Source organism: Megasphaera sp. NM10 (assembly GCF_000417505.1).
GTDB lineage: Bacteria > Bacillota > Negativicutes > Veillonellales > Megasphaeraceae > Megasphaera > Megasphaera intestinihominis.
This window is the reverse complement of record NZ_APHY01000002.1, coordinates 1-57,671: the sequence shown is the minus strand read 5'-3', so window position 1 is coordinate 57,671 and position 57,671 is coordinate 1. Positions and strand designations below refer to the sequence as shown.

Sequence of the window (57,671 nt, the reverse complement as noted above, 5' to 3'; positions counted from 1 at the left end):
TACGATTTTCGTCCATAAGATCGCCGGTGCCAAAGCTAAACAGGGCGCTGAACTGCCGGAAGTCAAGGCCGTCGCCGAAAAGGTCATCGCCAACGTCCGCTCCATGGGCATGGCCATCGAACCGTGCACTGTTCCGGCTGCGGGAAAACCGGGCTTTGAACTGGCCGATGATGAAATGGAAATCGGTATCGGCATCCATGGCGAACCGGGGACGCATCGGGAAAAAATGCGTCCGGCCAATGAAATCGCCAAGATGCTCGTCGACCAGATTCTGGCGGATCTCGATTATAAAGGTCATGAAGTCGTCGTCCTCATCAACGGTATGGGCGGGACGCCGCTCATGGAACTGTACATCGTCAACAACTTCGTACAGGATTATCTCAAGGAACAGGGCATCAGCGTCTACGACACGATGGTCGGCAATTATATGACATCCATCGAAATGGCTGGTTTCTCCATCACTCTCCTGCGCCTGGATGACGAAATGAAGGCTCTCTACGATGCACCGGCCGATACGCTGGCCTGGAAAAAATAAGAGAGGATGAGTTCATTGGATACGAAACAGATGGCAGCCATCGTCGAAGGGATGGCTAAGAAAATCGAAGCAGAAAAAGAATATTTGACCGAGCTCGACAACGAAATCGGTGACGGCGACCACGGCATCAACCTGGCCCGCGGCTTTGAAGCCGTCGAAAAGAAGCTGCCTTCCCTGGCAGGCGGTGACATCGGTGCCCTGCTCAAAGGCGTCGGCATGCAGCTCGTGTCGACAGTTGGCGGCGCATCGGGCCCGCTCTACGGGACGGCCTTTATGAAAGCCGGCATGGCCTGCAAGGGCCTGACGGAAATCGACGGACCTGCTTTCGTCAAAGCCATGGAAGCCGCTGTCGACGGCATCAAGATGCGCGGCAAGGCGACAGAAGGCGAAAAGACCATGCTCGATGCCTTGTGCCCGGCACTGAAAGTCCTGCAGGATGACGTAACGGCCGGCAAATCATTGAAAGAAGCCTTGCAGGATGCAGCTCAAGCTGCGGAAAAAGGCGTAGAATACACGAAGACCATTATCGCTACCAAAGGGCGTGCCAGCTATTTAGGCGAACGCAGCCTGGGCCATCAGGATCCGGGCGCTACGTCGTCGCTCTATTTGCTGCAGGTCCTGGCTGAAATGGCCTGATCTTTAGGAGTGAAGGAAAAGATGGTAGGAATCGTATTGATTTCCCACAGCCAGAAGGCCGCTGAAGGGGCCGTTGAACTGGCCCGCATGATGGCGCCTGATGCGCCTATTGCCGCTGCCGGCGGACTCGAAGACGGCAGCCTGGGAACGAGTTTCGAGAAAATCACGGCGGCTGTCGAAGCCGTAGATCAAGGCGATGGCGTCGCCTGCATCATGGATATGGGCAGTGCCGTCATGACGGCAGAAATGGTCGCTGAAAGCCTGGACGACCGGCAGATACAGCTCCTGGACTGCCCCTTCGTCGAAGGGGCAGTCATCGCCGCCATTGAAGCAGTTGGCGGTACGCCTCTGGCTGCCATGCAGGATAAAGTAGAAGCCAGCCGGGACAGGAAGCTGTAAGGTATCATGATGAAGCGCTTCTTGAAACGCCTGCTCCTGTTCCTGGTCTGCCTGGCCGTCATCTTGGGCGGTATCGGGGCTTATATCGGAAACATGGCTTATGAAGAATTTTATGATGCTCCCTGGGACCAGCTCCTGGGCATCGAGAACCACAGCCGAGACGTGTCCACCGTCCGCCAGTGGGAAAAGGAACGGGGCTGGGAACCGGTCCGGGTCAATGGTCAGGACGGGACGATCCTGCGCGGGACGTATATCGAGAACCGTCATGATTCCCATAAGACGGTCATCCTCATCCACGGCCTCTACCAGAATCGGTCCATGTGCCTGCCTTATATGGAAGTCTATCGCCGCCTGGGCTATAATATCCTGCTCATCGACCTGCGGGGCCACGGCGAAAGCGAAGGGGCCCATACGGAATGGGGCATCCGGGAAATTGATGACCTGGCCATGTGGTGCCAGTGGCTGCGCAACCGCGATGAACAGATGAGCATCGGCCTGCACGGCGTCTCCCTCGGAGCGGCCATGGCCCTGCTGTATGCAGGCAGTGAATACGGCAAGGACCTGTCCTTTGTCGTCGCCGATAGCTCTTATGGCAATATCATCTCCCTGGGACGGGAGAAATTGTGGCAGGCTTCAGGAGATAAGCGGGCTATCTGGAGTTATGACCTCCTGGACCCCTTCTTCCAGGCTGCCATGTTCTACCATACCCACAAGACCGTGTCTTCCCTGGAACCGGCGCAGGCTGTGAAGCGGATGAAGATGCCTGTCCTCTTCCTTCACGGCAGCGACGATGCCCTGGTGCCGGTCAAGACGGCAAAGAGCCTCTATGATAATTGTACGAGCCCGAAAAAAGAACTCTATATTTTTGCTGACTCTCCTCATGCTGTCGGCATTGAAACAGACCGCAGCGATTACCTGCGCGTCGTCAGCCGTTTCATAGAAAAGGATGTCCTCAATGACTAGGAAGGCGTCGGACTATGCATTTCCGATACTTGACTATTTCCCGCCATCCTGCTATTATTAGTATAGTAAATGACCGCCGTCTACTACATGTAGTAGACGGCGGTCATGCGTTTGCTATGCGCAGTGGAGGAGGAAGATTATGAACGAACAAGAATGGCTCGGTGCAGAGAATCAGCTCGGCCTGGATATTTGGAAGAATAAATATTGCGATAACGGCGAAACCTTTGACCATTGGGTCGGCCGCATCAGTGGCGGCGATGAAGAAGTCGCCGATTTGATCAAAACCAAGAAATTTCTCTTTGGCGGCCGCATCCTGGCCAACCGGGGACTGGAATATGAAGGCAAGAAGATTACCTTGTCCAACTGTTACGTCATGACGCCGCCGGAAGACAGCATCGAAAGCATCTTCGACCGGGCCGGGAAATTGGCCCGGACCTACAGCTACGGCGGTGGCTGCGGCATCGATATTTCCCGCTTGAGTCCGAAAGGGGCGCGCATCAACAACGCGGCCAAAGAAACGAGCGGTTCTATTTCCTTTATGACCCTCTATTCCCTGGTCACGGAACTGATCGGCCAGAACGGCCGCCGCGGGGCCTTGATGATTTCCATCGACTGTGCCCATCCTGATGTCCTGGATTTCATCAAGCTCAAGACGGACCTCAATAAGGTGACTAAGGCCAATATTTCCATCCGCCTGAGCAATCAATTCATGGAAGCCGTCAAGGAACACAAACAGTTCCGCCTCCATTTCAAGCGACAGGAAACGGGGCAGGTCATTGAAAGCCTGGTCAATGCAGCCGACGTCTTCCGCCTGGTCGCAGAAACGAACTGGGACTATGCCGAACCGGGCGCCCTGTTCTGGGACCGCATCAAATCGTGGAACCTCCTGGCCCACACGCCGGAATTTTCCTTTGCCGGCGTCAATCCCTGCGCCGAAGAACCGTTGCCGGCCGGTGGCTCCTGTCTCTTGGGCAGCATGAACCTGTCCAACTTCGTCAACGATCCCTTTACGCCGAACGCTACCTTTGATTTCGATGAATTCAAGCGCTGCGTCCGCATTGCCGTCCGGGCCCTGAACGATGTCCTCGAAGAAGGCCTGCCCCTGCATCCCTTGGAAGAACAGCGGGAAAGCGTCAAAGCCTGGCGCCAGATCGGCCTGGGCATCATGGGCCTCGGCGACATGCTCATCCAGATGGGCCTGACTTATGGCAGCACAGACGCCGTCGCCTTCTGTCATGATATCGGCTTTGCCATGGCCGATACGGCTATCGCTGCGTCGGCAGAACTGGCTCATCAGCGCGGTGCCTTCGAAAAATGCCATATCGATGAAATCATGAGTACGCCTTATTTCAAAGCCAACACGACGGAAGCGACGGCCAAACTGGTCAAGGAATACGGCCTGCGCAATTCCCAGCTCCTGACCATCGCCCCGACGGGGACTTTGTCGACGATGCTCGGCATTTCCGGCGGCATCGAACCGATTTATGCGAACTTCTATGAACGCAAGACGGAATCCCTCCACGGGACGGACGTCTATTATAAGGTCTATACGCCTATTGTCGAACGCTATATGAAGAAGTACCACATCAAAGACGACGGCCAGCTTCCGGAATACTTCGTCACGGCCCTGACCCTGGATTATCATGAACGCGTCGAAATGCAGGCAGCCTGGCAGCAGCACATCGATGCGTCCATCAGTTCGACAGTCAACGTGCCCAACAGCTTTACCGTCGAAGATACGGAAGACCTCTACCTCTTGGCCTATGAAAAGGGCTGTAAGGGCCTGACCCTGTTCCGCGACGGCTGCAAGCGGGCCGGTATCCTGACGACCCATGAAGAAGAAAAACGTGTACCTACGGCTGGTGAAGGCCTGGAACGCGGTGAAATCGTCAGCATCGACGACAACGTCATCGGCAAGAAACGTAAACTCATCACGGGTTGCGGCAGCCTGCACTGCATGGCTTTCTTCGATCCCCAGACAGGGGCTCTCCTGGAAACATACCTCAGCAAGGGCTCGACAGGCGGCTGCAACAACTTTATGATCGGCTTGTCGCGCATGATTTCCATCAGTGCCCGCGCCGGCATCGATATCTATACCATCGTCGACCAGCTCAATTCGACAGGCAACTGCCCGTCCTATTCGGTGCGCCGGGCGACGCGCGGCGATACCAGCCGCGGTTCGTGCTGCCCCATGACGGTCGGCAACGCCCTGCTGGAAATGTTCGATGAAGTCCAGGAAGAACTGCATCAGACGGCATCCGTCGCCAGCGGCCATACGCCAGTCAAAAAGACGCCGGTCCGGCCGAAAGCTGAAAAGAAGGTCACAGCCGAAAGCATGCTCTGCCCCCAGTGCGGCGAACCCTTAGTCTTTGAAGGCGGCTGCAACACCTGCAAAAACTGCGGCTGGAGTAAATGTAATTAGCGTCTGATTTCGCCTCTGGTGACAGCCGTCTTGCATCATCTTGCCCCGTTTCTCTTCGTCAGCCGCTCCTCGACGTAGCTCTGCTACGCCTTGCGGGCGTCTTCCTTGAGAAACGGGGCAATCTGACGCAATCCAACTGCCCCCAGAGACGGCATCAGACTCTGGGCTGTGGGAGATTTGGAAAAGCCAATGAGTCGTGCCACTGGCTGACGCTGGCCTGGCAATCCAACTGCCCCCCAGAGACGGCATCAGACTCTGGGCTGTCTCGTGGAAAATTGGGAAAAGCCAATGAGTCGTGCCACTGGCTGACGCTGGCTTTTAGGAAATGGGCAATCCGGACTGTAGGGGTCGCCACGTGGGCGACCCGCTGGAGACTGATAGTGATAGCCCATGGCAGGATGATGGGCTGATTTATCGGCTACGAGCACGCACCTACGGCTGTTGGGGGATGATCCTGTTAAAATTTGTCTTGACAGGCAGGGCGTTTGTGTTTATAATAAACGTAATTTTACAGAAGGCGATGAAGGAGAAGCAAATTATGGGTCCTTTCAGAGAACTGCCGGGTGGTGCGAGGCAGCAGGGCTGTAAGGCGTTCCGCTCTGGAGCTGCAAATGATGAATTTGACGGGTACGCCCGATATAGCGGTACAAGTTGGCCGAAAGGCAAGTTGGGTGGCAACGCGGGAATATCGACTCTCGTCCCTTTGATGGGACGGGAGTTTTTTTATTGGTATGGCAGAAGACTTTCCCTGCGGTCTTCGCGCAGTAAGAGGTGGAAATATGAAGAGAGTGTACAATTTCAATGCAGGTCCATCGGCAATGCCTTTGGAAGTCCTCAAGGAAGTTCAGGATGAATTCCTCGATTTCAATCACACGGGGATGAGCATCGTCGAAATCAGTCATCGCAGTGCTGCCTATCAGGAAATGCAGGATGACACGGTAGCGACGCTGAAGAAGCTCCTGGCTGTTCCAGATGATTATCATATCGTCTTCATCCAGGGCGGCGGCAGTATGCAGTTCGTCATGCATGCAGCAAATTTCCTCAAGAAGCGCGGCGGTTATCTGAATACTGGGGTATGGTCCAATAAGGCCATGGAAGCCGCTTCCTTCTACGGGGAAACGTATGAAGTCGCTTCGAGCAAAGCTGATGGCTTTACGTACATCCCCAAGGCAGACCGTTTCGTCGTCAAGCCCGACACGGACTATATTTACATGACATCGAACAATACCATCCATGGGACGGAATGGCATGATTTCCCGTCTTTCGACGTTCCCTTGTTCTGTGATATGTCCAGCGATTTCCTCAGCCGTCCGGTCGATGTGAAGAATTTCGATTTCATCTATGCCGGTGTCCAGAAGAATGTCGGCCCGGCCGGCGTCGTCGTGGCCATCATCAAGGACGACTTGCTGAAGAAGGTCTGCCGTGATTTGCCGCTCATGCTGCAGTACAAGACCTATGTCGACCGCGATTCGACGTACAATACGCCGCCGGTCTTCAACATTTATTTCGTCAATAAAGTGGCCCACTGGCTCGACGATAACGGCGGACTGGCTGCCATGCATGAACGAAATAAGAAGAAAGCGGCTATCGTCTACGGTGTCATCGACGACAGCAACGGCTTCTACCGCGGCCATGCCCGCGTAGATTCGCGCAGCCTCATGAATGTCACCTTCAACCTGCCGACGAAGGAACTGGAAGCCCAGTTCGTCGCTGAAGCGGCTGATCACGACCTCATCGGTGTCAAGGGGCACCGTTCCATCGGCGGCTGCCGGGCATCGATTTACAATGCCGTTACCGAAGAAGGCTGCCAGGCTCTGGCCGATTTCATGAAAGCGTTCCAGAAAAAACATTAATGTATTACATAGGGGGAGAAGAAAATGAAGATTTTAGTCAGCGATGACGTATCGATGAAAGGCGTAGATCTCTTACGCGAAAATGGATATGAAGTAGATGTGAAGAAGAACCTCGATGAACAGGGCCTCATCGACTGCATCGGCGAATACGACGGCCTCATTACCCGTTCCATGACCCACGTCACGGAAAAGGTCATCGAAGCGGCTACGAAATTGAAGGTCATCGGCCGTGCCGGTGTCGGCGTCGACAGCATCGACTTGAAGAGTGCGACGGTACGGGGCATCGTCGTCGTCAATACGCCGACGTCCAACACCCTGGCCGCTACGGAACATACCTGCGCCATGATCATGGCCATTACCCGCCACATCCCGCAGGCCCACAATTCGCTCATGGCCGGCAACTGGGACCGCAAGACCTTTACGGGTATCCAGCTCCAGAACAAGACCATCGGCATCATCGGCGTCGGCCGCATCGGTTCGCGCATTGCCAAACGCATGCAGGCTATGGAAATGAAGACCATCGGCTATGACCCGTACATCCCGGAAGAACGGTTCAAACAGCTCGGCGTCGAACAAGTCGACTTGGATACGCTCTTCAAGCGGTCGGACTACATCACCATGCATACGCCGCTGACCAAAGAAACGCGGGGCCTCATCGGCAAGGAAGAAATCGCCAAGATGAAAGACGGCGTCCGGGTCATCAACGTATCCCGCGGGGCGGTCCTCGATATCTATGCACTGGCTGAAGCCCTCAAGAGCGGCCACGTCGCCGGCGCCGCTATCGACGTCTTCCCGACGGAACCGCTGACCAAGGACATCAACCCCTTCCTGGGCATGGATAACGTCGTCATTACGCCGCACCTCGGCGCTTCGACTGTCGAAGCTCAGATCGGCGTTTCCGTCGACGTCGCCGAAGGCGTCATGGAAGCCCTGAAAGGCGAACCCGTCGCTACAGCCGTCAACATGGCTCCTGTACCGCCCAATGTCTACAATGTCATCCATCCTTATTTCGACCTCATGGAACGCATGGGCAACCTGGCCGTTTACCTGGCCGATGCGCCGATGAAGGAAATCGAAGTCGAATACACGGGCGAACTGGCCGATACGGAAACGCGCCTGCTGACGACGGCCGTCCTCAAAGGAGCCCTCAATCCGATCCTCCAGGAATCGGTCAACTACGTCAATGCCGCCGAAGTCGCCAAGACGCGCCACATTGCCATCAAAGAAATAAACAGCCAGTCTAATGGCTATTTCGTCAACTCCGTCACTGTCCGGGTCCGCACCAATAAGGGCGAACACGCCATCGTCGGTGTCTTGTTCAACGGGACGGAAGCCAAAATCGTCCAGATCGATGAATACCGCGTCGACTTCACGCCCAAAGGCTACCTGCTCCTGGTACCGCACGTCGACCAGCCGAACATGATCGGTCAGATTTCGACTATCCTCGGCCAGGCTCATATCAACATCATGGGCATGCAGGTCGGCCGCATGACCAAATCGGGCAACAACATCATGGCCATTGCCGTCCAGGATGACATCCCCAACGACATCATGGTCAAGCTCCGCTCGATCAACGGCATCCTCGATATGAAGCTCATTCACTGCGATATTCACTAACAGGGGGAAACTATGGTACGCATCATACTCATTCGCCACGGCGAAACACAATGGAATATTGAAGGCCGTTACCAGGGCCAGGAAGACACGCACCTGAGTGAACGGGGCCTCCGCCAGGGCCATATGGTCGCCGAAGGCCTGAAGGATACGCCCATCGACGTAGCCATTTCCAGCCCCCTCGAACGGTCGTACATGACCTGCTCTTTCTGTGCGGACCTCCACGACCTGCCGGTCCTCAAGGACGACAGGCTCCTGGAAATCAACCACGGCGATTGGGAAGGGAAGCTGGCCGATGAAATCGAAGCCAAGTATCCTGAAGAATTCCACCGCTGGCATACACAGCCTCATACGGTGACCATGCCCGGCCAGGGCGGCGAATCCCTGGAAGATGTCCGCGTCCGCGCCCGCGCTGCCTTTGATGATTACGTCCGGAAGTACGACGGCAAGACGGTCCTCGTCGCCGCTCATGACGCCGTCAACAAGGCCATCATCTGCGATGTCCTGGGCCTGGATATGAGCCATTTCTGGCAGATTAAACAGGATAATACGTGTATCAACGTCTTGGAATGTCAGGACGGCGTATGGCGCCTGGTCCTGCTCAATTCTACGAATCATATGGGGTATTTGTTCAGCGGTATTGAACAGAAAGGCTTATAAGGCTATAATACGAGGGGTATAAAAGCATATTTACTGAGGAAGGAAGAAACTATCATGTTAGATACGAAATTCATCCGCGAACACGTGGAAGAAGTCAAAGAAAATATTAAGAACCGCCATGCCAAAGCCGATGTCGACGCTTTCGTCGCCTTGGACAACCAGCGCCGCGACATTCTTCAGAAAGTCGAAGCCATGAAGAACGAACGCAATACGGTCACCAAGGAAATCAGCCAGCTCAAACGCAACAAAGAAAATGCGGACGCCCAGATCGCAGCCATGAAGAAGCTCGGCGACGACATCGACGTCCTCGACAAAGAAGTCAAGAAAGTTGAAGCTGACATGCGCGCTATCCAGCTCATGATCCCCAATATGTGCCACCCCTCGGTCCCCGTTGGCAACGACGACAGCGACAACCCGGAAGTCCGCAAATGGGGCGAACCGACGAAATTCGATTTCCAGCCCCTCAATCATTGGGATGTCGGTGAAAAACTGGGTATCCTCGATTCCGAACGGGCTGCTAAAGTCACGGGTGCCCGCTTCTATTATTACATCGGCGCCGGCGCCCGCCTGGAACGCGCTGTCTACAACTTCATGCTCGACCAGCATACAGAAAAGGACGGCTACACCGAAGTCATCCCGCCGTACATCGTCAACCGCGATTCCATGACCGGTACAGGCCAGCTGCCGAAGTTCTACGAAGATATGTACAAGCTCAACGTCGAAGGCGAAGAAATGTACATGATCCCGACGGCAGAAGTACCGCTGACCAACTACTACCGCGGTGAAATCATCGACGGTGCCAAGCTGCCGGTCTACTTCACGGCCATGACGCCGTGCTTCCGTGCCGAAGCCGGTTCGGCTGGCCGCGATACGCGGGGCCTCATCCGTCAGCACCAGTTCCACAAAGTTGAAATGGTCAAATACGTTGCTCCGGAAATGAGCTATGATGAACTCGATAAACTGACCAACAACGCCGAAGATATCCTCAAGGCCCTGGGCCTGCCGTACCACGTCGTCTGCCTCTGCACGGGCGATATCGGCTTCTCCGCTGCCAAGACCTTCGACGTCGAAGTCTGGTTCCCGGCACAGGGGAAATACCGTGAAATCTCGTCGTGCTCCAATACGGAAGATTTCCAGGCACGCCGGGCCAATATCCGCTTCCGCCGCACGCCGAAATCGAAACCGGAATTCGTCCATACCCTGAATGGCTCCGGCCTGGCTGTCGGCCGTACCGTCGCCGCTATCCTGGAAAACTACCAGCAGGCTGACGGTTCCGTCATCGTACCGGAAGTCCTCCGCCCGTACATGCATTGCGACGTGATCACGAAACAGTAGTAGGGGACGCCCAAAGGGCGTCCCGCAGTTCGCATTCGCAGGCCGCCGGTCGCGTTCGTAGGGGGCTGTCGCACGAAAAATTTTGCCATCATACACGGTCCCTTTTACTTTATAGTTTGTAGTACAGAGTTTGTAGAGCTGGCTTTAAATTTTTTACCATTTGCTGCAAACTAAAAACTGCAAACTTCAAACTCGAAAAAGGCGTTCGCCTGCGATAAACGATGAACGAAAAAACTCCTGCCCCGAGGCAGGAGTTTTTTTACTCTGTCTAGAAGTAATACTATATATGTATTTCAATTATTTTTAGATAGGAGGTTCACTATGGATCGCGTATTGACCTTGGAATTTGTCCGCGTTACCGAAACGGCTGCCGTCAAGGCTGGCCGCCTCATGGGGAAGGGCGACAAGATGGGCGCTGACCAGTTGGCTGTCGATGGGATGCATTCGATTTTATCGACGGTTCCTATTGATGGGACTGTCGTCATCGGCGAAGGCGAAATGGACGAAGCGCCGATGCTCTATATCGGTGAAAAAGTCGGCGCCGGCGGCACGGAAGTCGATATCGCCGTCGACCCGCTGGAAGGGACGAACCTGACGGCGAAAGGCCAGGATGGGTCCATTGCCGTCATGGCCATCGCCCGCAAGGGGAACTTGCTCCACGCTCCGGACATGTACATGGAAAAGCTCTGTGTCGGACCGCGGGCCAAAGGCCGCATCGACCTGACCCAGCCCGTTCAGGAAAACCTGCGCCGCATCGCCGAAGGCCTGGAACGAGGCATCGACGATCTGACCGTCGTCATCCTCGACCGGCCGCGCCATCAGGAAATCATCGACGAATGCCGCAGTGCCGGCGCCCGCATCAAGCTCATCACGGACGGTGACGTCTCGCCGGCTGTCGACGCCGGTATCGAAGGGTCCGGCGTCCACGTCCTCATGGGCATCGGCGGCGCTCCGGAAGGCGTCCTGGCTGCAGCGGCCCTGAAATGCCTGGGCGGCGATATGCAGGCCCGCCTCATTCCCTATACCGACGAAGAACGGAAGCGCTGCTGGGAAATGGGCATTGATGACATCAACCGCGTCATGACCCTCGACGACCTGGTCAAAGGCGACGACTGCATCTTCTCGGCGACGGCCATTACCGATACGCCCATGATGCGAGGCGTCCAGTACTTTGGCGGCGGCGCCCGCACCATGTCCGTCGTCATGCGCTACAAGAGCGGCACGATCCGCTTCATCGACACGTTCCACCGCTTCGACAAGAAGGCCAAATGGAGTATTCATTTGTAAAAGCCGTAGTTCGCAGGCCGCAGGTTGCTGTCAGCCGTCAGCAGCTAGCGGTCAGCAGCTAGCGGTCAGCAGTTAGCGTCCCGCTTGTAGGTTGAAGAAAAATTTCCGAGTGATTTCGTCTGTAGGGGCTTGCACGTGGCAAGCCCGCTCCGGAATATGAGTGATTTTCCGGATTGGGAGAACGTAAAAAGGGCTTATCGCACGGCGACAAGCCCTTTTTTTTTTCTTCCCTTTTATGGTACAATGACTTGATAGTAATTATATGCTCATAATGGCACCTTAGGCGCCATTGCCTTTTGGCCATTTAGAATAAACTACTCGAATAGTATTAGGAGGCACCAGAATTGGAGAAACTTGTTATTCATGGTGGAAAGCCCTTACAGGGTACGGTTCGCGTCAGCGGGGCTAAAAATGCCGTGCTGCCTATCATTGTCGCATCTATGCTGGGAACGACGCAGAGTACTTTGACAGAAATCCCGAAATTAGCCGACGTACATACCGTCTGTGACGTCATCGCGTCCCTCGGCGTTCATATAGAACATCCTGAAAGAGATACACTGGTCATCGATGCCCATGAGCTGACATCGACAACGGCTCCGTATGATTTAGTGCGCCGTATGCGTGCATCTTTTTTGGTTATGGGACCTTTACTGGCCCGCAAGGGGAGGGCCCAGATTTCCCTGCCCGGCGGCTGCTCCATCGGTGCCCGTCCTATCGACCTGCACCTCAAGGCTTTTGAAGCCATGGGAGCCGTCATCAACCTGGAAAACGGAGACATCGAAGCGACGGCACCGAATGGCCTCAAAGGGGCTCAGATCTATCTCGATTTCCCCAGCGTCGGCGCTACGGAAAATATCCTCATGGCTGCATCCATGGCCGACGGTAAGACGGTCCTGGAAAATGCCGCAGAAGAACCGGAAATCGTCGATTTGGCAACGTACCTCAACAGTATGGGCGCCAACATCCGCGGTGCCGGCACCAACGTCATCCGCATCGAAGGCGTCAAGGAACTGCATGGCGCCAATCACGCCGTCATCCCCGACCGCATCGAAGCGGGTACTTTCATGGTCGGCGCGGCCATGACCCAGGGCAATGTCTTCGTAGAGAATGCCATTTCGGAACACTTGAAGCCCCTCATTTCCAAATTGAAAGAAGTCGGCGCCGAAGTCCAGGAAGAAATCGACGGCATCCGCGTCATCGGCCATGAACCGCTTCGCCCGGCCGATATCAAGACCCTGCCTTATCCCGGTTTCCCGACAGACATGCAGGCCCAGTTCATGGCCCTGACGACTATCTGCCAGGGGACGAGTGTCGTCACCGAAACGGTCTTTGAAAACCGCTTCATGCACGTCGACGAATTCAAGCGCATGGGTGCCAAGATCCGCATCGAAGGCCGCAGCGCCATCGTCGAAGGCGTCCCCAAGCTCAAAGGGGCCTCTGTCAATGCGACGGACCTGCGGGCCGGTGCTGCCTTAGTCCTGGCTGGCCTCGTCGCCGAAGGGGAAACGGAAGTCGGCTATTTATACCACATCGACCGCGGTTATGATAATCTCGTATTAAAATTACAAAGGCTAGGTGCAGACATTGTTCGCGTCAATATTGAGGAAGAAGAAAACTAAGAAAAGAGTACAGCCGAAACAGTCTCATTCGTTCTTTCTGGCCAACTGGTTCGGCAGCGATATCGCTATCGACCTGGGAACGGCCAATATCATCGTGTTCGTCAAGAACCGGGGCATTGTCGTCAATGAACCGGCCGTCATCGCCGTCGATACGATGGAAAATAAAGTCGTCGCCATCGGCCGCGAAGCCCAGGCCATGCTGGGGCGGACGCCGCGTAACATCCACGCCTACCATCCGCTGCGCAACGGCGTCATCGCCGACTACGACGCGACGGAATACATGCTGCGCTACTTCATCCGCAAGGCCATCGGCAAGGCCCTGATCTTTAAACCCCGCGTCGTCATCTGCGTCCCGTCGAGCGTCACCAACGTCGAACGGCGGGCCGTCATCGAAGCGGCCATGCAGGCCGGTGCCCGCAAGACGACGGTCATGGAAGAACCGCTGGCTGCCGCTATCGGCGCCGGTCTGGACATTGCCACGTCTAATGGTTCCATGGTCGTCGACATGGGTGGCGGGACGACGGACGTCGCCGTCCTCAGCCTGAGCGGCGTCGTCATCAGCGAATCCCTGCGCATTGGCAGCAACACTTTTGACGAAGCGATTATCCGCTATTTGGAAAAGATCAAGCACGTCGCCATCGGTCAGCACACAGCAGAAGAGCTGAAGATACTCATCGGCACGGCCATGGGCGACGGCCGGCGCATGACAGCCGATGTCCGCGGCCGCAGCACGGAAACGGGCCTGCCGACGTCGGTCGATATCGACTCGCAGGAAATCCGCCAGGCCCTGGACGAACCGATTCAGACCGTCCTCAAGACGATCGTTTCCATCCTGGAAAAGACACCGCCCGAACTGGCTGCGGACATTGCCGACCATGGCATTGTCCTTACCGGCGGCGGCCTGCTCCTGGATAGTTTCGACCGCCTCATTTCCCAGACGACAGGCATGGCCGCCTATCTCTGCGATGAACCTTTGTTGTGCGTCGCCAACGGAGCCGGTAAGGCTTTGCGGGAAATGGACCGCTTAAAAGATAGTTTTGATGATTTATAGAGTGCTCCGCAGCAGGCGGAGCTGAGAAGGAGGGAGCCGTCATGAAAAAGTTTCGCAGACTCGCCGTATTAGCTGGGTTAGCAGGTCTGATGGCTATGCCGGCCGCAGCTGCTGACGTATCGTACACGACGGTATTGAGCGGCAGCGTCGTCAGCGTAGCCCCTGTCGGTGCAGCCGTCAAAGAGGGAGATGTCCTGCTTACGGTGAATTCCCTGGCCGGTCCGATGCCGGCTGCCCGTTCTGACAAGGATGGCGTCGTCAAGACCGTCCTCGTTCAGCCGGGATCACAAGTGCAGCAAGGCGCCGTTGTCGTCGTGGTGGAAACGAAATGAGATATACCATGATGAAGAAAGTCTCCGCCTTGCGGCGTACGTTGGGCCGGGTCTGTCTGACCGCGGCCCTTTCCTGTATCCTGGCTCTTTCGGCACAGGCACAGGAGTTCATGAATGTCAGTGAAGTCCAGCCGGGGATGACGGGCTATGCCAAGACCGTCGTCCACGGTACGACTATTGATACCTTCCCCGTCGAAATCTTAGGGGTCATGAAGAACAGCGGCCCGTCAGGGGACTTGGTCCTGGCCAAGTTTTCCGGGCCCCTCATTGAAGAAACGGGTGGCATCGCTCAGGGCATGAGCGGCAGCCCGGTCTATATCAATGGCAAACTGCTCGGTGCCGTCGCTTACGGCTGGTCCTTTACCAATTCCCGCGTCGGCATGATTACGCCTATCAACGATATGATCAAGCTCTGGAATGTGCCGACGAGAGAAGAAATCCGGCCTTTCAACGCCCGCGAATCATCGCTCATCCCCATTGCGACGCCGCTCATGACGTCGGGCTTCGACAGCGTGTCGACAGCGTGGATGCAGAGCAAACTGCCGGGCTATAACTTCATGCCTGTCGATACGGCTTCGGCCAGCAGCGACAGCACGGCCCTGCCCCTGGAACCGGGCAGCAGCGTCGCCGCAGCCTTCGTCAACGGCGATATGAAGATGGGTGCCATCGGGACGGTCACTTACGTCGACAACGACCACATCGTCGCCTTTGGCCATCCCTTCCTGAAAAAGGGCAGCATCAATTATTTCATGCACAATGCCTATATCTTTACAGTCGTCAATAACCTGTCCAGTTCCTTTAAGCTGGGCTCTATCGGTGCCGAAGTGGGCAAAATCACTCAGGACCGCGGCGCCGGCATCGGCGGCCAGTATGGCTATCTGGCACCGGGCATTCCCGTCGTCATCAAGGCCAGGGATACGGACACCGACACGGCCATGACCAAGCGCGTCAAGATCATCGAAGACAATGAACTGACTCCGGTCCTGGCGGCTACGACGGTGTACAATACGGTCAATAAGACCATCGACCGCACGGGCGGCGGCACGGCGACCTTGTCGTATACCATCCGCTCTTCCAATGGCCGTGATAAAGATATTACCCGGCACAATATGTATTATTCCGAAGATAACATCAATGAAAAGAGTATCGACGAGCTCTACAATGTACTGGATATCTTGAAACACAATGAGTTCATCGACTATCCTATCCTGGACATCAACATGTCCGTCGATATCACGCAGGCCTGCAAGTCGGCGACCATCGTCGATGCGTCGGCAGCGCCTGTCGTTGTCAGCCCGGGCGATACGGTCTATTTCAAGGTCAAGCTCCACCCGTACCGCGGTGTCGATGAAGTGAAGACCATGAGCTTCACCGTCCCCAAGAACCAGCCTCTCGGCGATATGGTCCTGGAAGTGCGCGGCGGCGGCGTCATTCCTCTGCCGTACCTCATCGAAAAACAGCGCTACAACCTGACTGACGAAATCGTCCAGCGCCTGCGCCATTATAAGGATTTCAATGAACTGAAGAAGGAAATCGAAAAAGAAGATGCCAACAATGACTTGGTCATCGAAATCCTCAGCCAGGGCGTCAGCATGATCAACGAAAGCGGCACGAAAGTGAAGAAGGAAAAGATCCGCGGCAAAGAACCGGGGACCAGCGCCAAGGATGTCATCAAACCGGACAAGCACAACATCGGCGATGAAAATCCGAACGACGCCAAATCTTCCATTCCGACACCGTATATCGTCAAAGGCGACGGTCAGATCACCATCAAAGTCGTCACGCCGGAAAAACGCGACGCTTATTTGGCCAAGAACCACAACATCAACGAAGCGAAAGCCGTCATCGGTGAAGAAACCGACGGGTCCTCGCAGGATGATGAATTGGTCAAAGCCGATAAGAGCAGCGATGACAACAAGGATACAACCAAGAAAGATGACAAGGGAAGCGACAAGAAACCCGATAAAGGCCAGGATAAGAAATCGGCTGAACCGATCCGCACCGTCGATCTGGATATGTTCCACTAGCCGTTCGTAGGGGACGCCCAAAGGGCGTCCCGCAGGCCGTAGGCCGCATGTCGCAGTCAGCAGCTAGCCACTAGCCACTAACCACGAGCCACGAGCCACTAAACAGGCGCTGTCTTCATATGACAGCGCCTTTTCCCTTGCCATTTTTCGCATAAAATGCTATTATTTTAGCTGTAGAAAACTCAAATTGCAATTTTAGTTTTCCTTATTTTCTTTCTCACAATTTAGGCACAATTGAATACAGGTGTTTTACATCCATTTTTAATGATGGTATAGTAAAGTAGTATGATACTTAAAGAAAGGACGGTCTTTCATGCAGGAAATTTTGGAAGGCATCGGCAGCTTTACGCTCCGTGTCTTTGAACAAGTCGGCGTCATTGCCATCCTCTTTGGCCAGACCCTGCGTCAGCTGCCAAAGATACAACGCCGCCTGACCCTTGCCCAGATGGCTCATCTCGGCGTTAATTCCCTGCCTATCGTCAGCCTGACCCTGCTCTTTGCCGGCATGGTCATGACCTTGCAGATCGTCGATATTCTCTTGCGCTATGGCGCCCAGTCGACGCTGGGCGGCGTCATGTCCGTCGCCATGGGCCGTGAATTAGGCCCTATTTTAACTGGCGTCGTCATGGCAGGCCGCGTCGGTGCAGCCATGACGGCTGAAATCGGGACCATGAAGGTCACGGAACAGATCGATGCCCTGCGCTGTATGGCCGTCAATCCCATTGCCTATCTCGTCGTACCGCGCTTTGCAGCCTGCGTCGTCATGGTGCCTATCCTGGCCTTTTACGGCTATGTCATCGGTACGGCCGGCGGCTACGGCGTGGCCACATTGGGCGCCGGGCTCACGCATTTCACCTATGTGAATTCCATCGAACTCTTTACGGAAGTCAGCGACGTCGTCTACGGCCTCATCAAGGCCATGTTCTTCGGCGGTATCATCGCCCTCGTCGCCTGCAATGAAGGCATGCATGCCCAGAGCGGGGCCGAAGGCGTCGGCCAGGCTACGACGAAGTCCGTCGTCACGTCGATTATTTTCATCTTTATCTGCAATTATATCTTATCGGTTCTATTGTATTGAGGAGTGCTATGATCCGTCTTCGCAATGTGACCGTCGCCTATGGCGACCGGGTCATACTAGACAACATCAATTTAGATATCCATCAGGGTGAAACCCTGGCCATCCTCGGTGCCAGCGGTTCAGGCAAGAGTACCATCCTGCGCCTGATCATCGGCCTGCAGAAGCCGACGAAAGGGCAGGTCTTCTTTCACGATGAAGACATTACTACCTTTGATGAGGAACAGCTGACGGCTGTGCGCCGTCATATGGGCATGGTCTTCCAGTATTCGGCCCTCTTCGATTCCATGACTGTCGGCGAAAACGTCGCCTTTGGCCTGCGCCAGCATACGAAAGACGATGAAGCGACGATCCAGCGCATCGTTGAGGAGAAACTCCACCTTGTCGGCCTGGAAGGCATCGAGGACATGATGCCCAACGATTTATCAGGCGGCATGAAGAAGCGCGTCAGCCTGGCCAGGGCCATTGCCCTGGACCCGCAGGTCATCCTCTACGATGAACCGACAGCCGGCCTGGACCCGCTGCGCTGTATGGATATCAACCGCCTGGTCGTCAGTATGCAGAAGCAGATCCATGCGACGTCGGTCATCGTCACCCACGATATGGACTCGGCCTTCTATGTCGCTGACCGCCTGGCTTATTTACAAGACGGGCGCTTCCGGCTCATTGCCGATAAGAAGACCTTTGCCCATACAGATGATGAGGAAGTGCAGCGCTTTATCCACGGCGGGCGTCTTCCAGAAGAAAGAGGGGATAGCCTATGAAGTGGAGTGCAGAAGCGAAAGTCGGTCTGGTCACCATCGTCGGCGTTCTCTTATTTACCTTTGTCGTCCTGACCCTGGCTCATGCCGAAATCTTTGGTAAGCCCGGCTTTGTCGTCCATACGGAATTCAAGGATGCCAATGGCCTGCAAAAAGGGAATTCCGTCCGCTATGTCGGCGTCCACGTCGGTAAGGTTGAAAGTGTAAAACCGTCCCGCGATGGCGTCGATGTGGCCGTGAAACTGGAAAAAGGGACGGAAATCCCCCGCGATTCCAAAGTGACGATTACGACGGACGGCCTGCTCGGCGAAAAAATCGTGGCCATTACACCGGGGAATGACAAGAATCATCTTCTCGCTGATGGAGATTACATCGATGGCACACAGAGCAAGAACATGGATGACATGATGGATAGTGCCGGCAAGCTCATGGGCAGTGCTGACGATATGGTCAAGAATATCAATGCCATCATCGGCGATGAAAAGACGCAGGCCGCTATGCGCGGTTCCATCCAGCATATCGACGATATTACCGGCAAGACGAGCCAGATGATGGATGCCAATGCCGGCAATATCCAGCAGATTACGGCTAATATGGCAGCCATGACAGCTCAGATGAACGCGTCCATGCAGAACCTCGACGGCGATGGCGCGGCTTCAGCTAACGTCCGGGCCACGGCGGCCAACATGAAGCAGATCACCGACCGCTTCGAGATCATTGCCCAGTCGATGGAAAAGATGACGACGGATCCGCAGACCCAGGCCAATATTCAGACGACGCTGAATAATACGGCCCAGATTACAACAAAAGTGAATAAGATACTCGGCGGCGCATCGGACATCAAAGTCCAGGGCGAAGCCGGACTCTTATATAATACGACGAAGAATGAGACCAGCGGCACTGTAAATTTTAAGGTGTACCGTGGCGATACGTTCGGCCTCGTCGGGGCAGAGAACATCGGCAACGGTACGAACCTCAACTTGCAGTACGGCCGCCGCGGCCGCCTGTTCGACACGCGGGCCGGACTGATCAACGGCGACCTCGGTGCCGGCTTGGACTTCTTCCGGGACGGGCCTTTCCGCTTGTCCCTGGAAGGCTATGATCCCGATGACTGGCGCTTCCGTTTGAAAGCCCAGTACCGCCTGACGCCGGATCTCTATCTCTTCAGCCAGTTCACGCGGCCCATGAGTCGCAGTGACGGTGGCAATTATTATGGTATTAGTTACGCTTTTTAGCAGATTATAGAAATAAACGGGGGTACCCATGATGAACAACAAACTGTACAAGAAATTGGTCATCGCCATGATGATTACGACCATAAGCGCAGTCGCCGCCGCTTCGGCAGCGGATACGACGGCTTCTGTCCGTCCTGTCGACTTAGCGCAGGCCGATGCGATCCAGTCCCGCGCCAAGGCGGAACAGCAGGAAATCAAGGCTGAAAAAGCTCAGCAGAAGAAAGCCGCCAAGGCCGAAGCCAAAGCCAAGAAGGCTGCCGCCGCCGTCCGGCCCGTAGACATTACGCCGGAACTGCGCGAAGAACTGGCTCAGAAAATCGCTGACGATGCCGCCAAGAGTGCTGAAAAAGCAGCGGATAAGCGGGCGAAGAACCAGGAAATCGATCCGGTCATCGTCATCGGCCGCGTACCGACCAATGGCACGGTCGATTTGAACCTGCCCAAGACCGTTCAGATGGCCCTCGATTACAACCGGGATATCAAGAATTCCCAGTACGCCCTGAAGAGGCTGAATACGCCATTAATCAAGCCCAGGCCGGTAAGAAGCCGACTATCGACTATACCTTTGGTGCTCAGCGCAGCCGGGCTACGGATGTTGCTACATATGCAAGTTCTGCTAGTGCAGGGACAAATGGTACGGCTCGGGCACTGAGAGATATTATGCAACGTCTGCATATGGATCCCAGTGCTTATGGAAGTGGTGGCGCTAGAAGTGCCAATAGTATCAGCAATGCTTTTTCTAATGGCATTTCCGTCAACATTCCGCTGTATACCGGCGGGCTCGTTGAAGGCCAGATCGATGTCGCTAAATTAGGCAAGACCAATGCCCAAGAAGAAATCCTGCGCGTCGAACAGGCGACGAAATATTCGGCTATCCAGGGCTATTATGGCCTCCTGGCTTATCAGGAACTGCAAGGCGTCTACCATGAAGCCGTCGACAACCTCCAGGGCCACTTGGATAACGTCCAGGCTCAGTACAACGTCGGCACCAAGGCCAAGGTCGACGTCCTCTCGTCTGATGTCTCCCTGGCCAACGCCAAGACGACGGCCATTACGGCAGACAACAACGTTGCCATTGCTGAATCGAACTTGAACAACATCCTCGGCCTGCCTTTGGAAACGAAGCTCAACTTGGCCGACCATCAGCTGCCCTTCGATACGTACAACATTTCCCTCCAGGAAGCGACGGACTATGCCATGAAATATCGGCCGGAAGTCCTCCAGGCAGCCATTGCCGTCCAGGAAGCGGAACGCAACATCGACATCGCCAATGCCGGCAATAGGCCGACTGTCGCCATTACAGGCGGTAATGATTGGGCTGACAACACCTTCCCAGGCATTGATGCTAATAAGAGAAGTTGGAAAGTAGCTGCTGGCGTCACCTACAGCTTATATGACGGCGGCGCGACGAAGGCTAAAGTCAACCAGGCCAAACAGGACCTCCTCGTCGCCCGTGAAACGGAACAGAAGACCCGCGAAGCCGTCCAGCTGGAAGTCAAGCAGGCCTACCTCAACATCCGCAGTGCCGCCCAGAAGGTCGAAGAAACGCAGACTGTCGTCGACCAGGCCCGTGAAAATTATCGTATCCAGAATATCCGTTACCAGGCCGGCGTCGGCATCAACCTGGACGTCCTCGATGCCCAGCTGAGCCTCAACGAAGCCCAGGTCAACCATATCCAGGCCCTGTACGACTACAACGTCGGCATTGCCAAACTGGAACAGGTCATGGGCGTCGATGTCGAATCGGGTGTCATCCATCCGTCTTTGACGGCGACGACATATCGGGGATAAACAGGGCTTAAAGAGATGATGACAGGTTTTTAACAATTTACAAGGGAAATATCCTATTTGTCATCTATTTCTTGATTTTCCTCAACTCCATAGGTAAAATAAAGAGAGAATTGTAACGTGCAATTCTCTCTTTTTTTGTATGCGGAGCTCGATTATGAAGAAAAAATGGATGGCTGCCTGTGGCGTCACGGCCTTTTTCCTGTCAGCAGGGATTGCCCTGTGGATGGAAAAACCGGCTCTGACCCAGATGGCTGGCCAGGCGATTACGACAACTGCAAACAGTAAATTGAACGGGACCTTGTCGTTTTCTTCACTGGATATATCCCTGAACGGCCAGCTGGTCATGGCCAAGCCAGTCATTAAAGATGCACAAGGGCGGGTCGTCATCGAAGGCGATGCCGTCCGGGTCTATGTCAATCCCGGCAAGATCATGACGGCTCTAAGGCAGGGCGAAATCCTGCAGGCCCTGGATACGGCCGATGTCGACGACCCCGTCCTGCATCTTTGGCAGAATGAAGACGATGGCACGTGGAATGTGGCGTCGCTCATCAAGAAGAATCAGGGTACGACCGATGCCGGTTTCCGCGGGGCCATCAATGTTCACAACGGGACTATCGACGCCCAATTACCGGACAGCACGGTCGTCACCGGAGAAAATGTCAACGGCAGCGTGGCCTTTGCCGACTATCCGTCGCTGGCCATCGATGCGTCCATGACCGTCGATGGGCAAAAGGTGACGGCTCACGGAAGGTATGCCTCGAACCGCCAGTATGATTTCACCGTCAGCGCCGACGCCGTCAACGGGACTTATGCGTCGTCATTCATCCCGTCGTCGGCCGATGTCGTCATCCGCAGCGGGACCGTCGAAAACGTCAAAGTACGCGTCGCGGACAGCCACAACGGCTTTTTCCTGTCCGGCCAGGCCGACGTATCTGACGGCCACGTCACCGTCCAGGGCCTCGAGGTAGACGGCCTGAAAGGCCATGCGGCCCTGACGAGCAAAGATATTACCTTATCGGACGTCGAAGGCCGTGTCAACGGCCAGGACTTCCGCGTCGGCGGGACTATTGTAACCAACGGCGACACGCCGGTATTCAACCTGAACGTCGACGTTCAGGGAGCCGACGTGACGGCCTTTGCCGATTATCTGCCCGTTGCTATCAGCGGGACAGCCGGTTTCAAAGGGACGGTCTGGGGGACGGCACAGGACGTGAATGCCCGCGGTACAGCGTCTCTGCACGATATGACTTATAACGGCTATACCGTCGATAAAGCCCAGGCAGATTTGATTTACAGTCAGAACCGGCTCGATATCGATTCACTGACGGCCCAGGCCTATGGCGCTTCCCTGAGCGGGAAGGGCGTCTATGACATCCAGAGCGGTGCCTATGAAGCCGATGCCGACGTAGACGGACTGGACCTCTCGGCCGTGCCCGGCGTGCCTGTGGCCGTCATGGGGAGTCTGTCGGCGTCGCTCCACGCAGCCGGCAACAGTAAGGATAACTCGATTATGGCGACAGGCCACGTGACGGCAGGGGACCTGTCTTATAATGGCCTGACTGTCGACTCGGCAGCCGGCGATGTGGCCTATGACGGCCGCGTCATGACCTTGCGCAGCGGTCATGCTGACCTGGCAGGAGGAAGTATCGACGTCAGCGGTTCTTATGAAGTGGACAGCCAGACGCCGCACCTGTCCTTTACCGGCCATGACCTGCCCCTCGACGCCGCTTCGCCTTTCGTGTCCCTTCCCATGGATGGGACGGCCGATTTGTCCGGCCACATCGACGGGCAGCAGTGGGATGTGGCCTTTAATGCCCGCAGCGGCCAGATCAAGGGCGTCCCCTTCGACAGCATCGACGGGACGGCCCGGGGACAGGGCAGCCGCATCGAAATCCCGGCCCTCTACTGGCGCCGCGGTGATGGGACCCACACCCTGCACGGCCAGGCGGACCTGGATGCCCGGACGATACAGGCATCGCTGACGACGGCGCATATGCGCATCGAACAGCTCCTGCCGGCTATCGGCAAGGCAGACCTGCCGCTCACTGGCTGGGCCGATAATACGATTACCCTCAGCGGCAGCCTGGATAATCCGACGGCTTCCGGCTCGTTCCGCCTGACCAGCGGATCCTATGCAGGCTACCTCTATAAGAATGTCAGCGCCGATTACCGCCTGGATAATGGGACAGTCTATCTCTCGAATGGCGATATTTCTTCTTACACGGCATCCCTGGCCCTGTCCGGTTCCATCGGCGATACGCTCAATCTCGATTTGATCGGGAAGAACGTCGATATTTCCCACCTGGTACCGCAGAACAAGACGCCGCGCAGCGGATCTTTCGACGTCCAGGCCCATATCGGCGGCAGCCTGGACAATCCGACGGCAGCCGGTTCACTGACGGCGGCCAATCTGGTCATCAACCACATGGCCCTGAACAATATCCACGGCGATTTTGCCTATTATGACAATATGCTGCGCCTGACGGACCTCCATTTCGCCCAGCTCGGCGGGACGTATGACGGCAATTTATTGTATAATACGAAATCGTCTCTCCTGCGGGGCCAGGCGACGGTCGTCAACGGCGACATTGCCGGTCTGCTCAAGGTCGCGGCCCTGCCAGTACAGGATATTGCCGGCAAGCTGAATGGCCAGGTCGACATCAGCGGCACAGGTGACAACCCGACGGTCTCCATGAAGGGGACCATCAGTGACACTTCTTTCGGCGGCCAGGCCGTCGAACCGGCTGACATCGACGTCCAGATGGAAAATGGCGTCGTCACCATCAACAAGATGGCCCTGAACATCGGCAGCGGCGTCCTGGCTGCCCAGGGGACGTATGCCCTGCACGGTCCGGTGAAATTGTCCGTCGCTGCCAAGCAGTTCCCGGCCAAGGCCCTGACCGACGTTTTGGGACATAAAGACTTCGTCGTCGATGCGCCTATCGACTTTGCCGCTGACCTGAGCGGTACAGGCGATGACCTCCAGGCCGACGTATCGGCCCAGCTGGGAAGCGGCACGGCCAACGGCATTTCCTTTACGGGCGCTTATGCCCTGTTCAACATCCGCAACGGCCTGATTACTTTGCAGCAGGCCAGCGGCAGCCGCGACCCCTATAAGGTCAGCGCACACGGTACCATTCCCGTCAGCGCCTTGTCTGGCGGCAAGACCGGCGAATCCATGGACCTTTCGCTGCAGCTCGATAACGCCGGCCTCGATGTCCTGACTTTCCTGACGCCTTACGTCACCGAAGCCGACGGTCCCATCCAGGGGGCCGTCAAAATCGGCGGAACCCTGGATGCACCGACGGTCAACGGCGATATTGCCGTCAAGAACGGCACCATCAAGTTCAAGGACACGGCTTATCCCCTGGCCAACATCAATGCTGACCTGGCCTTCAAAGGCCGTTCGGCCGTCCTCAGCGGCAGCGGTACTATGGATAAGAAAGGGAAGAAGAATCCCGGCAGCATCAGCCTTGACGGCAAAGCCGCCTGGAGTGGCCGCAGCTTAGATTCGTATTCCCTGGCGGCTGATTTTTCCGGCCTCTATCTGAACTGCCCCTATTACGACGGTCCCATCACGGGCTATGTCAACGTCACGCCTGGCGACGGGCGGCCTAAAGTGAGCGGCCTCATGCAGGTCGACAATACGACTGTCGACATTCCCCTGGCTCTGGCCAGCAGCAGTGAAGGGCCCGATTTGGACCTGGATTTCACCCTGACCCTGGGCAACAAGGTCCGTCTGTACAATCTGGCTCTGTACGACTTGATGGTCAATGGATCGGTCACCTTCCAGGGCAACCTCAATCATCCCCATCCGTCGGGCCGCTTTGAAGCGACGCGGGGGACCGTCCATTATTTGGACACCAATTTCCGCGTGACCAAGGCTAAGGCCGATTTCTCACGGTATGATTCCTTCCTGCCCTATGTCGACGCTGAAGGCTTCAGCCGCGTCGGCCAGTACAATGTCATGCTGACCCTGCGCGGTCAGGCGGACAACATGGACCTCATGCTCCGCTCCGACCCGCCCCTGACGAAGCAGCAGATCGTATCGCTCATTACCCTGCGCAACAGCGGCGGCCGCCCCCAGAGCTCCCTCAGCGAGGAAGATATGGACAGCCTCCTCGGATCGGGCATCCGCATGACCCTGAACAGCCTGGGCCTTACACAGAGCCTGGAAAAGGCCTTGTCTCTGGATATGCTCACCGTCACCAACGGCTCGCTGAACCTCAATGATAAGAATACCGATGTGGGCCGCAACTATTACAACATTGAAATGGGGAAATACCTGTTCAACGACTTCATGGTCACGGCGGCCTTCGGCATCAACCACGGCGACGACCGCTTCGGCTTCATGTATGACCTGGGCAGCAAGTTCAGCGTCAACGCCTGGACGTCCGACGACGACAGTTTCATCGGCGGTGTCTATAAGTATTCGTTTTGATTCCGTATATGGGGTCATGCCGTTGCATCCGGGGATTGATGGCAGGACGCCATACATACAGGAATAACGGGAAGGAAACATGTCCTGAAGCGGGCTTGCCACGTGCAAGCCCCTACAGATGGGACACAGGCCCATCCCTGTATATGTGTGGATACGCCATTGCCTTTGTAGGGGCGCCCACGTGGGGCGCCCGTCCCTATATATGTGTGAATTCCATTTGAATGAAAAGGTGGTGAAAGGCCATGTTAGACGATTATCTGAAAGAACTACAGCACATCACCCTGCTCCAGCCCGACGAAGAACGGGCCCTGTGGCAGGCCTATAAGGACGAGGGGAATCTGGAGGCCCGCAGCCGCCTCATCGAGCAGTACCAGCCCTTGGTCTTCAAAGAGGCCATGCGCTGGCACATCCATCGCGACATCCTGTCGACGCCCTGCAGGAAGGGACACTGGGCCTCATCGAAGCCGTGGAACGCTATGATTACCGCCGTGGCGTGGCCTTCCCGCTCTTTGCCGTCCACCGCATCCGCGGGGCCATCCTGGACTATCTGAAGCGCGAAGGCGCCGTCAGCGCCGTATCCCTTGACGAACCGGATGAACGGGGCGTGACGTTGCAGGATACGCTCTGCGATGAGCGCCAGGACCCTGTCGAAGCCACGAGCCGCCAGCTGTTGCTGGAAAAGGTCGGCCACGTCTTGAAAAGGCTGCCCGAAAAGGAACAGGCCGTCGTCGAAGGCGTGTACCTGAACGACGTGGAGCAGAAGCACCTGGCCAAGAGCCTGGACGTCAGCCTGCCTTACGTCTACCGCCTGCAGAAACGGGGCATCCGCCGCGTGCGCGGCATGCTCAGCCGGTTCATCCATGAGAGCCGCCACTAAAATTTTTTTACATTTTCTTAAAATTGACCCGTTTTTAGGTGAAAATAATCGAAAAATGCTGTAAAATATAGATTATGGCATGTTTTTGCGCCTTTTTGCCGGTATAAATTCATACGGCCTTTGCCGATTTTATAAGAGTATTCGTCTAGGCAGAAAGGAGAAGGCTGTATGAAACATTCCCAACGCGATACAGTTCACCGGGTCCGGGCCGTCCGGTCCTGGCTGGAAAAGGCCGAAGCCTCGTTTGATGAAGAGTCCGATATCAAGGGCGAACTCAATCTGATGCTGGCCGAAGCGGAAATGAAGAATTTGCGCAAACACCATCCAGTCAGCAGGAACTGGCTGCGGGCCGGTGCCATGGTCACGTCCTTCTTCCTGGCGCTGGGCGGCTGGTATGCCTTCCGCCTGACCGGGCCGGAAGAACGGCCACCGGCCGTCGAGGCCGTCGTCCAGGAGACGGCGGCAGGGAATGAAGCGGACCGGGACCCGGTGGATACGGCTGCGCCTGTGGCCGAGCCGGTCCCGGCAGGCAGCGTGCAGCCCCCTGTCCAGGAAGGACCAGCACCGGTGGCAGCATCTGCGCCGCCAGCAGCTCCTGCCGGAGACGAACCGCCTGTGCAGCCAGCCGCGACGGCTGCAGCCGTACCGGAACCGCCAGCAGCGGCTCCGGTACGGGTGGCAAGGAAGGCAGTCTTGTCGGACCGCCAGATACAAGCTACTGTACAAGAAGCACGTCATACCTTGCGCGGTACAGGTATTACGAAATAGATAATGGAGGATTTTTATGAATATGCGGAAGAAAAAACTTCTCGCCCTGATGGTAACCAGTGCGATGATGACGTGCCCTGTTTGGGCTGATGATACGACAGCGGCAACAGGTTATGAGTCGTCGGGCAGCCAGACGGTTACATCTGGCTCGGCAGCTGCTCCGGCGGATGACCAGAAAACAGCTGTCAATACGGTCGTAACCTCGCCCAATGATGAAACGACAGCCGATGCCATGAAAGCGGCTAAATCGGGCCTGACGGGCTATGAAACGGCAGAAGAACTGGCCGCCATTGCGGCTGGTAAGAGTCCGGCTGCAGTTCAGCAGGAAACAGCAGAAGCCGTCCACAAGGAAAATGAAATCCTCAACCCGGCTCCTGTCGATACGACGCCGCAGATTACGGGCGACAAAGTCAGCTACATGAGCGGTACCAGCGACATGCAGTTTGATACGTCCATCCCCGGCTATCCCCTGGCCGTCATCCAGGCCGGCCAGGACGTGGTCCTGCCTTATGGGGAAGCCGTTACCGATGCCGACTTGAAACCCTATGTCGACAAGGTAGCCACTTCCGTTACGGTCGGCCCCGTACCGGAAGCCCAGATTGAACAGAAACTCCTACCGCAGCTGGCCATGCGCGTCGGCGATGCCGTCAACATGGACTACATCCGTCACGACCTCAACGTCATCGGGGCGACGGGCCTGTTCTCGACGGTCAAGCCGTCCTTTACGACTGTACCGGAAGGCGTTTCCCTGAACTATACGGTCCAGATGAATCCGGTCGTCAAGAAAATCGACATCGTCGGCAACGAATCCCTCAGTACAGGTGATTTGATGAAACTCGTCGCCACGACGCCGGGCACGACGCTCAACACCGCCGTCGTCAGCCACGACGTAGCCAATATCAACACGGCCTTTGCCAATGCCGGTTATATGATGAGCCGCGTCTCCGATGTCCGCCTCGACGACGAAGGCGTTTTGCACATTGCCATTTCTGAACCGCGCATCGAAAATATCAATCTCCGCGGCAATACCAAGACCAAGAATAAGGTCATCATGCGTGAACTGCGCATGAAGAAGGGCGATATCTTCAACAAGAACGCTGCCAGCCGCAGTATCCAACGTGTTTACAACACGGGCTATTTTGAAGACGTCAACGTCCGCCTCCTGCCGGGCCAGCGCAATCCCAAAGACGTCATCGTTGAAATCGACGTCACCGAACAGAAGACCGGTTCGGTCACCATCGGTGCCGGTTACTCTGACTCCGACGGCCTGGTCGGCATCCTCGGCCTGGCTGAAACGAACCTGCGTGGTACAGGCGATAAGGCCAATATCAGCTGGGAATTCGGCGGCAACACGGATAGCAACAAGAACTACATCTTCTCGTATACCCATCCGTACCTCAACGATGCCGGCGACTCCATCGGCTTCAGCATCTTCGACCGCGAATCGGAATACGACGATTATGATGAAAAGGGCAATTCCGTCGCTGAATATGACCGCCGGACCAATGGCTTCAACGTCACGTACGGCCGTGTCCGCAGCGAATACGTCAGCGACTACGTCACTTTGGAAACAAAGCGGACGAAATACACCGATCACGATAGCGGGTTTAACTATAGAAACGATGCAAAAGACCCTGATAATAAAGGATATGATTTTGCGGGAATGGATTACTTGGGTAAGAACTTCGGCCGCACCAATAGCCTGACCTGGTCCCACGTCTTCGATAACCGCGACAACGTCTACGACCCGACGAAAGGCAAGCGCCTGTCCTTTACGGGCACCTGGGCTGGCCACGGCATGGGCGGCGACTTCGACTACTTCAAATTCATCGCCGAAAACCGCCTGTACTATAAAGTTGGCCGGGCCCACGTCATCGCCGTCCGCCTCATGGGTGGTATCGCCACCGGTGATATGCCCTACAACGACCTGTTCACCCTCGGCGGTGCCGACAACCTGCGCGGCTATGAAGACGATGAATTCCGCGGCAACAAGATGTACGAAGCGACCGTCGAATACCGCTATCCTATTGCCAAGAAGATCCAGGGCGTCGTCTTTACCGACGTGGGCAATGCCTGGGGTGGCGTAGAAAACATCCCCTGGTACCATGAAAACAATAAACTCCATTATTCCGGTGGTATCGGCTTCCGCATCACCACGCCGATCGGGCCTATCCGCCTGGATTACGGCGTAGGCCAGGATGGCGGCAAGTTCCACTTCAGCTTTGGCGGTAAGTTCTAAGACGATGAAAGGTCGTGGATGATGAAGATCCGCACTTATTTATTGACTGTCTTTGCCGTCTGTGCTAGTCTTAGTAGTGCTACAGCAGCATCGGTAGACCAAGTGACGGTCCATGTCGCCTCCGTAGAGGAGGCGATTCCGCCATTAGTCGAGAAACGCATTGCTGCCAGCATCCAAACTGTAGGGAACCACATATTCCTCAACCACGACAGCGGGGAAATCGTCAGCCGTCATGAAGAATACGAGCGAACCGTCAACGATATCATCAACCGCGTCCTCATAGGCTATACGGTGGAATCCCTTGCCATCCATCCCGGCAGCCGGACGGACCTGGATGTGCGCATCCGCCCCTGGGGCGATACGATCCGCAAAGTCCACTTTGTTATCGACTACGGCGCTCTGCCGGCGATGGGCCAGGCCCTGGTCGATAAGGACCTGGAACACGCCGGGGATATGGCTGAGAGCCTGCTCACGGGACTGCCCGTCGATGCCCTGGATTGGGCTAACGGCGCCGTCAAGTCGGTCCTGGAGAATGAACTGGAAGACCGGGTGCCGGAATTCTATCCGCACATCGTCATCCACGGCGGGCCCGAGACAGACGTCACGGTCTATATGCTGCCCAAGCTGCCTGTCGTGCGCAACGTCCGCGTCGCCATCAAGGGCGATGATGTGCCCAAGGTCATCTTCCTCAGCGCCCGCAACCATCTGGAACGGGACTACGCCGGACTGGACGGCCTGCCTGTCGCCTTCGTTAAGCGCCATGAGCGGGACATCGCCGCAGCCTTGCAGGAAGACGTCCAGCGTCAGTGGGTCGTCAAGAACTACGGCCTTCACGTGACGCCGTCCTTGTCGCTCGGTGAGGATACGACCATCGACCTTACGTCGAAGACGGCTTTTTATGACATCCGCGGCGGAGCCTATATCGACGCCGCCCGTGACCACAGCAGCGACGAAGATACGGTCCTCATGGCCCATCTGGGCCGCAAGATCGGCAGTCATCACGAAATCTACGGCGCCGTCAAGTTCATGCCGTCTTCGCTGGACTGGAATTTCATTCCCGGCTACTTTTACCGCTTTGCCGGCAGAACACAGGCGGGATACCAGTTCGAGAGCCTCGACGACAGCCAGCACCTGTGGCTGCGCCAGCCCTTAGGCGGGCGGTGGACCTTGCGCTACGACCGGGACCTGACGCATGACGATTCCGAAGTCGGCCTGCACTATCGCGTCGATGATTATGTCGGTTTGGAATATATCGTGTCCGACCACGATGCTTGGCTCCGGATTATCGGTTATTTGTAATACAAAAGGAGAAGTTTTATTATGATGTCTGAAATAGGTAAGAAACGCAATATCAAGATTTTTTCGGCTGTTATCGCAGCTATCTTCGTCTTCAGTGTCGCCGGCCTGGCTATCATGCAGACGGGCAACCCTGTCAATGCGGCTCCGTCGAGCAACATCGGCGTCGTCGATACGAGCAAGATCATCACTCCTGATAATCAGGACGCCGTTGCGGCACAGAAACAGCTCCAGCAGGCTGGCGAAGACATGCAGAAACAGTTTGAACAGCAGTCGGCCGGCATGGACGACCAGCAGAAACAGCAGCTCTTCCAGAAGATGCAGGGCGAACTGGCTACGAAACGCCAGGAAATCTTCAAAGGCATCAAAGATAAAGTCGACACGGCTGTCAGCGATGTTGCCAAGACCAAAGGCCTCAGCCTCGTCGTCGACAAGAGCGTCGTCCTCTATGGCGGTACGGATATTACCGACCAGGTCGCTAAAGAACTGAACAAGAACTCTGGTTCCAGCAGCTCCGACAGCAGCGCCAACAGCTCCAGCAGTTCGGACAGCTCCAGCAGCAGTAACCAGTAAGGAGTCTTTATGAAACGGATATATGCGGCAGCCGGTGCCGCGGTCCTCATGGTCTGTCTCCTCGCCGGCTGGTGGTTCTTCAGCCACCGCAGCCAGCCGGCCCCGTCGACAGCTGCGACGCCGGTCTATGCCTATGCAGACCTGGAACACGTCGTCATGAGCCACCCGCGTTATAGCGAGTATCACCATTTAGAACTGGAATACAACGCTATGGTTGCCCAATATCAGTTTGAACAGTGGAACTATTCCCAGAAAGCTGCTGCCGAAGGGACGTCGGTCCAGAATTTTGCCGCTGCCGACGCCGCAGGTACGGCAGCCCTCGACCAGGAACTGCAGGCCAAAGTCGCCCTCAAGGAGAACGAGCTCAACAACCGGCTGAAACAGCGGTATGATTCGCTCGTCCAGGAAAAGAAGAAGACGACGCCTGTCATTTCCCAGGCCGACACGTTGAAAATCGTCAATCTCCAGTTGAAGCTGAAGACCCTGTCCCTGTCTAAAGAAGAACGGGCAGCGACAGAGGAACAGCTCCAAACCTTGCTCAAAGGCAGCCAGGCTGACGTCCAGGTGACCAACCGGACAGCCGATGAAATCGCGGCCCTCATGGCACCGGATAAGGCCCAGGCCAAGAAAGAGCTCGATGACTACGCCCAGCAGGTCAAGAAAGACCTGGAAGGACGCAAGGCAGACAACCAGCAGGTCTTCCAGCAGCAGCTGGGCGTCTTGCAGGACCGGCCGGAACCGGCTGTGTGGAACAAGGAATGGAAAGATAAACTCGATGCAAAAGAAAAAGAAATGAAAGATGTGAAAGACGCCATTATGGCAGATATCCGCGATAAAGCCGCCGATGTCGCCCAGGAACAGGGCTTTGAGATGATCTTCGCCAACTACGAAGGCATCGGCACGGCTACGGATGTTACCGATGATATTATTGCCAAGTTGGCATAACAGGAGGCTTTTAGCAATGAAAAAAGTTTGGAAGCGCTTAGGAATCGTCGCCGCAATGCTGGCCCTGACGGGTATGCTCGCCGGCTGTGGCGGAAAAGATAATGTAGGCGTCGTCGACATGTCGCGCGTACAGAAAGAAGCGCCCCTGGTCCAGCAGTATAAACAGAAGACCGAAGATAAACAGAAATCCATCGAAAAGGAATTGCAGGACGCACAGCAGTCCATGTCGGCTGAAGATTTCCAGAAGAAACAGCAGCAGGCCCAGCAGGAACTCAATATTTTCGGCGCCAGCATGCAGCGTCAGTTCATGTCGGACATCCAGAGCAAGTTAGGCGACATCGCCAAGGATAAAAATGTCGGCATCATCGTCGTCAAAGAAGCCGTTCCTTCCGGCGGCATCGACGTAACCGACGATTTAATTGCCAAATTGCAGTAAAAAAAGGGGTTGTATATCGTGAAGAAAACAGTACAGGAATTAGCAGTATTGCTGGGCGGCACGGTCATCGGCAAGGGTGACGCCGTCATTGAAGACGTGAAAGGCCTGGCCGAAGCCGGTCTGCAGGACATTACCTTTGCCGTCGATCCGTATACGGAATATTTGCCGCAGGTCCATGCCGGTGCCGTCATTGTCGAAAAAGAAGTTCCTGCCGGAGATAATACGCTCGTCGTCGTAGAAAATCCCCGCCTGGCTTTTTCCCAGCTCCTCGTGCTGTTTCATCCCCGCCAGTCGGTCACGCCGGGCATCCATCCGACAGCCATCATCGACGGCAGCGCCTCTATCGGCGAAGACGTAGCCATCATGCCTTATGCCGTCATCGGCAAGAACGTCGAAATCGGCAAGGGCTCGACGATTTATCCCTACGTCTTTTTAGGCGATAATGTCAAGATCGGCGAAGGTTCGGTCCTTTATCCCGGTGCCGTCATCCACGAAAACTGCGTCCTCGGAAAGAACGCCGTCATCCGGGCTCACGCCGTCATCGGCGGCGAAGGCTTCGGCTTTGCTACGGAAAAGGGCAAGCATACGCGGATCCCGCAGATCGGCAACGTCACCCTCGGCGACGATGTCGAAATCGGCGCCTGCACGTGTCTCGATAATGCAACCCTGGGTTCGACGAAAGTCGGCAGGGGGACGAAAATCGACAACCTCGTCCATCTCGGCCACAACGTCGAAATCGGTGAAGACTGTTTCCTCATCGCCCAGACGGGCATCGCTGGCAGCACCAAAGCCGGCAATCACGTCATCTTTGCCGGTCAGACCGGCTGCACTGGCCACATCACCATTGGCGACAATGCCGTCTTTGCCGGCAAATCGGGCATTACGGGCAATGTCAAGGGCAACCAGGTCTATGCCGGGTTCCCCATCCGGCCTCACATGGAATGGAGCCGTACCCAGGTCTACCTGAAACACCTGCCGGAAATGGCCAAGACCGTCAAAGCCTTGCAGAAAAAAATCGCTGAACTGGAAAAGAAATTAGAACAACAGTAAGAGGATTTGCCTATGTACACCTTTATGAAATGTCTGAGCTGGATCATCTGCCACATTCCAGAAGGCTGTCGCCGGGCCCTAGGCACCTTTTTAGGTGCCTTTTTCTGGACTTTCGTTCCCAAGAAGCGCAAGGTCCTGGCCCAGCAGCAGATTTTGGACTGCGGTCTGACCGATGATCCGGAAAAGGCCATGGCCATCGCCAAGGCCAGTACGGTCCGGTTCGGGCCCATGATCATCGAAGTCCTGTCGTATCCGCGCTATACGAAGGAGATGCTCGACGAAAAGATTACCTGGCACGGCAAGGAATACCTGGACGAACTCAAAGCCAGCGGCGAAGGGGCCGTCTTCATGGCATCCCATGCCGGCAACTGGGAACTCCTGGGAGCTGTCCTGGCCATGAATGGCTATCCCCTCATCTCCGTTGCTCAGGAACAGAACAGCAAGAGCGCCGATACCTTCATCAACGAGTACCGGGCCATGATGAAGCAGCACGTCACTTACAAGACGGGCATCCGCGACATGGTCCGCTTCCTCCGCGACGGCCACTACATCGGCCTGCTCATGGACCAGGACCCGGGCTATACCGGCATCATGGTCAAACTCTTTGGCATGGACACCCTGACGGCTGACGGACCGGCCAAGATGGCCGGCATCGCCAATTACCCCATCGTGTCGACCTTCATCCACGAAGACCGGCCGTACCACCACGTCGTCGAAGTCCTGCCGCCCATCAAGCCGTACACAGCGGACCACAAGCTCTCGAAAGAGGAAAAGAACCGCATCATGTACGAAACGACACAGGAACTCAACGACCGCCTGGAAGCCCATATCCGCAAGTATCCAGAAGACTGGTTCTGGCTGCACAATCGCTGGAAATGGACTAAACGGTATAAAATAAAACAAGCTGAAAAGGGGGCTGGCGTATGAAGGCTTATGCCATCATGCGTAGTCACTATTACTTCGTAGTTTGTAGTTCGGAGTTTGCAGTTTGTAGAAAATGGCTCTAAATTTAAAACCATTCACTAAAAACTACAAACTGCAAACTTAATACTCAAAAAGAGGCTGTCTTCAGGGACAGCCTCTTTTTTGCCTTACAATCCACGACAAATGGGGCGAAAAATGCTATGATTAAGGAAAGACATTCTTCACTTAGGAGGGACGATCGTGAATATTTTCTTATATCTCATCGCTATCATCTGTTTTGCCGTTCCCAGTTATAACTGGTTCGCTACGGGTCATCTGTCCGGGACGTTCAGTCTCGTCTTCGGCGTCTTCATCCTCTACTGGATTCACCGCCGCAATAAGAAGAAGTTCAAGCCGGAACTGGAATTTTCCAGCGGCAACGAAGAAGTGGACAAGCTGAACGACGAGCTCTTCAGCAAAGCCGTCGATGATTTCAACGCCATTGAAAAAGAAATGAAGCACGTCGATGACGACGAACTGCGGAAACAGCTGCGCAAGATGCAGGGCATTGCCAAGAATTTCCTGACCTACTTGCAGCAGCATCCGGAACGGATGAGCCTGGCCCGGCGCTTCGTCGATTATTACCAGGACCGGGCCCTGCTCCTGGTCCGCAAGTACCAGGAGCTGGAAAAGACGGGCCTTGAAGCGCAGGAAGTGCAGCAGTCGAAATGGGAGATCAAGCAGCTCCTGGATAAGTTCGACGAAGCCTATGAAGACCAGTTCTCCAAGGTCCTCAATGCCCAGCTCATGGACCTCGACGCCGAAATGAAGGTCATGAAGCAGAACATGGCCGCTGACGGCATCCAGACGGAACCGCCCAAGGTGGAACCGCAGGCCAAGCGCAGTGATGACCTGGTCGGGACGATCATCGATTTAGCCGACCAGTTCTTGAATACAAAAAGAAAGTAGGTAGATACTATGGCCGATATCAATTTGAATGACCTTTTAGAGAAAAAGCAGGCCGACAGCCAGAAAGCCCTGCCAGCCGTCGATGAAAAGCACGAAGTAGCTCATTTCAATGCCCAGGTCGAAAGCCTGACGCCGGAAGAACGGCAGCAGGTCGACACCATCAAGGATGCCATCGACCTGGTCAATTCCAACGCCATCGTCCAGTACGGCAGCGCCGCCCAGAAAAATATCGCCACCTTTTCGGACAGCGTCTTGTCGACGGTCAAGAGTACGGACCCGGCCGCAGCCGGTGACCTGCTCAACGACCTGGTCAAGCGGGTCAAGTCCTTTGAAGACGAAAACGACGAGGACCAGGGCTTCCTGGCCAGCCTGCCCGTCGTCGGCTCGCTGTTCAAGAAAAAAGAAGCCCTGACCCAGTCCTATACGACGCTGGCCGCCCAGATCGACAAGATACAGGCCGGCCTGGACAGCCAGAAAATGACCCTCATGAAGGACATTGCCATGTTCGACGGCCTCTACGATAAGAACCTGGAATACTTCAAACAGCTCCAGCTCTACATCCAGGCTGGCGAAGAAAAGATACAGGAACTGAACTTGACGACGATTCCCAAACTGGAAGCCCAGGCTCAGGTTTCAGATAATCCCATGGCCGTCCAGGTCGTCCAGGATTTCAAGAATTCCGTCAGCCGCTTTGAAAAGAAGGTCCACGACCTGAAAATCAGCAAGACCATTGCCATCCAGACGGCACCGCAGATCCGCATCATCCAGAACAACGACAAGATCCTCGTCGACCGCATCCAGAGTGCCATTTACAACACCATCCCCTTGTGGAAGAACCAGATGGTCCTGGCCCTGGGGCTGGGGCGGCAGAAAGAAGCCCTGGAAATGCAGCAGGCTGTGTCTAATACGACCAATGAACTGCTCAAGCGCAACGCCGCCATGCTCAAGCAGAATTCCCACGATACGGCCGTCGAAAATGAACGGGCCATCGTCGATATCGAAACGGTCAAGCAGGTCAATGAAGATTTGATCAGCACCATCGAAGATACGCTGCGCATCCAGCAGGAAGGACGGCAGAAGCGGCAGGCCGCCGAAGCCGAACTGGTCCAGATCGAAGACCGCCTGCGGGAAGCCCTGTTAAAAGGCGCCGGCCACAACTAGAAACTGCAAACTACAGACTACAAACTACAGACTACAAACTACGGACTATCCCTTAGAGCCAGCCGAATTTTTTGCAGGCTTCCAGGATGCCGCCCTTATCGTTGTCGCCCGTGACGTAGTCGGCATGGGCTTTCAGCTCATCCCGGCCGTTGCCCATGGCGATGGAGAAGAAGGGCTTGCGGAACATGGAAATGTCGTTCATGCCGTCGCCGAAGACGACAGCATCTTCCGGGCGGCCGCCGACGAGGTCCAGCATACGCAGGATGCCGCGGCTCTTGTCGGTCGGTTCGATGAGGTACGTGTGGTCGATGTATTCCAGGTGGGGCAGGCCGTATGTCGGCGGTTCGTCTTCGAGGCGCTGGGGCCGGGCGTACATGATTTTATAGACGGCCGTCAGATTTTCGATGGGGACCGGGCGGATGACGGTTTCCATGTAATTGCGCGGGTCGTCGTGGGGGAAATCAGCATACGGTGTATAGCGGTTGATGGTATTGTCCGTGACGACGGCCCAGGGATAGTGGCGGTCCGTCAGGTCGCGCAGCAGGGCTTTGCAGTTCTCCAGGGGCAGGCCGGTCATTTTCAGGATTTTCCCGTCCAGGGACAGGCTGTTGCCGCCATCGGCGACGACGGCCGGTATGCCGTAGCGGTCGGCAAAGGTCTGTGTATCGTGCTGCAGGCGGCCCGATGCGATGGCGATGAAATGGCCTTTCTGGACGAGGCGGCGCAGGCAGTACAGCGTGTCTGCCGGGATGATGCTGGAGATCCCCAGGCCCAGGGTCCCGTCGATATCAAAGAAAAAGTATTTTTTCGTCATGAGTCTATCCTTTCTCGGAAAATTAAGAAACTTCTTTATTATAGCATATATAAATTTCTCCCAAAATCCCCTTTTGCCATTGACAGAAGGGGTCCTTTTTTTACATAATAAAGTGAATGTCTATTTATTTTCGATCACATAAAAAGGAGCGATTTGACTAATGAGCACCATTGATACGACTTGTGTAAATGCCATTCGTGTATTGTCGGCTGACGCCATCCAGAAGGCCAACTCCGGCCATCCCGGCCTGCCCCTCGGCGCAGCCCCCATTGCATACGAACTCTGGGCAAATCACATGAACCATAACGCAAAGGACCCGAAATGGGCGAACCGCGACCGCTTTATCCTCTCGGCTGGCCACGGCTCGATGCTGTTGTATTCGCTGCTCCATTTCTACGGCTACGGCCTGACCATGGACGACATTAAACAGTTCCGTCAAGATGGCTCCTTGACACCGGGTCATCCGGAATACGGCCACACGACGGGCGTCGAAGCGACGACAGGCCCCCTCGGCGCCGGCCTGGGCATGGCTGTCGGCATGGCCATGGCAGAAGCTCACTTGGCAGCTATTTTCAATAAACCGGGTTATCCCGTCGTCGACCACTACACCTTCGCCCTCTGCGGCGACGGCTGCCTGATGGAAGGCATCTCGTCGGAAGCCTTCTCCCTGGCAGGGACACTCGGCCTTTCCAAACTCATCGTCCTCTACGATAGCAACAACATCTCTATCGAAGGCAATACGGACATCGCCTTTACGGAAAATGTCCAGGCCCGCATGGCTGCCTTCGGTTTCCAGACGATTACCGTCGAAGACGGCACGGACCTCGATGCCATCGGCAAAGCCATCGAAGAAGCCAAAGCCGACAAGGAACATCCGTCGTTCATTACCATCAAGACCCAGATCGGCTATGGCTGCCCGGCCAAACAGGGCTCGGCTGCCGCTCATGGCTCGCCGCTGGGTGAAGAAAACATCGTCGCCATGAAAGAAAACCTGGGCTGGCCGAAACCGCAGGAAACCTTCTACATCCCGGACGAAGTCTATGCTCATTATGCTGAATTGAGCCAGAAAGCCGGCGCAGCTGAAGCGGATTGGCAGAAACTCTTTGCCGACTACGCTGCCAAATTCCCGGATATGAAAGCTAAATGGGATGCTTTCCACAGCGATGTCGATGCACAGGCCCTCTTGAATGACGAAGATTTCTGGGCTTATGAAGATAAACCGCAGGCTACGCGCAGCTTGTCCGGCACGATGATCAACCGCCTGAAAGACATCATGCCTCAGCTCTTTGGCGGCAGCGCCGACCTGGCTCCGTCGAACAAGACGGAAATGAAAGGCGAAGGCTTCTTCAGCAAGACCGATTACAGCGGCCGCAACGTCCACTTCGGCGTCCGTGAACTGGCTATGGGCGCCATCACCAATGGCCTGGCCCTTCACGGCGGTATCCGTCCGTATGCCGGCACGTTCTTCGTCTTCAGCGATTACATGAAACCCATGATCCGCCTGGCTGCCCTCATGAGCCTGCCGACGACGTACGTCCTCACGCACGACAGCATCGGTGTCGGCGAAGACGGCCCGACTCACGAACCGATTGAACAGCTGGCCATGCTCCGCTCCCTTCCTAACGTCAACGTCTTCCGTCCGGCTGACGCTACGGAAACGGCTGCCGGCTGGTACCTGGCTGCGACCAGCCAGAAGACGCCGACGGCCCTCGTCCTGACCCGCCAGAACCTGCCGCAGCTCGCCGGCAGCAGCAAAGAAGCCCTGAAAGGCGCTTACGTCATCGCCGATGCCAACAAGGCCGTTCCCGATGCCATCATCATGGCCAGCGGTTCGGAAGTCGAACTGGCTGTCAGCGCTAAAGACGAACTGGCTAAAGAAGGTGTCGACGTCCGCGTCGTCAGCATGCCTTGCATGGAACTCTTTGAACAGCAGGACGAAGCCTATAAAGAACAGGTACTCCCGAAAGCTGTCCGCGCCCGCGTCGCTGTCGAAGCCGCTTCGGACTTCGGCTGGGGTAAATACGTCGGCCTCGACGGGACGACGGTTTCTATGAAATCCTTCGGTGCCTCCGCTCCGGCCGGCGTCTTGTTCAAGAAATTTGGCTTCACGACAGAAAATGTCGTAGCCGCCGTAAAGAAAGTCGTAAAATAATCGTGGTTCGTGGCTCGTAGGGAACGTCCAAAGGCGTCCCGCAGACCGCAGGTCGCAGTTAGCCGTTCGTAGGGGCCGTCCCAAAGGGCGGCCCGCCGCGTCTTTGCGGGATTCTCACATATACGGAAACGGGCGCCCCACGTGGCGCCCCTACTAGCCACTAACCCCTAGCCCCTAACCACTTAAAAGGCGCTGTCTTCATGCGACAGCGCCTTTTTCATTTGTCAAGGCTTGATTTTTCTTCTATATTTTATTATACTAGATACAAGAAGAAACCCTACTGTGTACGTAAATGGTCTCGATGTTTTGAACCAACACTTTTTACATTGGGAGTTCGGGCTCTATATCGTTAGGCAATGCCTTCACTGGACTGTCGACCCTTATAGGAGAACACCCACCTGCTTAGGCAGGCTCAAAACTCGGTTTATAAACGGCATGGTGGGGCTCTTTTCTTATTCGAGAATTTAGTTATTTCGTCCGCCGCTGAGGAGACTTGGCGGCGTTCTATTTAGTCTGGAGAGCAAACAAATGAGCGGAGACGATTTATTTTCTATGGCTGATGAACGGAGCGGCCGGGACTATGCGCCGCTGGCCGTCCGCATGCGGCCGGAATCTTTGGATGACATCTATGGACAGGACGACCTCATCGGCCCGGGCAGTTTTCTGCGGACCCTCATCGAGAAGGACACGATCCCGTCCCTTTTGTTTTACGGTCCCTCTGGCGTCGGCAAGACGACGCTGGCCCATGTCATTGCCAATGAGACGGACAGCCGTTTCGTAACCCTCAACGCCGTCACGGCCGGGACGGCGGAACTGCGCAAAGTCATCGCGGCGGCGCAGGATGCCATCCATTTATATCAAAAGCGGACGATCCTCTTCATCGACGAAATCCACCGCTTCAATAAAAGCCAGCAAGACGTCCTGTTGCCGTATGTCGAAGACGGGACGGTCATCCTCATCGGGGCGACGACGGAAAATCCTTATTTTGAAGTCAACCGCCCCTTATTGTCGCGCCTGCGCGTCATCCAGCTGAAGCCCCTGCCGGAACAGGCCGTCATGGCCGTCCTGCGGCGGGCTCTGACGGATAAAGAAAAAGGCCTGGGCTCGCTGGGCATCACGGCCAGCGATGAGATGCTGGGAACCCTGGCGCGGCTGGCCGACCGCGATGCCCGCGTCGGCCTCAACCTGCTGGAACAGGTCTGCATGGTCGTCCCGGCTGGCGGCCATATCACACACGACGCTATCGAAAAAGTAGCCGGTCATAAGGTCTATACGTATGACAAGAAAGGCGATGCCCATTACGATACGGTATCGGCTTTCATCAAGAGTATGCGTGGGTCCGACCCCGATGCGGCCCTGCACTATATGGCCCGTATGATCGACGCCGGAGAACAGCCGTCCTTCATCGCCCGCCGCCTGGTCATCTGTGCGGCTGAAGACGTAGGACTGGCCGATCCCCAGGCTCTGGTCATCGCCAATGCCGCTGCCCAGGCCGTCCAGTTCGTCGGCTGGCCGGAAGGGCGCATCATCCTGTCCGAAGCCGTCATCTACGTGGCCTGTGCGCCGAAGAGCAACAGCGCCTACATGGCTATCGATGCGGCTCTGGCCGACGTCCGCCATAAGGACTGTGGCGATGTGCCCGATTATCTACGCGACAGCCATTACAGCGGCGCCGCCGCTATGGGCCATGGCCTGACCTACCAGTACCCTCACGATTTCGATGGGGGCTGGGTGGCCCAGCAGTATCTGCCCGATGCTTTGAAAGGAGCGTCCTATTACCGGGAACGGCCCTATGGACAGGAAGGGAGCATGGCAGCTGCCTGGCATAAGCGCCGTGGCGGCAAGTAATCTATTAGTAGAAGGTGAACTGTTTTGACAAAAGGAAAGACCCGTAAAACCAGCCGCACCAAGCGGACGACTGGCACGCGTCAGAAGGCGAAGACTGCCAGGAAGGCAGGGACGTCGCCACTTTTGAAATATGAAATCATAGGTATTTGTTGTATCCTCGCAGGCGTCTTTGCGACGGCCGGCTTCATCGGCGTCGATACAGGCCGCATCGGCCACAGCGTCGACGATATCTTATCGTATATCTTCGGCCTGGGCCGGATCGTCGTCAGCCTGTCCCTCATCGTCCTGGGCCTGAAATACATCGTCATCCGCAAGGCCTGCCCAGTGTCGAAATCGTGGGCCGTCGGGACGTGGATCTATATCCTCCTCCTGGGGCTGGTCCATTTGCTGGTCATCCCGGAAGGGACGGAATTCCTGCCGCACAGCTTATCTGTCGGCGGGGGAATCGTCGGGGCCGTCATGGCCTTGGTCCTGCGGCGGTTTCTTGGATTTTTTGGAGCTGTCATGGCTATTACCGGTGCCTGCATCGTCACCTTCCTGGTCTGGAAGAATTGGTCTATTTCTAAGCCTGTGGCTGTCGTAGCCGACAAGGCCGGCCAGGAAGCGGCCAAAGTGTCGGGTAAGGCCGTCGAAGGCCTTCAGGACGCATCCCAGTCCCTGAAACAGTGGCATGAACGCCGCCGCATCTTCGATTTGCAGGCGGTTGTAGGGGACGACCCGTTAGGGCGTCCCGCTTGTGGGAATCCCGATGATTATCCCGCTGATATGGAACGCCCGGCCTCAACCATTGCCGATGCCTGCGACTTGGGCAACGGCGTCGAAGAAGTCCGCTTCGATGCCAGCCCTATCGAAGAAGACGTGCCTTACGATTGGGCCAGCGACGATTCGTATGAAGAAGTTCCGGAAACGCCGGAGGAAATGCCGGAAGACGCCCGGCCTTACAGTCAGATACATGAAACCGTCGTCGGCGATACAGTGCCGACGGCCCATGACGTACAGCCCGGCCCGGCAGCGCCGGCGGCTTCACTGGCCGGAGAAACGGATGTCCTTGGCCATGATATGGGCGACGTCAAGCCCATTGAAGTCGAAAAGAGCAGCGTCGCTGTCGAAACCAGCGAAGAAGGGAGCAGTGCCGTTCCCAAAGCGGCTGGCGAAAAGACGTACCGCCTGCCGCCGGTGAGCATGCTCAAACCGGGGCCGCAGCATATCATCGGCCTGAGCGATGAAGTCCGGGAAAATGCCCGCATCCTCCAGGAAACGCTGCAGAGCTTCAACATCGATGCCAAGATACTCAATGCCAGCCAGGGGCCGTCTATCACCCGTTACGAGCTGGAACCGGCAGCGGGCGTCAAAGTCAGCAAAATCGTCCACTTAGCCGATGATATCGCCTTGAAACTGGCCGCCACGGATATCCGCATCGAAGCGCCGATTCCCGGCAAAGCGGCCGTCGGCATCGAAGTGCCGAATAAAAAGCTGACCGGTGTCAATCTGCGCGATGTCATCGACACGGATACGTTCCGCAAGGCCGCCGGCGGCGTCCCGGTCTGCCTGGGCAAAGACATTGCCGGCAACCCCATCGTCGCCGACCTGACCAAGATGCCTCATCTCCTGGTAGCCGGCTCGACCGGGTCCGGCAAGAGTGTCTGCATCAACACCTTCATTGCCAGCATCCTCTTCAAGCAGCGGCCGGAAGACGTCAAGCTCATCCTCATCGACCCGAAGGTCGTCGAATTATCCAATTACAACGGCATCCCGCACTTGCTGACGCCAGTCGTCACGGACCCGAAGAAGGCCGCCAGCGTCCTGCGCTGGGCTGTCCGGGAAATGGACGACCGCTATAAGCGCTTCGCCATCACCCATACGCGGGATATTTCCCGCTATAATGAACTCCATCCGGAAGACACGATGCCTTTCATCGTCATCATCATCGACGAATTGGCCGACCTCATGATGATGGCCTCAGACGACGTGGAAAAGTCCATCATCCGCCTGGGCCAGAAAGCCCGTGCCTGCGGCATGCACCTCGTCCTGGCGACACAGCGGCCGTCTGTCGATGTCCTGACGGGTCTCATCAAGGCCAATGTCCCGAGCCGCATTGCCTTCGCCGTTTCCAGCCAGGTCGATTCACGGACTATCCTCGACATGGCCGGTGCAGAAAAACTGATTGGCAAGGGCGACATGCTCTTCTATCCTCTCGGTGCTTCCAAGCCTCTCCGCGTCCAGGGCGCTTTCATTTCCGATTCGGAAATCGACGAAATGGTCGAATTCATCAAGGCCCAGGGCGGTCCCAATTACGATGAAGCCGTCCAGAAGGCCCAGTCGGAAAATCCCGAAGACAGCGTCGATTTCTTTGAAGACGACCTCATGCGCCAGGCCATCGACATGGTCCTGGAAACGGGCCAGGCTTCGACGTCCATGCTCCAGCGCCGCTTCCGCGTCGGCTATACGCGGGCAGCCCGCATGATCGACATGATGGAAGCCATGCACATCGTCGGCCCCAATAACGGCAGCAAGCCCAGGGAAATCCTCATGACGGCCGACGAAGTCCAGCAGAAGTATTTGAGCTGAACCCCTGTACCCCTGGCCGTATCTGTTATATAATAAAAGGTACGATTATAGAGAATGGGGAGAGGAACAACAGTGAACGAATCGTCGATCGGAGAAGTGCTGCGACTGGCAAGAGAACAACAAGGCTGACACTACAAGACGTGTCCGATGCCCTCAATATAAAGCGGGAATACCTGGAAGCCCTGGAAAAGGACGAATACGATGCCATTCCCGGCGCCGTCTTCGTCAAGGGCTTTCTTCGCAATTACGGCATTTTCCTGGAACTGGACGGCATCGCCCTGGCCCGGGAATACAAGGAAAACGTCGAAGAACGGACGCCGCAGCCGGAAGTGCGGACCATCATGCCCGTCAAAAAGAAGAAAGTCCGCAAGGACAGCAATAAAAAGAAGAAGCAGCGTCAGGGAAAATGGCCGGAAATCACTATCATTGCCGGCATCATCATTTTCCTGCTGCTCATCATTTGGATTTTAATTTAAATAAGGAGCCATATGCGCGAGAAATTCTTAGTAACCAGCCGGGAGGACATGGAACGCCGCGGCTGGGATCAGCTCGATTTTGTCTACATCAATGGCGACGCCTATGTCGATCACCCCGGTTTTGCCGCAGCCCTCATCGGCCGCGTATTGGAAAGCCGGGGCTATCGTGTCGGTATCATTTCCCAGCCCGACTGGCATAGTGCCGAACCGTTCAAGAAATTGGGACGGCCGCGGCTGGCCGCTTTGATTACAGCCGGCAATCTCGATTCCATGCTCAATGAAAAGACGGCAGCCAAGAAATTCCGCAGCCGCGACAGCTATTCGCCAGGCGGCGAAGCCGGCCACCGGCCGGAACGGGCGACCATCGTCTATGCCAACCGCATGCGGGAAGCCTATAAGGATGTGCCCATCATCATCGGCGGCATCGAAGCCAGCCTGCGCCGCTTTGCCCACTATGATTACTGGTCCAATAAAGTGCGCCATTCCATCCTCCTGGACAGCAAGGCCGACATCCTCAGCTACGGCATGGGGGAACATTCCGTCGTCGAAATCGCCGACGCTCTGGCCGAAGGCAAGACCGTCGCCGAAATGTACGACATCCGCGGCATCTGCTACGTCACCAGCCGGCCGCCCATTTCAGATAAGACCGTCGTCTGTCCGTCTTATGAAGACGTCAAGAAGGATAAATTGACCTTTGCCAAGGCTTTCAAGATGCAGTACGAAGAACAGGATCCCTTTTACGGCAAGACTATCATCCAGCCGTCAGAGAACCGCTTCGTCGTCCAGACGCCGCCGGCCCTGCCGCTGACGACAGCCGAGATGGATGCTATCTACGAACTGCCCTTCCAGCGGCGCTGGCATCCTGATTACGACGCAGCCGGCGGCGTTCCGGCCCTGCATGAGGTCCAGTTCAGCCTGACCAGCCAGCGCGGCTGTTTCGGCCACTGCCATTTCTGCGCCATTGCCAGCCATCAGGGCCGCATCATCCAGCATCGCAGCCATGAATCACTGGTCAGGGAAACGGAGCGCATGACCCATCTGCCCGGTTTCAAAGGCTACATCCACGATGTCGGCGGCCCGACGGCGAACTTCCGCCACGTCGCCTGTGCCAAGCAGCTCACCGACGGGGCCTGCCGCAACCGCCACTGCATCGGCAGCGAAACGTGTCCGAACCTCAATACGTCCCACGACGATTATCTGAAGCTGCTGCGGGAAATACGCAGCGTCAAAGGCGTCAAGAAGGTCTTCGTCCGCTCAGGCCTGCGCTATGACTACGTCCTGGCCGACCACAACAAGGCTTTCGTCAAGGAACTCTGTCAGTACCACGTCAGCGGCCAGCTGAAAGTGGCGCCGGAACACGTCGTCAAGCACGTGACGGACCTCATGGGCAAGGCCGACGTCCATGCCTTCCTGAAGTTCAAGGACTGGTTCGATGAAGCCAACCGGGAACTGGGGAAGAAACAGTACCTCGTCCCGTATTTCATGTCCAGCCATCCCGGCTGTACCCTGAAAGATGCCGTCGCCCTGGCCGAATTCCTTCGGGATATGCATATGCAGCCGGAACAGGTACAGGACTTCATCCCGACGCCTGGAAGCCTGTCGACGGCCATGTACTATACAGGCCTCAATCCCTTGACGGGTGAAAAAGTCTACGTCGCCCGCCGGCCGGAAGAGAAACAGATGCAGCGGGCCCTGATGCAGTATAAGAACCCGGCCAATTATGATATTGTCTATAAGGCCCTGTGCCTGGCCGGCCGACGGGACCTCATCGGATACGGTCCCAAATGCCTCATCGCGCCGCGGCGCCATCAGGCAGGGAGACGGCCCGATAAGGCCGGCCGGCATGCCGCTCCGCCCCGCAGGCAGGGGAGGGGACCGGCTAAGACTAGAAAATTCAGGTGAAGCTAATGAAGAAATTCGTGCCCTTTATCGTGCTCAGCCTCTTCGTCATCCTGCTCCTGGGCCTGTGCGGGCCCATCCTGGTACAGCGCCAGCAGGAAGAAGCACAGCGGGCGTATGAAGCCGAACGCCATCTCGTCGTCTTTTCCGACTTGCCTCAGGATGTCAACGACGGCCTGGCCCAGCGCTTTTACGAACAGAAACATCTGCGCGTCCAGATCTATTCCAAGAGCGACAGCGAGATCCGCCAGTCCCTGAAGGACGACGGCGGCGTCAAGCCCGATATCCTCATCGCCTCGGAAGACGACTTGCAGTGCTCAGAAGAAAAACGGCATCTTGCAGCCCTACGCCTCACCGGTCACGGATAAAGTGCCGCCGTCCATGAAGGACCCGGAACAGCTCTGGAATGGCCTCTGGTATAACCCTATGGTCTTCGTCCTCAGCCAGGCCTATTACGAACGGCGGGGCATGCAGATCCAGTCCTGGGACGACCTGTTGACCGACCCGGGTATGGTCCTGGCTTTCCCGGACCTGGCATCCATGGATATGGCCGGCGAGTTCCTCTGTTCTTTTGTGGAAATGAGAGGCATGGAAGACAGTGAACGCTATCTGAGCTCGCTCCAGAGCCATGTAGCGGCCTATTCTAAGTCCATGTCGGTCAATGTCCGCCGCGTAGCCAGCGGCGAAGCCGATATGGGCGTCGCCGACGCGTCCGTCGCCCGGCAGTATTACAAAGACGGGGCGCCGATCTTCATCCTCTATCCTCAAGACGGCACGTCGTACTGGCTGACCGGTGCGGCTGTCACCAACTGGTGTGAAGATGGAGAATTGACCAACGCCTTCATCGACTGGCTCTATTCGCCCGATGCTATTGACGTCTTGCGGCAGAGACACATTTTTTTGAGCGAAGCCCTGCCGCCGGCCAACCCGGAAGTCGATGCCAAAGGCCGGGAGCTCGTCTTATTCCCCGTAAAAAAACAGTATTCTGATCAGGGCCGCCGCGATTTGCAGGCCTGGTGGATCAAATCAATTCGCTTCGGAAAGGAAAAGTAAAGATACATGGAAAAAATCGGATTTGTCAGCTTAGGCTGCTCCAAAAACCTTATTGATACGGAAGTCATGCTGGGCATCCTCCGCGACCGCCATATGGAGATCACAGAGGACCTGCCCCAGGCGGATATCATTATCGTCAATACGTGTACGTTCATTGAAAAAGCCAAGCAGGAATCCATTGATACGATATTGCAGGCTGCCCGCTACAAGACGGAGGGGAAATGCAAGATACTCATCGTCACGGGCTGCCTGAGCCAGCAGTATAAAGAAGATTTGATGAAGGAAATGCCGGAAATCGACGCCCTCTTGGGAACCGGTTCGTGGGACCGCATCTGGGAAGCCATCGATACGGTCAAGAAAGGGCGCAAAGCCTGCTTCATGGACGATGTCAGCCATCTCTACAACCAGAATACGAGCCGCCTGCGGACGACGCCGAAGTACAGTGCCTATGTGAAAATCGGCGAAGGCTGCAACAACGGCTGCTCGTTCTGCATCATTCCCCATGTACGGGGCAAGCTGTACAGCCGGCCCGTCGATTCCGTCGTCGCCGAAGTACAGCAGCTGGCAGCCGACGGCGTCAAGGAAGTCAACCTCATCGCCCAGGACACGACGAGCTATGGCGTCGACCTGGCCGGTCATTCCCTGTTGCCGGAACTGCTGCGCCAGCTGGTGAAGATCGACGGCATCCGCTGGATCCGCCTGTTCTATCTCTATCCCCACTACTTTACGGATGAATTGATGGACCTCATCGTCAAGGAAGAAAAAATCTGTCCCTACGTCGACTTGCCGCTCCAGCACATTTCCCAGTCCGTCTTGCAGCGCATGAACCGCCGCGATTCCGAAGCCGATGTGCGCAGCCTCATGAAGAAGCTCTGCAGTCACGGCCGCAAGCTGACCCTGCGCTCGACGTTCATCGTCGGCTTCCCTGGCGAAACGGAAGAAGAATTCCAGGAACTCTGTGATTTCGTCAAGGAAACGGAATTCGACGATGTCGGCGTCTTCACCTATTCCCGCGAAGACGGCACGCCGGCAGCCCTCATGGACGGCCAGATTCCGGAAGAAGTCAAGGAAGAACGGTATCATCAGCTCATGGCCATCCAGGCCAAGGTATCGGAAATCCGCAATCAGGAACTGGAAGGCTCTGTCCATACGATGCTCGTCGAAAGAGTAGAAGAAGAAAAGGGTATCCGCCAGGCTGTCGGGCGCATTGAAATCCAGGCTCCCGACGTCGATGGCCTGACCTATCTGGAAGACGCCCAGGATGTACAGCCTGGCGATATGATTCCCGTCCGCATCGCCCAGGGCTTTGCCTATGACCTCGTAGCGGAACGGATGGATTAACCGAGGTGATCGCTTATGTTCGTGGAACTGGTTACGACAGGTTCCGAATTACTGTTAGGTGAAATTACCAATTATAACTCAGCTTACTTGTCGAGGAAACTCAATGAAATCGGCTATTCTGTCATCTATCATACGACGGTCGGCGACAACCCGCGGCGCATGGAAGAAGCCTGAAGACGGCCCTGTCCCGCGTCGACATGGTCATCACCACAGGCGGCCTCGGGCCGACCCAGGGCGATATGACCAAGATCATCGGCGCCCGCCTCATGGGAATGCCTCTCGTTTATAATGAAACCATCGCCGAATCGGTCCGCCAATGGGTCCTCGTCCATCACGGCAGCACGGCCATGACGGAAAACCAGAAGCGCCAGGCCATGGTCCCACAGGGCACCGTCCTCTTCGATAACGGCGCCGGTACGGCACCGGGTGTGGCCATGCAGCAAGGCGGCAAGACCCTGGTCCACCTGCCGGGACCGCCAACGGAAATGCGCTGGATGTATGAAAACCGCCTGAAACCGTGGCTGCTCCAGACTTTTGGCAGCCAGGGCTGCATCGCTTCGCGCTATATCAAAATCTATGACATGGGCGAAGCCTTCATCGAAGAGAAACTCATGGACCTGGTCAAGGAGCAATCGAATCCGACCCTGGCCATGTATGCCCGGCCAGGCTTCGTCGAAGTCCGCCTGACGGCCCGGGCTGACCGGGAAGATCAGGCGCGGTCCCTGCTGGCTCCCCTGGAAGGGGAAGTCCGCCGCCGGCTGGCTGGCCAGATTGTCAGCTTCGACGACGATACCATGGCCCATGTCCTGGGTCAGCTCGTTCGCGACAGCGGCTATTCCGTCAGCGCTGCCGAATCGTGTACCGGCGGCCTGGTGGGCTCACTCATCACCGATGTGCCGGGCGCCTCCGATTACTTCCGCGGCTCGGCCGGGACGTACTGCAATGAAATGAAAGAAAAGATACTCGGCGTTTCTCACGATACGCTGGAACGCTATACGGCCGTCAGCGCACAGACGGCTGCTGAAATGGCCGAAGGCAGCCGCCGCCTGTACGGGACGGACCTGGCCGTCAGTACGACGGGCATTGCCGGCCCCGGCGGCGGCACGCCGGACCAGCCCGTCGGCCTGGTCTATACGGGTATCAGCGGTCCCTGGGGGACCGTGACCCACCGCAACGTCTATCACGGCGGCCGGGTCGAAGTCAAACAGCGGGCTGCCCTGCGGGCCGTCTATTACTTAGTCCACTATATAGTGACACATACAAAGAAAGCATAGTTAGGAGGAGACAATTTGGACGCAAAACAGACAGCACTTGAAAATGCAATGCGCAAGATTGAAAAGGATTTCGGCAAAGGCGCCATCATGCGCCTCGGCGACGTCGCCGACAAGATGAACCTGGAAGTCATCTCATCGGGTTCCCTGGCCGTCGACCTGGCCGTCGGCGTCGGCGGTTATCCCCGCGGCCGCGTCATCGAAATCTACGGTCCTGAATCGTCAGGCAAGACGACCCTGGCCCTGCATGCCATCGCCTCGGCCCAGAAGAGCGGCGGCATTGCCGCTTTCATCGATGCCGAACACGCCCTGGATCCGGTCTATGCCCGCCACCTCGGCGTCGACACGAATGAACTGCTCATTTCCCAGCCCGATAATGGCGAACAGGCCTTGGAAATCACGGAAGAACTCGTCCGCAGCGGCGCCGTCGACATCATCGTCGTCGACTCCGTAGCCGCCCTGGTCCCGAAAGCGGAAATCGAAGGGGAAATGGGCGATTCCCACGTCGGTCTCCAGGCCCGCCTCATGAGCCAGGCCCTGCGCAAACTGACGGGCATCATTTCCAAGTCCAAAACCATCGTCATCTTCATCAACCAGCTCCGCGAAAAAGTCGGCGTCATGTTCGGCAACCCGGAAACGACGACTGGCGGCCGGGCCCTGAAATTCTACGCTTCAATCCGCATGGAAATCCGCAAGGGCGAAGCCATCAAGTCCGGCGGCGATGTCATCGGCAACCGGGCGCGGGTCAAAGTCGTCAAGAATAAAGTGGCTCCACCTTTCAAGCACTGCGAATTCGACATCATGTACGGCACGGGCATTTCCCGCGAAGGCACGGTCCTCGACCTGGGTACATCTATGGATATCATCGAAAAGAGCGGCACCTGGTATTCCTATAAGGGTGAACGCCTGGGCCAGGGGAAGGAAAACGTCAAGATTTTCATGAAGGAACATCCGGAAATCACGGACGAAGTGGAAAAGATCATCCGCGATACCCTGGCAGCAGAACCGGAAAAATTCGACGAAGCCATGGAAGAAGAAGATACGGCGTCCCTGGATGCGGCGGATACAACTGCTGAAAACAGCGACGAAGCCTAAATGGATTATCGCGAAGCTTATGAAAAAGCCTTGCAGCTCCTCAACGTCCGCTTTCTCAGCGAAGGGGAGCTGAAGGCCAAGCTGCGCCGCCGCGGTGTTGACGACGACGTCCTCAAGGACGTCGTGGCTGCTCTGGAAGGGGAACACTTCCTCGACGACCAGCGCCTGGCCCGTGACGTGTACCGCTATTATGCCCGCAAAGGGCAGTACGGCCACTTGTATATCGTCAACCGCCTGCGCCGCCGCTGCCTGCCCGTACCGGAAGACGTCGAGCGGCCCGATGAATACGCCCTGGCCGGGAACCTGGTGAAGCGCAAGTTCTCTTATCGTGCCGATGAAGCCCGCAAGGCGGCCCGTTTTTTACAGTACCGCGGCTTTTCGCCCTCAGTCATACGGGACGTCCTGGAAGATTTTACGGTCCATTGATACGTTAATCTTGACTAAGTCTATCTTGACATTGATATAAAAAAAATTTACAATTAAGAGAGCCGGTTTGATACACTGGTCTATATTTTGCATAATTGTAGGTTTTTTGAACATGAAGTAAATTTTACATACTCATAAAAAAAGCCGGACTGCGAGTTCGGCTTTTTTTTGTGAAAGGGGAGGTGAATCCATTACTATGCTAACGATTATTGCTGCAGCAGTCGCCTGCGGTCTCATCGGCGGCGGCACGGGCTATATTTACCGTAAGAAGATCGCCGAAGGCAAGATCGGCCAGGCCGAAGTCGAAGCACAGCGCATCATTGCCACGGCCCAGCAGAACGCAGAAGCCCGTAAGAAGGAACTCGTCCTGGAAGGGAAGGAAGAAGTCCACAAGATGCGCAACGACGCGGAACAGGAACACAAGGAACGCCGCAATGAATTGCAGCGTTTTGAACGGCGCCTGTTGCAGAAAGAAGAACATTTGGACAAGAAATCTGATTCCATGGAAAAGAAGGAAGATGCCCTGCAGCGTAAGGAAGATGAAGTGACGCGGATGCAGGAAAAAATCGAAGCCCTTCATGAACAGAAGATGGCTGAACTGGAACGGATTTCCGGCTTGACATATGAAGATGCCAAGGAATTGCTCCTGAACAACGTCCAGACCGAAGTGAAGCACGAAACGGCGCAGATGATCAAGAACCTGGAAGACCAGGCCAAGGAAGAAGCCGAAGGCAAGGCCCGGGAAATTATTTCCATGGCCATCCAGCGCTGTGCTGCTGACCACGTCGCCGAAACGACAGTATCTGTCGTTTCCCTGCCGAACGATGAAATGAAAGGCCGCATCATCGGCCGTGAAGGACGCAATATCCGGGCTATTGAAACGCTGACCGGCGTCGATCTCATCATCGACGATACGCCGGAAGCGGTCATCTTGTCGTGCTTTGATCCCATACGCCGTGAAATCGCCCGCATTGCTCTGGAAAAACTGATTGCCGATGGCCGTATCCATCCGGCACGCATTGAAGAAATGGTCGAAAAGGCCCGCAAAGAAGTCAATCAGAAGATCCGCGAAGCTGGCGAACAGGCGACGTATGAAACGGGCGTTCACGGTCTGCATCCTGAACTCATCAAAATCCTCGGCCGCCTGCGTTATCGTACCAGTTATGGCCAGAATGTCCTGCGCCATTCCATCGAAGTCTCTCAGCTGGCCGGCATCATGGCCGCTGAACTGGGCGTCGATGAAAACCTGGCCAAACGGGCCGGGCTCATCCACGATATCGGCAAGGCCCTGGACCACGAACTGGAAGGGACTCACGTTTCGATCGGTACGGAAATCGCCAAGAAATACGGCGAATCCAAGCTGGTCGTCAACTGCATCGCTGCCCATCACGGCGATGAAGAAGCGCACAGCGTCGAAGCCGTCCTGGTGTCGGCGGCAGATGCCGTATCGGCTGCCCGTCCGGGTGCCCGCCGGGAAACGCTGGAAAACTATCTGAAACGCCTGACGAAACTCGAAGAAATCGCCGAATCTTTCGATGGCGTCGAAGACTGCTTCGCCATCCAGGCCGGCCGCGAAATCCGCGTCATGGTCAAGCCGGACAAGCTGGATGAATCGGACTGTGTCCTGCTGGTCCACGACATCGTCAAACGCATCGAAGCGGAACTGGAATACCCAGGTCAGATCAAAGTCGTCATCATCCGCGAAACGCGGATGGTGGATTATGCAAAATAACCTTTTTTGAATTCATCAGGACGCCCGGTGATGGCTTCGGCCATGACGGGCGTCTTTTTCATTCCTACAAAAAAAAGTTTGAAAAAAATAAAAAAAAAGTACTTGCCAAAACATCCTTCTTGTAGTAGAATAGTTTTTGTTCGAGGCACTAAGAAATACCGAAACAACCTCGAAAGAACGAAAGAAAGTGGCCCCGTGGTGTAGCGGTTTAACATGTCGCCCTGTCACGGCGAAGATCGTCAGTTCAAATCTGATCGGGGTCGCCAATTGCTCAGGTAGCTCAGTCGGTAGAGCAGGGGACTGAAAATCCCCGTGTCGGCGGTTCAATTCCGTCCCTGAGCACCACAAATGCGGAAGTAGCTCAGTGGTAGAGCATCACCTTGCCAAGGTGGGGGTCGCGAGTTCGAGTCTCGTTTTCCGCTCCATATATGGCGGCATAGCCAAGCGGTAAGGCAGAGGTCTGCAAAACCTTCATCCCCAGTTCGATTCTGGGTGCCGCCTCCATATTTTCATCTTTCGTCATGCCGAGGTGGCGGAACTGGCAGACGCAACGGACTTAAAATCCGTCGGATAGAGATATCCGTACCGGTTCGATTCCGGTCCCCGGCACCAAAAAAACAACGAGCGTGTGAGCGGCGTTGGCCGTGGCCGACGAGTCCCTTGCAAAAGAAAGGAGCTGTCTTAGGACAGCTCCTTTTCGCAGTCCAGTGAAATTCACATTCATGGGAAAATGAGTTATAATGAATCATGACAGAATACAAGTATAAAGTATCGGATTTTGAAGGTCCCCTGGACCTGCTGCTCTATCTCATCGAAAAGAACAAAGTCGATATTTATAACATACCTATCGTCGAGATTACAGACCAGTTCAACGCCTACGTAGCGGACATCGACACATTCGATGTCGATTATGCCAGCAAGTTCTTCGTCATGGCAGCGACGCTGTTGCAGATCAAATCGCGCCTGCTGCTGCCTAAGCAGCCGAAACTGGCTGAAGAGGAGGAAGAAGACCCGCAGGAAGCGCTGGTCCGCCAGCTCGTCGAATATAAAAAGATGAAAGCCCTGTCCCAGGCTATGGGACAGTTGTGGGATGCCCGCAGCCTCATGCTGGGGCGCCTGCCGACGGCCATGCCCTATGAGGCCCGCTTTGCCGGCCACATCGACACAGAGGCCCTCTACCAGGCGTTCCACAAGGTCTGCCAGGCCCTTCCCGAGCCGACAGCCGTAGAAATTCGCATACAGAAGGAAATCTACAGCGTCGAAGAGTGCATGCGCCGCGTCACGTACGCCCTGCGCCGTGCCCAGGGGACGATGGCCGTCGACGCCATATTCCGGACCTGCCGGTCCCGGGTCGAACTGGTCGTCACCTTCCTGGCCGTCCTGGAACTGCTGAAAGTTGGCCAGTGCGCTACTGTTGCTGAAGGAGAGGATGGGAATACCATTGCCTTACGATACACGCCAAACTGATACCATCGAGCCTACGGCTCTGCTGGAAGCTCTGCTCTTTCTGAGCGGCGACCCCATGACGGTGACGGCCATCTGCGCCCATACGGGCTGGACCCAGGCCGAAACGGAAGCGACGGCAGACCGCCTGCAGCACCTGCTCAGCAGCCAGCGGCGGGGTATCGTCCTCATCCGCGTCGCCGGCGGCTTTCAGCTGGTCACGCGGCCGGACCTCCACGATGCCCTGCAATGGGTCCGGACGGGGACGACGGAGTTGTCCTCTATGGCACTGGAAGTATTGGCCATCGTCGCCTTCAAACAGCCCATTACGCGGGCTGAAATCGAAAAGCTGCGCGGTGTCTCGTCAGAACGGGTCCTGACGTCGCTGGTCCAGCAGGGCCTCGTCGTCGAACTGGGGCGCAAGGACAGCCCAGGGCGGCCGATTTTATACGGCACGTCTGCTTATTTTTTAGAATGTATCGGCATGGATTCCCTGGCCGATTTAGCCGGCCGCATGCCGGCAGATATTACGGAGGATGCAACTGATGGAAGAACGGTTACAGAAAGTGATGAGTAACTGCGGTGTCGCTTCGCGGCGCGCTTCGGAAAAGATGATATTAGAAGGGCGCGTCCGCGTCAACGGCGTCATCGTCCGCGAACTGGGGACGAAAGTCGACCCCGACAAGGACCGCATTGCCGTCGACGGCAAGACCCTGGAAGCGCAGCCGAAGCATTATTATCTGTTCAACAAGCCCAAGGGCGTCATCACCACGTCGAGCGATGACCAGGGCCGGGCGACGGTCATGGACTATTTCAGGAAGGAAAAGGACCGCATCTACGCCGTCGGCCGCCTGGACCAGAATACGGAAGGCCTGCTGATCATGACCAATGACGGTGAACTGGCCAACATCCTCATGCATCCCAGCCGCCTCGTCGACAAGACTTATGAAGTCAAGGTCAAAGGGCGCATTGCCGATTCGGTCCTGCAGCACCTGGCAGACGGCGTCGAGCTGAAGGACGGCATGACGGCCCCGGCCGATGTCTACTATATTGGCTATGACCCGAAGACGAACCTGACCAGTGTGGAAATCACCATCCACGAAGGACGCAACCGCCAGGTCCGCCGCATGTTCGAGTTCTTCGGCTACCAGGTCCACAACCTGCGCCGCGTCCAGTACGCCTTCCTGACCCTGAGCGGCGTCAAGCGCGGGGCCTATCGCAAGCTGACCCGCGAAGAAGTGGCGGAACTCTACAAATATAAATAAACAGGAGTGCTTATGAAGGAAATACTCGTCATCGGTGCCGGTGCGGCCGGCATTATGGCTGCGCTGGCCGCGGCAGAAGCCGGGGCCAGGGTACACTTATTTGAAAAAAATGATATCGTCGGCAAGAAGATGGGCATTACCGGCAAGGGCCGCTGCAATCTGACCAATTCGTGCAGCATGGCCGATTTCATCGCCCATACGCCGGGCCACGGCAAATTCCTCTACAGTGCGTATGAACAATTTACCAATCAGGATCTGCTGGATAAATTGCATACCTGGGGCCTGGCTACCAAGGAGGAACGGGGCGGCCGCATCTTCCCCCAGTCGGACAGTGCCATCGAAGTGCGCAAGCTCTTCTATCGCAAGCTCTGCCAGAAGGGCGTCGACCTCCATCTGAGCAACGCCGTCCACGCCGTCAAGGCCTGGGGCAGCCGCATGGTCGTCAGTGCGGCGTCGGGGAATTACGAAGGCGACGCCTGTATCATCACGACGGGCGGCATGTCCTATCCCGTGACCGGTTCGACAGGCGACGGCTACGGCTTTGCCCGCAGCCTGGGACACAGCGTGACGGAGCTGAAACCGTCGCTCATTCCCTTTACGACGGAAGAAACCTGGCCTCACACCCTGTCGGGCCTGTCCCTGCGCAATGTCGAAGCGTCGCTGTGGAAGCGGGGCAAGAAAGCTGCCTCTCATTTCGGCGAGATGCTCTTCACTCATTTCGGCGTGTCCGGGCCGATCATCCTCATGCTCAGTACCGAGGCGGCCCATAAGAAGTCCTGCGTTTTTCCCATGCAGCTGCGCATCGACCTCAAACCGGCTTTGTCCAAGGAAAAGCTCGACGCCCGGCTGCGGCGGGATTTCGAGAAATACATCCGCAAAGAAGCCGCCAATGGGCTGAAGGACCTCCTGCCGCAGCGGCTCATCCCCATCGTCCTCGACCAGGCCGGCATCGCCGCTGCCTGTCCGGTCAACCAGATTTCCCGGGAACAGCGGCAGGACCTGGTCGATACCCTCAAGGCCCTGAGCACTGCCAGC

The 57,671-nt window shown here is 56.1% G+C and carries 48 protein-coding genes, 5 tRNA genes, 1 other RNA gene and 1 pseudogene (1 of these 55 running past the window's edge); 54 read left to right on the top strand and 1 reads right to left on the bottom strand.

What is annotated here, in order from left to right:
• The 32 genes from dhaK to NM10_RS00370 all read left to right on the top strand — a co-directional run.
• A protein-coding gene (dhaK, locus tag NM10_RS00525; RefSeq protein WP_020309676.1) for a dihydroxyacetone kinase subunit DhaK crosses the window boundary here: on the top strand, positions 1-535 show its 3' portion. The gene continues 455 nt to the left of window position 1, outside the view; only the last 535 of its 990 coding nucleotides appear in the window; the start codon falls outside the window, past its left edge; its stop codon occupies positions 533-535.
• A 15-nt stretch (positions 536-550) separates the two neighbouring features.
• On the top strand, positions 551-1,171 hold the full coding sequence (gene dhaL / locus NM10_RS00520; RefSeq protein WP_020309675.1) for a dihydroxyacetone kinase subunit DhaL: 621 nt from the start codon (positions 551-553) through the stop codon (positions 1,169-1,171).
• A gap of 21 nt (positions 1,172-1,192) precedes the next feature.
• Positions 1,193-1,570, top strand: coding sequence for a dihydroxyacetone kinase phosphoryl donor subunit DhaM (gene dhaM / locus NM10_RS00515; protein ID WP_020309674.1), 378 nt, complete (start codon positions 1,193-1,195; stop codon positions 1,568-1,570).
• A gap of 6 nt (positions 1,571-1,576) precedes the next feature.
• The gene (locus NM10_RS00510) at positions 1,577-2,533 is read left to right on the top strand and encodes an alpha/beta hydrolase (RefSeq protein ID WP_020309673.1); all 957 of its coding nucleotides are present in this window, start codon (positions 1,577-1,579) and stop codon (positions 2,531-2,533) included.
• Between the two features lie 139 nt (positions 2,534-2,672).
• Positions 2,673-4,955, top strand: coding sequence for an adenosylcobalamin-dependent ribonucleoside-diphosphate reductase (locus tag NM10_RS00505; protein ID WP_020309672.1), 2,283 nt, complete (start codon positions 2,673-2,675; stop codon positions 4,953-4,955).
• Positions 4,956-5,734: 779 nt separating this feature from the next.
• Complete coding sequence (gene serC, locus NM10_RS00495) at positions 5,735-6,808, top strand: 3-phosphoserine/phosphohydroxythreonine transaminase (protein WP_071601812.1); 1,074 nt, start codon at positions 5,735-5,737, stop codon at positions 6,806-6,808.
• A 24-nt stretch (positions 6,809-6,832) separates the two neighbouring features.
• Positions 6,833-8,425: a phosphoglycerate dehydrogenase gene (gene serA, locus NM10_RS00490; protein ID WP_020309669.1), complete on the top strand. Its 1,593-nt coding sequence runs from the start codon at positions 6,833-6,835 to the stop codon at positions 8,423-8,425.
• A gap of 12 nt (positions 8,426-8,437) precedes the next feature.
• On the top strand, positions 8,438-9,082 hold the full coding sequence (locus NM10_RS00485) for a histidine phosphatase family protein (RefSeq protein ID WP_020309668.1): 645 nt from the start codon (positions 8,438-8,440) through the stop codon (positions 9,080-9,082).
• 54 nt (positions 9,083-9,136) lie between these two features.
• Positions 9,137-10,417, top strand: a complete 1,281-nt coding sequence (serS, locus tag NM10_RS00480) for a serine--tRNA ligase (protein WP_020309667.1) — start codon at positions 9,137-9,139, stop codon at positions 10,415-10,417.
• A gap of 321 nt (positions 10,418-10,738) precedes the next feature.
• Positions 10,739-11,704: a class II fructose-bisphosphatase gene (glpX, locus tag NM10_RS00475; protein ID WP_020309666.1), complete on the top strand. Its 966-nt coding sequence runs from the start codon at positions 10,739-10,741 to the stop codon at positions 11,702-11,704.
• A gap of 344 nt (positions 11,705-12,048) precedes the next feature.
• The gene (gene murA, locus NM10_RS00470) at positions 12,049-13,323 is read left to right on the top strand and encodes a UDP-N-acetylglucosamine 1-carboxyvinyltransferase (RefSeq protein WP_020309665.1); all 1,275 of its coding nucleotides are present in this window, start codon (positions 12,049-12,051) and stop codon (positions 13,321-13,323) included.
• Positions 13,304-14,374, top strand: a complete 1,071-nt coding sequence (locus NM10_RS00465) for a rod shape-determining protein (RefSeq protein WP_020309664.1) — start codon at positions 13,304-13,306, stop codon at positions 14,372-14,374. The genes murA and NM10_RS00465 overlap by 20 nt, the downstream gene beginning before the upstream one ends.
• A 41-nt stretch (positions 14,375-14,415) precedes the next feature.
• A complete protein-coding gene (locus NM10_RS00460; protein WP_020309663.1) occupies positions 14,416-14,706 on the top strand; it encodes a hypothetical protein in 291 nt (96 codons plus the stop codon).
• Positions 14,707-14,717: 11 nt separating this feature from the next.
• A complete protein-coding gene (locus NM10_RS00455) occupies positions 14,718-16,733 on the top strand; it encodes a SpoIVB peptidase S55 domain-containing protein (protein ID WP_020309662.1) in 2,016 nt (671 codons plus the stop codon).
• 313 nt (positions 16,734-17,046) lie between these two features.
• Positions 17,047-17,811: an MlaE family ABC transporter permease gene (locus NM10_RS00450; protein ID WP_020309661.1), complete on the top strand. Its 765-nt coding sequence runs from the start codon at positions 17,047-17,049 to the stop codon at positions 17,809-17,811.
• Between the two features lie 8 nt (positions 17,812-17,819).
• Positions 17,820-18,572 carry an ABC transporter ATP-binding protein gene (locus NM10_RS00445; protein WP_020309660.1) on the top strand — a complete coding sequence of 251 codons (753 nt, stop codon included), beginning with the start codon at positions 17,820-17,822 and terminating at the stop codon, positions 18,570-18,572.
• Positions 18,569-19,804 (top strand): MlaD family protein, encoded by a 1,236-nt coding sequence (locus tag NM10_RS00440; protein WP_020309659.1) that lies wholly within the window; start codon positions 18,569-18,571, stop codon positions 19,802-19,804. Before NM10_RS00445 ends, NM10_RS00440 begins: the two co-directional genes overlap by 4 nt.
• 28 nt (positions 19,805-19,832) lie before the next feature.
• Complete coding sequence (locus tag NM10_RS00435; protein ID WP_239639537.1) at positions 19,833-20,456, top strand: type I secretion protein TolC; 624 nt, start codon at positions 19,833-19,835, stop codon at positions 20,454-20,456.
• Entirely contained in the window at positions 20,357-21,595 is a 1,239-nt protein-coding gene (locus tag NM10_RS00430; RefSeq protein WP_239639539.1) for a TolC family protein, read from the top strand. The genes NM10_RS00435 and NM10_RS00430 overlap by 100 nt, the downstream gene beginning before the upstream one ends.
• A 154-nt stretch (positions 21,596-21,749) precedes the next feature.
• Positions 21,750-26,036, top strand: a complete 4,287-nt coding sequence (locus NM10_RS00425; RefSeq protein ID WP_020309656.1) for a translocation/assembly module TamB domain-containing protein — start codon at positions 21,750-21,752, stop codon at positions 26,034-26,036.
• 242 nt (positions 26,037-26,278) lie between these two features.
• Positions 26,279-26,587 (top strand): hypothetical protein, encoded by a 309-nt coding sequence (locus NM10_RS14310; RefSeq protein WP_239639536.1) that lies wholly within the window; start codon positions 26,279-26,281, stop codon positions 26,585-26,587.
• Complete coding sequence (locus tag NM10_RS14305; protein ID WP_020309655.1) at positions 26,503-26,913, top strand: sigma-70 family RNA polymerase sigma factor; 411 nt, start codon at positions 26,503-26,505, stop codon at positions 26,911-26,913. The genes NM10_RS14310 and NM10_RS14305 overlap by 85 nt, the downstream gene beginning before the upstream one ends.
• Positions 26,914-27,081: 168 nt before the next feature.
• Positions 27,082-27,681, top strand: coding sequence for a hypothetical protein (locus tag NM10_RS00415; RefSeq protein WP_020309654.1), 600 nt, complete (start codon positions 27,082-27,084; stop codon positions 27,679-27,681).
• Between the two features lie 16 nt (positions 27,682-27,697).
• Positions 27,698-29,920 (top strand): BamA/OMP85 family outer membrane protein, encoded by a 2,223-nt coding sequence (locus NM10_RS00410; RefSeq protein WP_020309653.1) that lies wholly within the window; start codon positions 27,698-27,700, stop codon positions 29,918-29,920.
• Between the two features lie 18 nt (positions 29,921-29,938).
• On the top strand, positions 29,939-31,219 hold the full coding sequence (locus tag NM10_RS00405; protein ID WP_239639535.1) for a hypothetical protein: 1,281 nt from the start codon (positions 29,939-29,941) through the stop codon (positions 31,217-31,219).
• Between the two features lie 21 nt (positions 31,220-31,240).
• Positions 31,241-31,789, top strand: a complete 549-nt coding sequence (locus NM10_RS00400) for an OmpH family outer membrane protein (RefSeq protein ID WP_020309651.1) — start codon at positions 31,241-31,243, stop codon at positions 31,787-31,789.
• Between the two features lie 9 nt (positions 31,790-31,798).
• Positions 31,799-32,734 carry a hypothetical protein gene (locus tag NM10_RS00395; protein WP_020309650.1) on the top strand — a complete coding sequence of 312 codons (936 nt, stop codon included), beginning with the start codon at positions 31,799-31,801 and terminating at the stop codon, positions 32,732-32,734.
• Positions 32,735-32,750: 16 nt separating this feature from the next.
• Positions 32,751-33,170, top strand: coding sequence for an OmpH family outer membrane protein (locus NM10_RS00390; RefSeq protein ID WP_020309649.1), 420 nt, complete (start codon positions 32,751-32,753; stop codon positions 33,168-33,170).
• A gap of 18 nt (positions 33,171-33,188) precedes the next feature.
• Entirely contained in the window at positions 33,189-34,220 is a 1,032-nt protein-coding gene (lpxD, locus tag NM10_RS00385; RefSeq protein WP_020309648.1) for a UDP-3-O-(3-hydroxymyristoyl)glucosamine N-acyltransferase, read from the top strand.
• A gap of 12 nt (positions 34,221-34,232) precedes the next feature.
• Complete coding sequence (locus NM10_RS00380; RefSeq protein ID WP_020309647.1) at positions 34,233-35,147, top strand: lysophospholipid acyltransferase family protein; 915 nt, start codon at positions 34,233-34,235, stop codon at positions 35,145-35,147.
• A gap of 213 nt (positions 35,148-35,360) precedes the next feature.
• Complete coding sequence (locus NM10_RS00375; protein WP_335340734.1) at positions 35,361-36,092, top strand: 5-bromo-4-chloroindolyl phosphate hydrolysis family protein; 732 nt, start codon at positions 35,361-35,363, stop codon at positions 36,090-36,092.
• 9 nt (positions 36,093-36,101) lie between these two features.
• Positions 36,102-37,253, top strand: coding sequence for a toxic anion resistance protein (locus NM10_RS00370; protein WP_020309645.1), 1,152 nt, complete (start codon positions 36,102-36,104; stop codon positions 37,251-37,253).
• Between the two features lie 52 nt (positions 37,254-37,305).
• Here the strand turns inward: NM10_RS00370 and NM10_RS00365 are convergent, their stop codons facing one another.
• Positions 37,306-38,067 (bottom strand): HAD family hydrolase, encoded by a 762-nt coding sequence (locus NM10_RS00365; RefSeq protein ID WP_020309644.1) that lies wholly within the window; start codon positions 38,065-38,067, stop codon positions 37,306-37,308.
• Positions 38,068-38,227: 160 nt separating this feature from the next.
• Here NM10_RS00365 and tkt point away from each other — a divergent pair, with 160 nt between their 5' ends.
• The 22 genes and pseudogenes from tkt to NM10_RS00265 all read left to right on the top strand — a co-directional run.
• The gene (gene tkt / locus NM10_RS00360) at positions 38,228-40,219 is read left to right on the top strand and encodes a transketolase (RefSeq protein WP_020309643.1); all 1,992 of its coding nucleotides are present in this window, start codon (positions 38,228-38,230) and stop codon (positions 40,217-40,219) included.
• A gap of 271 nt (positions 40,220-40,490) precedes the next feature.
• Positions 40,491-40,668: non-coding RNA, 6S RNA (ssrS, locus tag NM10_RS13140), on the top strand.
• A gap of 79 nt (positions 40,669-40,747) precedes the next feature.
• Positions 40,748-42,067 carry a replication-associated recombination protein A gene (locus NM10_RS00355; protein WP_020309642.1) on the top strand — a complete coding sequence of 440 codons (1,320 nt, stop codon included), beginning with the start codon at positions 40,748-40,750 and terminating at the stop codon, positions 42,065-42,067.
• 24 nt (positions 42,068-42,091) lie between these two features.
• A complete protein-coding gene (locus tag NM10_RS00350; protein WP_020309641.1) occupies positions 42,092-44,635 on the top strand; it encodes an FtsK/SpoIIIE family DNA translocase in 2,544 nt (847 codons plus the stop codon).
• Positions 44,636-44,775: 140 nt separating this feature from the next.
• A complete protein-coding gene (locus NM10_RS00345; RefSeq protein ID WP_020309640.1) occupies positions 44,776-45,111 on the top strand; it encodes a helix-turn-helix domain-containing protein in 336 nt (111 codons plus the stop codon).
• Positions 45,112-45,123: 12 nt separating this feature from the next.
• Positions 45,124-47,013, top strand: coding sequence for a YgiQ family radical SAM protein (locus NM10_RS00340; protein ID WP_071601811.1), 1,890 nt, complete (start codon positions 45,124-45,126; stop codon positions 47,011-47,013).
• Positions 47,014-47,018: 5 nt separating this feature from the next.
• Positions 47,019-47,378 carry a hypothetical protein gene (locus NM10_RS14300; RefSeq protein WP_020309638.1) on the top strand — a complete coding sequence of 120 codons (360 nt, stop codon included), beginning with the start codon at positions 47,019-47,021 and terminating at the stop codon, positions 47,376-47,378.
• Positions 47,347-48,063 carry an ABC transporter substrate-binding protein gene (locus NM10_RS00335; protein WP_020309637.1) on the top strand — a complete coding sequence of 239 codons (717 nt, stop codon included), beginning with the start codon at positions 47,347-47,349 and terminating at the stop codon, positions 48,061-48,063. The genes NM10_RS14300 and NM10_RS00335 overlap by 32 nt, the downstream gene beginning before the upstream one ends.
• Positions 48,064-48,069: 6 nt before the next feature.
• A complete protein-coding gene (gene rimO, locus NM10_RS00330) occupies positions 48,070-49,404 on the top strand; it encodes a 30S ribosomal protein S12 methylthiotransferase RimO (RefSeq protein WP_020309636.1) in 1,335 nt (444 codons plus the stop codon).
• A gap of 15 nt (positions 49,405-49,419) precedes the next feature.
• A pseudogene (locus tag NM10_RS00325) lies at positions 49,420-50,678 on the top strand (competence/damage-inducible protein A).
• Between the two features lie 15 nt (positions 50,679-50,693).
• Positions 50,694-51,770, top strand: coding sequence for a recombinase RecA (gene recA / locus NM10_RS00320; RefSeq protein ID WP_020309633.1), 1,077 nt, complete (start codon positions 50,694-50,696; stop codon positions 51,768-51,770).
• Positions 51,771-52,196: a regulatory protein RecX gene (locus NM10_RS00315; RefSeq protein WP_020309632.1), complete on the top strand. Its 426-nt coding sequence runs from the start codon at positions 51,771-51,773 to the stop codon at positions 52,194-52,196.
• 196 nt (positions 52,197-52,392) lie between these two features.
• The gene (gene rny / locus NM10_RS00310) at positions 52,393-53,928 is read left to right on the top strand and encodes a ribonuclease Y (protein WP_020309631.1); all 1,536 of its coding nucleotides are present in this window, start codon (positions 52,393-52,395) and stop codon (positions 53,926-53,928) included.
• 189 nt (positions 53,929-54,117) lie between these two features.
• Positions 54,118-54,194, top strand: a tRNA-Asp gene (locus NM10_RS00305).
• Between the two features lie 3 nt (positions 54,195-54,197).
• Positions 54,198-54,273: transfer RNA gene (locus NM10_RS00300), tRNA-Phe, on the top strand.
• 5 nt (positions 54,274-54,278) lie between these two features.
• Positions 54,279-54,353: transfer RNA gene (locus NM10_RS00295), tRNA-Gly, on the top strand.
• 5 nt (positions 54,354-54,358) lie between these two features.
• Positions 54,359-54,432, top strand: a tRNA-Cys gene (locus NM10_RS00290).
• 19 nt (positions 54,433-54,451) lie between these two features.
• Positions 54,452-54,540, top strand: a tRNA-Leu gene (locus tag NM10_RS00285).
• 135 nt (positions 54,541-54,675) lie between these two features.
• On the top strand, positions 54,676-55,395 hold the full coding sequence (locus NM10_RS00280; protein ID WP_020309630.1) for a segregation and condensation protein A: 720 nt from the start codon (positions 54,676-54,678) through the stop codon (positions 55,393-55,395).
• Positions 55,370-55,948 carry an SMC-Scp complex subunit ScpB gene (scpB, locus tag NM10_RS00275; protein WP_020309629.1) on the top strand — a complete coding sequence of 193 codons (579 nt, stop codon included), beginning with the start codon at positions 55,370-55,372 and terminating at the stop codon, positions 55,946-55,948. The genes NM10_RS00280 and scpB overlap by 26 nt, the downstream gene beginning before the upstream one ends.
• On the top strand, positions 55,917-56,636 hold the full coding sequence (locus NM10_RS00270; RefSeq protein WP_014015898.1) for a pseudouridine synthase: 720 nt from the start codon (positions 55,917-55,919) through the stop codon (positions 56,634-56,636). The genes scpB and NM10_RS00270 overlap by 32 nt, the downstream gene beginning before the upstream one ends.
• 12 nt (positions 56,637-56,648) lie before the next feature.
• Positions 56,649-57,671 (top strand): NAD(P)/FAD-dependent oxidoreductase (locus tag NM10_RS00265; protein ID WP_020309628.1); only part of this gene is annotated, 1,023 nt, incomplete at its 3' end.

What these genes read in the sequence shown, in the direction of transcription:
- dhaM (WP_020309674.1), top strand. Translation starts at nt 1,193, where the DNA reads ATGGTAGGAATCGTATTGATTTCCCACAGCCAGAAGGCCGCTGAAGGG.
- NM10_RS00510 (WP_020309673.1), top strand. Translation starts at nt 1,577, where the DNA reads ATGATGAAGCGCTTCTTGAAACGCCTGCTCCTGTTCCTGGTCTGCCTG.
- NM10_RS00505 (WP_020309672.1), top strand. Translation starts at nt 2,673, where the DNA reads ATGAACGAACAAGAATGGCTCGGTGCAGAGAATCAGCTCGGCCTGGAT.
- serC (WP_071601812.1), top strand. Translation starts at nt 5,735, where the DNA reads ATGAAGAGAGTGTACAATTTCAATGCAGGTCCATCGGCAATGCCTTTG.
- serA (WP_020309669.1), top strand. Translation starts at nt 6,833, where the DNA reads ATGAAGATTTTAGTCAGCGATGACGTATCGATGAAAGGCGTAGATCTC.
- NM10_RS00485 (WP_020309668.1), top strand. Translation starts at nt 8,438, where the DNA reads ATGGTACGCATCATACTCATTCGCCACGGCGAAACACAATGGAATATT.
- serS (WP_020309667.1), top strand. Translation starts at nt 9,137, where the DNA reads ATGTTAGATACGAAATTCATCCGCGAACACGTGGAAGAAGTCAAAGAA.
- glpX (WP_020309666.1), top strand. Translation starts at nt 10,739, where the DNA reads ATGGATCGCGTATTGACCTTGGAATTTGTCCGCGTTACCGAAACGGCT.
- NM10_RS00460 (WP_020309663.1), top strand. Translation starts at nt 14,416, where the DNA reads ATGAAAAAGTTTCGCAGACTCGCCGTATTAGCTGGGTTAGCAGGTCTG.
- NM10_RS00455 (WP_020309662.1), top strand. Translation starts at nt 14,718, where the DNA reads ATGAAGAAAGTCTCCGCCTTGCGGCGTACGTTGGGCCGGGTCTGTCTG.
- NM10_RS00450 (WP_020309661.1), top strand. Translation starts at nt 17,047, where the DNA reads ATGCAGGAAATTTTGGAAGGCATCGGCAGCTTTACGCTCCGTGTCTTT.
- NM10_RS00445 (WP_020309660.1), top strand. Translation starts at nt 17,820, where the DNA reads ATGATCCGTCTTCGCAATGTGACCGTCGCCTATGGCGACCGGGTCATA.
- NM10_RS00440 (WP_020309659.1), top strand. Translation starts at nt 18,569, where the DNA reads ATGAAGTGGAGTGCAGAAGCGAAAGTCGGTCTGGTCACCATCGTCGGC.
- NM10_RS00435 (WP_239639537.1), top strand. Translation starts at nt 19,833, where the DNA reads ATGATGAACAACAAACTGTACAAGAAATTGGTCATCGCCATGATGATT.
- NM10_RS00425 (WP_020309656.1), top strand. Translation starts at nt 21,750, where the DNA reads ATGAAGAAAAAATGGATGGCTGCCTGTGGCGTCACGGCCTTTTTCCTG.
- NM10_RS14310 (WP_239639536.1), top strand. Translation starts at nt 26,279, where the DNA reads ATGTTAGACGATTATCTGAAAGAACTACAGCACATCACCCTGCTCCAG.
- NM10_RS00415 (WP_020309654.1), top strand. Translation starts at nt 27,082, where the DNA reads ATGAAACATTCCCAACGCGATACAGTTCACCGGGTCCGGGCCGTCCGG.
- NM10_RS00410 (WP_020309653.1), top strand. Translation starts at nt 27,698, where the DNA reads ATGAATATGCGGAAGAAAAAACTTCTCGCCCTGATGGTAACCAGTGCG.
- NM10_RS00405 (WP_239639535.1), top strand. Translation starts at nt 29,939, where the DNA reads ATGATGAAGATCCGCACTTATTTATTGACTGTCTTTGCCGTCTGTGCT.
- NM10_RS00400 (WP_020309651.1), top strand. Translation starts at nt 31,241, where the DNA reads ATGATGTCTGAAATAGGTAAGAAACGCAATATCAAGATTTTTTCGGCT.
- NM10_RS00395 (WP_020309650.1), top strand. Translation starts at nt 31,799, where the DNA reads ATGAAACGGATATATGCGGCAGCCGGTGCCGCGGTCCTCATGGTCTGT.
- NM10_RS00390 (WP_020309649.1), top strand. Translation starts at nt 32,751, where the DNA reads ATGAAAAAAGTTTGGAAGCGCTTAGGAATCGTCGCCGCAATGCTGGCC.
- NM10_RS00380 (WP_020309647.1), top strand. Translation starts at nt 34,233, where the DNA reads ATGTACACCTTTATGAAATGTCTGAGCTGGATCATCTGCCACATTCCA.
- NM10_RS00370 (WP_020309645.1), top strand. Translation starts at nt 36,102, where the DNA reads ATGGCCGATATCAATTTGAATGACCTTTTAGAGAAAAAGCAGGCCGAC.
- NM10_RS00365 (WP_020309644.1), bottom strand. Translation starts at nt 38,067, where the DNA reads ATGACGAAAAAATACTTTTTCTTTGATATCGACGGGACCCTGGGCCTG.
- tkt (WP_020309643.1), top strand. Translation starts at nt 38,228, where the DNA reads ATGAGCACCATTGATACGACTTGTGTAAATGCCATTCGTGTATTGTCG.
- NM10_RS00355 (WP_020309642.1), top strand. Translation starts at nt 40,748, where the DNA reads ATGAGCGGAGACGATTTATTTTCTATGGCTGATGAACGGAGCGGCCGG.
- NM10_RS00340 (WP_071601811.1), top strand. Translation starts at nt 45,124, where the DNA reads ATGCGCGAGAAATTCTTAGTAACCAGCCGGGAGGACATGGAACGCCGC.
- NM10_RS14300 (WP_020309638.1), top strand. Translation starts at nt 47,019, where the DNA reads ATGAAGAAATTCGTGCCCTTTATCGTGCTCAGCCTCTTCGTCATCCTG.
- rimO (WP_020309636.1), top strand. Translation starts at nt 48,070, where the DNA reads ATGGAAAAAATCGGATTTGTCAGCTTAGGCTGCTCCAAAAACCTTATT.
- NM10_RS00315 (WP_020309632.1), top strand. Translation starts at nt 51,771, where the DNA reads ATGGATTATCGCGAAGCTTATGAAAAAGCCTTGCAGCTCCTCAACGTC.
- rny (WP_020309631.1), top strand. Translation starts at nt 52,393, where the DNA reads ATGCTAACGATTATTGCTGCAGCAGTCGCCTGCGGTCTCATCGGCGGC.
- NM10_RS00280 (WP_020309630.1), top strand. Translation starts at nt 54,676, where the DNA reads ATGACAGAATACAAGTATAAAGTATCGGATTTTGAAGGTCCCCTGGAC.
- NM10_RS00270 (WP_014015898.1), top strand. Translation starts at nt 55,917, where the DNA reads ATGGAAGAACGGTTACAGAAAGTGATGAGTAACTGCGGTGTCGCTTCG.